The organism is Streptomyces sp. CNB091 (assembly GCF_000377965.1).
The window spans coordinates 749,544-805,716 of sequence record NZ_KB898990.1 but is presented as its reverse complement, the minus strand read 5'-3'; the positions used below and the strand labels follow the sequence as shown (position 1 = coordinate 805,716).

At 74.2% G+C, this 56,173-nt stretch carries 55 protein-coding genes (2 of these 55 only partly in view); 26 read left to right on the top strand and 29 right to left on the bottom strand.

Annotation, left to right across the window (positions count from 1 at the left end):
• The 3 genes from D581_RS0103435 to D581_RS0103425 all read right to left on the bottom strand — a co-directional run.
• On the bottom strand, window positions 1–780 hold the 5' portion of the coding sequence (locus tag D581_RS0103435; protein ID WP_026290154.1) for an NADPH:quinone oxidoreductase family protein. The gene continues 186 nt to the left of window position 1, outside the view; only the first 780 of its 966 coding nucleotides appear in the window; it begins with the start codon at window positions 778–780; the stop codon falls past the left edge of the window.
• 139 nt (window positions 781–919) lie between these two features.
• Window positions 920–1,519 (bottom strand): helix-turn-helix domain-containing protein, encoded by a 600-nt coding sequence (locus D581_RS0103430; RefSeq protein ID WP_018955829.1) that lies wholly within the window; start codon window positions 1,517–1,519, stop codon window positions 920–922.
• 40 nt (window positions 1,520–1,559) lie between these two features.
• Window positions 1,560–2,294 (bottom strand): PIG-L deacetylase family protein, encoded by a 735-nt coding sequence (locus D581_RS0103425; protein ID WP_020679165.1) that lies wholly within the window; start codon window positions 2,292–2,294, stop codon window positions 1,560–1,562.
• A gap of 199 nt (window positions 2,295–2,493) precedes the next feature.
• On the opposite strand from D581_RS0103425, the gene D581_RS0103420 reads away from it, so the two are divergent.
• On the top strand, window positions 2,494–3,066 hold the full coding sequence (locus D581_RS0103420; protein WP_018955827.1) for a rhodanese-like domain-containing protein: 573 nt from the start codon (window positions 2,494–2,496) through the stop codon (window positions 3,064–3,066).
• A gap of 61 nt (window positions 3,067–3,127) precedes the next feature.
• Here D581_RS0103420 and D581_RS0103415 read toward each other — a convergent pair whose 3' ends face one another.
• Window positions 3,128–4,423, bottom strand: coding sequence for an alpha/beta fold hydrolase (locus tag D581_RS0103415; RefSeq protein ID WP_018955826.1), 1,296 nt, complete (start codon window positions 4,421–4,423; stop codon window positions 3,128–3,130).
• Between the two features lie 314 nt (window positions 4,424–4,737).
• Between D581_RS0103415 and D581_RS0103410 the strand changes: the two genes are divergently transcribed.
• Window positions 4,738–5,901, top strand: coding sequence for a betaine/proline/choline family ABC transporter ATP-binding protein (locus D581_RS0103410; RefSeq protein ID WP_018955825.1), 1,164 nt, complete (start codon window positions 4,738–4,740; stop codon window positions 5,899–5,901).
• A 174-nt stretch (window positions 5,902–6,075) separates the two neighbouring features.
• Here D581_RS0103410 and D581_RS0103405 read toward each other — a convergent pair whose 3' ends face one another.
• On the bottom strand, window positions 6,076–6,375 hold the full coding sequence (locus D581_RS0103405; protein ID WP_018955824.1) for a DUF2087 domain-containing protein: 300 nt from the start codon (window positions 6,373–6,375) through the stop codon (window positions 6,076–6,078).
• Between the two features lie 299 nt (window positions 6,376–6,674).
• Here D581_RS0103405 and D581_RS0103400 point away from each other — a divergent pair, with 299 nt between their 5' ends.
• Window positions 6,675–7,580 (top strand): nitroreductase/quinone reductase family protein, encoded by a 906-nt coding sequence (locus D581_RS0103400; RefSeq protein ID WP_018955823.1) that lies wholly within the window; start codon window positions 6,675–6,677, stop codon window positions 7,578–7,580.
• Between the two features lie 13 nt (window positions 7,581–7,593).
• On the opposite strand, the gene D581_RS0103395 is transcribed toward D581_RS0103400, so the two are convergent.
• The 3 genes from D581_RS0103395 to D581_RS0103385 are packed head-to-tail and all read right to left on the bottom strand — an operon-like array spanning window position 7,594 to window position 9,915.
• Window positions 7,594–8,544, bottom strand: a complete 951-nt coding sequence (locus tag D581_RS0103395; protein ID WP_018955822.1) for an ABC transporter substrate-binding protein — start codon at window positions 8,542–8,544, stop codon at window positions 7,594–7,596.
• Window positions 8,541–9,212: an ABC transporter permease gene (locus D581_RS0103390; RefSeq protein ID WP_018955821.1), complete on the bottom strand. Its 672-nt coding sequence runs from the start codon at window positions 9,210–9,212 to the stop codon at window positions 8,541–8,543. Before D581_RS0103390 ends, D581_RS0103395 begins: the two co-directional genes overlap by 4 nt.
• Window positions 9,213–9,237: 25 nt before the next feature.
• Window positions 9,238–9,915 carry an ABC transporter permease gene (locus D581_RS0103385; protein WP_018955820.1) on the bottom strand — a complete coding sequence of 226 codons (678 nt, stop codon included), beginning with the start codon at window positions 9,913–9,915 and terminating at the stop codon, window positions 9,238–9,240.
• Between the two features lie 406 nt (window positions 9,916–10,321).
• Between D581_RS0103385 and D581_RS0103380 the strand changes: the two genes are divergently transcribed.
• From D581_RS0103380 to D581_RS0103325, 12 genes are all read left to right on the top strand, one after another.
• Complete coding sequence (locus D581_RS0103380; protein ID WP_018955819.1) at window positions 10,322–11,380, top strand: tetratricopeptide repeat protein; 1,059 nt, start codon at window positions 10,322–10,324, stop codon at window positions 11,378–11,380.
• On the top strand, window positions 11,377–12,426 hold the full coding sequence (locus tag D581_RS0103375; RefSeq protein WP_018955818.1) for a polyprenyl synthetase family protein: 1,050 nt from the start codon (window positions 11,377–11,379) through the stop codon (window positions 12,424–12,426). The genes D581_RS0103380 and D581_RS0103375 overlap by 4 nt, the downstream gene beginning before the upstream one ends.
• Window positions 12,427–12,539: 113 nt before the next feature.
• A complete protein-coding gene (locus D581_RS0103370) occupies window positions 12,540–13,130 on the top strand; it encodes a cysteine hydrolase family protein (RefSeq protein ID WP_018955817.1) in 591 nt (196 codons plus the stop codon).
• Window positions 13,131–13,481: 351 nt separating this feature from the next.
• Window positions 13,482–14,645: a glycosyltransferase gene (locus tag D581_RS0103365; protein WP_032752520.1), complete on the top strand. Its 1,164-nt coding sequence runs from the start codon at window positions 13,482–13,484 to the stop codon at window positions 14,643–14,645.
• Window positions 14,646–14,797: 152 nt separating this feature from the next.
• The gene (locus D581_RS0103360; protein ID WP_018955815.1) at window positions 14,798–16,123 is read left to right on the top strand and encodes a sugar transferase; all 1,326 of its coding nucleotides are present in this window, start codon (window positions 14,798–14,800) and stop codon (window positions 16,121–16,123) included.
• Between the two features lie 2 nt (window positions 16,124–16,125).
• Complete coding sequence (locus tag D581_RS0103355; RefSeq protein WP_018955814.1) at window positions 16,126–17,487, top strand: O-antigen ligase family protein; 1,362 nt, start codon at window positions 16,126–16,128, stop codon at window positions 17,485–17,487.
• Window positions 17,484–19,202, top strand: coding sequence for a lipid II flippase MurJ (gene murJ / locus D581_RS0103350; protein WP_018955813.1), 1,719 nt, complete (start codon window positions 17,484–17,486; stop codon window positions 19,200–19,202). Before D581_RS0103355 ends, murJ begins: the two co-directional genes overlap by 4 nt.
• Window positions 19,192–20,010, top strand: coding sequence for a polysaccharide deacetylase family protein (locus D581_RS0103345; protein WP_018955812.1), 819 nt, complete (start codon window positions 19,192–19,194; stop codon window positions 20,008–20,010). Before murJ ends, D581_RS0103345 begins: the two co-directional genes overlap by 11 nt.
• A complete protein-coding gene (locus D581_RS0103340) occupies window positions 20,007–21,143 on the top strand; it encodes a glycosyltransferase (RefSeq protein WP_018955811.1) in 1,137 nt (378 codons plus the stop codon). The genes D581_RS0103345 and D581_RS0103340 overlap by 4 nt, the downstream gene beginning before the upstream one ends.
• Window positions 21,140–21,817, top strand: coding sequence for a YveK family protein (locus D581_RS0103335; RefSeq protein WP_018955810.1), 678 nt, complete (start codon window positions 21,140–21,142; stop codon window positions 21,815–21,817). Before D581_RS0103340 ends, D581_RS0103335 begins: the two co-directional genes overlap by 4 nt.
• A complete protein-coding gene (locus tag D581_RS0103330) occupies window positions 21,814–22,962 on the top strand; it encodes a GNAT family N-acetyltransferase (protein WP_018955809.1) in 1,149 nt (382 codons plus the stop codon). The genes D581_RS0103335 and D581_RS0103330 overlap by 4 nt, the downstream gene beginning before the upstream one ends.
• Window positions 22,963–23,101: 139 nt before the next feature.
• Window positions 23,102–23,383, top strand: a complete 282-nt coding sequence (locus D581_RS0103325; protein WP_026290151.1) for a chaplin — start codon at window positions 23,102–23,104, stop codon at window positions 23,381–23,383.
• A gap of 67 nt (window positions 23,384–23,450) precedes the next feature.
• Here D581_RS0103325 and D581_RS0103320 read toward each other — a convergent pair whose 3' ends face one another.
• Together D581_RS0103320 and D581_RS0103315 are read right to left on the bottom strand one after the other, a co-directional pair.
• On the bottom strand, window positions 23,451–24,314 hold the full coding sequence (locus D581_RS0103320) for a tyrosinase family protein (protein ID WP_018955807.1): 864 nt from the start codon (window positions 24,312–24,314) through the stop codon (window positions 23,451–23,453).
• Between the two features lie 19 nt (window positions 24,315–24,333).
• A complete protein-coding gene (locus D581_RS0103315) occupies window positions 24,334–24,819 on the bottom strand; it encodes a tyrosinase family oxidase copper chaperone (protein WP_018955806.1) in 486 nt (161 codons plus the stop codon).
• A gap of 261 nt (window positions 24,820–25,080) precedes the next feature.
• On the opposite strand from D581_RS0103315, the gene D581_RS0103310 reads away from it, so the two are divergent.
• The 3 genes from D581_RS0103310 to D581_RS0103300 all read left to right on the top strand — a co-directional run bounded on the left by D581_RS0103310 (window position 25,081) and on the right by D581_RS0103300 (window position 30,461).
• Window positions 25,081–26,370, top strand: a complete 1,290-nt coding sequence (locus D581_RS0103310) for a cytochrome P450 (RefSeq protein WP_026290150.1) — start codon at window positions 25,081–25,083, stop codon at window positions 26,368–26,370.
• Between the two features lie 122 nt (window positions 26,371–26,492).
• Complete coding sequence (locus D581_RS0103305; RefSeq protein WP_018955804.1) at window positions 26,493–27,746, top strand: glycosyl hydrolase; 1,254 nt, start codon at window positions 26,493–26,495, stop codon at window positions 27,744–27,746.
• A gap of 249 nt (window positions 27,747–27,995) precedes the next feature.
• Complete coding sequence (locus tag D581_RS0103300) at window positions 27,996–30,461, top strand: SpoIIE family protein phosphatase (protein ID WP_018955803.1); 2,466 nt, start codon at window positions 27,996–27,998, stop codon at window positions 30,459–30,461.
• A 122-nt stretch (window positions 30,462–30,583) separates the two neighbouring features.
• Here D581_RS0103300 and D581_RS0103295 read toward each other — a convergent pair whose 3' ends face one another.
• From D581_RS0103295 to D581_RS0103240, 12 genes are all read right to left on the bottom strand, one after another.
• Complete coding sequence (locus D581_RS0103295) at window positions 30,584–32,386, bottom strand: ABC transporter ATP-binding protein (protein ID WP_018955802.1); 1,803 nt, start codon at window positions 32,384–32,386, stop codon at window positions 30,584–30,586.
• Entirely contained in the window at window positions 32,383–34,122 is a 1,740-nt protein-coding gene (locus tag D581_RS0103290; protein WP_018955801.1) for an ABC transporter ATP-binding protein/permease, read from the bottom strand. The genes D581_RS0103295 and D581_RS0103290 overlap by 4 nt, the downstream gene beginning before the upstream one ends.
• Window positions 34,119–35,774, bottom strand: coding sequence for a nitroreductase family protein (locus tag D581_RS01000000136780; protein ID WP_051114527.1), 1,656 nt, complete (start codon window positions 35,772–35,774; stop codon window positions 34,119–34,121). The genes D581_RS0103290 and D581_RS01000000136780 overlap by 4 nt, the downstream gene beginning before the upstream one ends.
• 14 nt (window positions 35,775–35,788) lie before the next feature.
• On the bottom strand, window positions 35,789–37,156 hold the full coding sequence (locus D581_RS0103280; RefSeq protein ID WP_020679164.1) for a YcaO-like family protein: 1,368 nt from the start codon (window positions 37,154–37,156) through the stop codon (window positions 35,789–35,791).
• Window positions 37,157–37,158: 2 nt separating this feature from the next.
• Entirely contained in the window at window positions 37,159–38,787 is a 1,629-nt protein-coding gene (locus D581_RS0103275; protein WP_018955799.1) for a CocE/NonD family hydrolase, read from the bottom strand.
• Entirely contained in the window at window positions 38,784–39,773 is a 990-nt protein-coding gene (locus D581_RS0103270; protein WP_018955798.1) for a hypothetical protein, read from the bottom strand. Before D581_RS0103270 ends, D581_RS0103275 begins: the two co-directional genes overlap by 4 nt.
• 136 nt (window positions 39,774–39,909) lie before the next feature.
• Window positions 39,910–40,044, bottom strand: coding sequence for a streptamidine family RiPP (gene amiA, locus D581_RS1000000141865; protein WP_018955797.1), 135 nt, complete (start codon window positions 40,042–40,044; stop codon window positions 39,910–39,912).
• A gap of 72 nt (window positions 40,045–40,116) precedes the next feature.
• Window positions 40,117–40,947, bottom strand: coding sequence for an ABC transporter ATP-binding protein (locus tag D581_RS0103260; RefSeq protein WP_026290148.1), 831 nt, complete (start codon window positions 40,945–40,947; stop codon window positions 40,117–40,119).
• 59 nt (window positions 40,948–41,006) lie between these two features.
• Entirely contained in the window at window positions 41,007–41,198 is a 192-nt protein-coding gene (locus D581_RS01000000136775) for a hypothetical protein (RefSeq protein WP_018955795.1), read from the bottom strand.
• Window positions 41,195–42,253, bottom strand: coding sequence for an iron ABC transporter permease (locus tag D581_RS0103250; RefSeq protein WP_018955794.1), 1,059 nt, complete (start codon window positions 42,251–42,253; stop codon window positions 41,195–41,197). The genes D581_RS01000000136775 and D581_RS0103250 overlap by 4 nt, the downstream gene beginning before the upstream one ends.
• The gene (locus D581_RS0103245; protein ID WP_018955793.1) at window positions 42,250–43,311 is read right to left on the bottom strand and encodes an iron ABC transporter permease; all 1,062 of its coding nucleotides are present in this window, start codon (window positions 43,309–43,311) and stop codon (window positions 42,250–42,252) included. Before D581_RS0103245 ends, D581_RS0103250 begins: the two co-directional genes overlap by 4 nt.
• Complete coding sequence (locus D581_RS0103240; protein WP_018955792.1) at window positions 43,308–44,294, bottom strand: ABC transporter substrate-binding protein; 987 nt, start codon at window positions 44,292–44,294, stop codon at window positions 43,308–43,310. Before D581_RS0103240 ends, D581_RS0103245 begins: the two co-directional genes overlap by 4 nt.
• A 211-nt stretch (window positions 44,295–44,505) precedes the next feature.
• Here D581_RS0103240 and D581_RS0103235 point away from each other — a divergent pair, with 211 nt between their 5' ends.
• Window positions 44,506–45,783, top strand: a complete 1,278-nt coding sequence (locus D581_RS0103235) for a hypothetical protein (protein ID WP_018955791.1) — start codon at window positions 44,506–44,508, stop codon at window positions 45,781–45,783.
• Window positions 45,784–45,853: 70 nt separating this feature from the next.
• Here the strand turns inward: D581_RS0103235 and rpsN are convergent, their stop codons facing one another.
• Window positions 45,854–46,159 (bottom strand): 30S ribosomal protein S14, encoded by a 306-nt coding sequence (rpsN, locus tag D581_RS0103230; RefSeq protein ID WP_018955790.1) that lies wholly within the window; start codon window positions 46,157–46,159, stop codon window positions 45,854–45,856.
• Entirely contained in the window at window positions 46,159–46,395 is a 237-nt protein-coding gene (gene rpmB / locus D581_RS0103225) for a 50S ribosomal protein L28 (protein ID WP_007449717.1), read from the bottom strand. The genes rpsN and rpmB overlap by 1 nt, the downstream gene beginning before the upstream one ends.
• Window positions 46,396–46,466: 71 nt before the next feature.
• Between rpmB and rpmG the strand changes: the two genes are divergently transcribed.
• The 4 genes from rpmG to rpsR all read left to right on the top strand — a co-directional run bounded on the left by rpmG (window position 46,467) and on the right by rpsR (window position 48,429).
• Complete coding sequence (rpmG, locus tag D581_RS0103220) at window positions 46,467–46,631, top strand: 50S ribosomal protein L33 (protein WP_003964410.1); 165 nt, start codon at window positions 46,467–46,469, stop codon at window positions 46,629–46,631.
• 77 nt (window positions 46,632–46,708) lie between these two features.
• Entirely contained in the window at window positions 46,709–46,963 is a 255-nt protein-coding gene (locus D581_RS0103215) for a type B 50S ribosomal protein L31 (RefSeq protein ID WP_018955789.1), read from the top strand.
• Window positions 46,960–48,114: a CobW family GTP-binding protein gene (locus D581_RS0103210; protein ID WP_018955788.1), complete on the top strand. Its 1,155-nt coding sequence runs from the start codon at window positions 46,960–46,962 to the stop codon at window positions 48,112–48,114. The genes D581_RS0103215 and D581_RS0103210 overlap by 4 nt, the downstream gene beginning before the upstream one ends.
• Before the next feature lie 66 nt (window positions 48,115–48,180).
• The gene (gene rpsR / locus D581_RS0103205; RefSeq protein ID WP_018955787.1) at window positions 48,181–48,429 is read left to right on the top strand and encodes a 30S ribosomal protein S18; all 249 of its coding nucleotides are present in this window, start codon (window positions 48,181–48,183) and stop codon (window positions 48,427–48,429) included.
• Between the two features lie 67 nt (window positions 48,430–48,496).
• On the opposite strand, the gene D581_RS0103200 is transcribed toward rpsR, so the two are convergent.
• Window positions 48,497–48,940: a subtilase-type protease inhibitor gene (locus tag D581_RS0103200; RefSeq protein WP_018955786.1), complete on the bottom strand. Its 444-nt coding sequence runs from the start codon at window positions 48,938–48,940 to the stop codon at window positions 48,497–48,499.
• A 415-nt stretch (window positions 48,941–49,355) separates the two neighbouring features.
• On the opposite strand from D581_RS0103200, the gene D581_RS0103195 reads away from it, so the two are divergent.
• The 3 genes from D581_RS0103195 to D581_RS0103185 are packed head-to-tail and all read left to right on the top strand — an operon-like array spanning window position 49,356 to window position 53,442.
• Window positions 49,356–50,309, top strand: a complete 954-nt coding sequence (locus D581_RS0103195) for an ABC transporter ATP-binding protein (RefSeq protein ID WP_026290147.1) — start codon at window positions 49,356–49,358, stop codon at window positions 50,307–50,309.
• 8 nt (window positions 50,310–50,317) lie between these two features.
• Complete coding sequence (locus D581_RS0103190; RefSeq protein ID WP_018955784.1) at window positions 50,318–51,292, top strand: iron-siderophore ABC transporter substrate-binding protein; 975 nt, start codon at window positions 50,318–50,320, stop codon at window positions 51,290–51,292.
• Window positions 51,293–51,294: 2 nt separating this feature from the next.
• Complete coding sequence (locus D581_RS0103185; RefSeq protein WP_032752461.1) at window positions 51,295–53,442, top strand: iron ABC transporter permease; 2,148 nt, start codon at window positions 51,295–51,297, stop codon at window positions 53,440–53,442.
• A gap of 90 nt (window positions 53,443–53,532) precedes the next feature.
• On the opposite strand, the gene D581_RS0103180 is transcribed toward D581_RS0103185, so the two are convergent.
• The 4 genes from D581_RS0103180 to D581_RS0103165 all read right to left on the bottom strand — a co-directional run.
• Complete coding sequence (locus D581_RS0103180) at window positions 53,533–54,198, bottom strand: ATP-dependent endonuclease (protein WP_026290146.1); 666 nt, start codon at window positions 54,196–54,198, stop codon at window positions 53,533–53,535.
• Between the two features lie 77 nt (window positions 54,199–54,275).
• Entirely contained in the window at window positions 54,276–55,481 is a 1,206-nt protein-coding gene (locus D581_RS0103175; protein WP_018955781.1) for an MFS transporter, read from the bottom strand.
• Window positions 55,478–55,933: a nuclear transport factor 2 family protein gene (locus D581_RS0103170; RefSeq protein WP_018955780.1), complete on the bottom strand. Its 456-nt coding sequence runs from the start codon at window positions 55,931–55,933 to the stop codon at window positions 55,478–55,480. Before D581_RS0103170 ends, D581_RS0103175 begins: the two co-directional genes overlap by 4 nt.
• Window positions 55,934–56,055: 122 nt before the next feature.
• Window positions 56,056–56,173 carry the end of a MaoC family dehydratase gene (locus D581_RS0103165; RefSeq protein WP_018955779.1) on the bottom strand. Its footprint extends 437 nt past the window's final position, so 118 of the gene's 555 nt are visible here — the last part of the coding sequence; its start codon lies beyond the right edge, outside the window; its stop codon occupies window positions 56,056–56,058.

The window sequence follows — 56,173 nt, the reverse complement described above, 5'->3', positions numbered from 1 at the left end:
GTACAGGCCCCAGTGCAACCCGACGACGGAGTAGTTCTTCACCAAGGCGTGGTTGAGGCCCGGGGTGGGGATGACGCCGCTGGCGAAGCCGACGACGAGGATGCGGCCCTCGAAGGCGACGCACTTGGCGGACTTGGCGTACGCGTCGCCGCCGACCGGGTCGTAGACGACGTCCGCACCGCGCCCGCCGGTGGCTTCCTTCACGGCGGCGACGATGTCCTCGCCGCGCCGGTCGATGACCAGGTCGCAGCCGAGCTCACGGGCGACGGCCGCCTTCTCCGGGCCGCCGACGACGCCGATGACCTTCGCGCCGGCCGCCCTGCCGAGCTGGACGGCGGCGCTGCCGACGCCTCCGGCCGCCGCGTGGACGAGGAGGGTCTCGCCGGGCTGGAGGCGGGCGCGGCGGTGCAGGCCGAACCAGCCGGTCTGGTAGCCGATGTGCAGGGCGGCCGCCTCGGCGTCGTCCAGCGCGTCGGGAGCGGGCAGCAGGGCCGCCTCGTCCGCGACCACGTAGTCGGCGAAGCCGCCGTGGGGCAGGGCGGGGGTGGCGAGGACCCGCCGCCCGTCCTCGGTGCTGCCGCACACCTCGACGCCCGGGGTGAACGGCAGCGGCGGCCGCACCTGGTACTGGCCCCGGCAGAGCAGGGCGTCGGGGAAGTTGACGTTCGCCGCGCGGACCTCGACGAGCACCTGCCCGTCGCCGGGCGTGGGCCGGTCCGTCTCCTCCAGCCGCATCACCTCGCCCGGCTCGCCGTTCCGGTGCACTCGCCATGCCTGCATGAGGGGCCTCCACAACACTGTCGGCATCAACCGCTGGAGCGGTCGGCATTACCACTGCTGCGCCGCATACTAAGCGGTCGCTTGCCGATCTGGGAACACCTCGGGCCAGCCCCCGGGGGCCTCGGGCCCACCCCGGACTTCAGGCGCGCTTCGGCTTCGCCCGCACGTGCATGCGCTCGCCCTGCGGACCGAAGAGGCTGAGGAACTCCACCGTCGCGTCCTCGGCCGGGCCGAACCAGTGCGGCAGCCGGGTGTCGAACTCGGCGGCCTCGCCGGGCTCCAGCACCAGATCGTGTTCGGCGAGCAGCAGTCGCAGCTTCCCGGAGAGCACGAACAGCCACTCGTACCCCTCGTGCGTGCGCTGTTCCGGCGGGCCGCCGCTGCCGGGCTCCTGGATCAGCTTGTACGCCTGGAGGCCGCCCGGCCGGGCGGTCAGCGGCAGCATGGTCCGGCCGTGCTGCACGATCGGCTTGGCCCGCACGCGCGGATCGCCGACGGGTGCGGCGCCCACCAGGTCGTCGAGGGGCACCTCGTGAGCGCGGGCGATCGGCAGCATCAGCTCAAGGCTGGGGCGGCGGCCGCCGGACTCCAGCCGGGAAAGCGTGGAGACGGATATGCCGGTGGCCGCCGAGAGCGCGGCGAGGGTGACCCCGCGGTCCTTGCGCAGCCGGCGCAGGCGGGGGCCGACGCCGGAGAGGACGGACTCCAGTTCCGGGTCGTCCCGGTCGTGTTCCTTCATCCGGCCATTGCAGGATCGGCAAGCCGGTTTGTCAATACGGTCAGAGGGCGAAGACCTCGAAGGTGACCGCGGGCCGGCCGCCGAACCGCTCGGCCGCGTCCTTCGCCATGCCCTCCAGGAAGGTCCGGCAGTAGCGCTCCGGGTCCTCCTGGGTCAGCGCCTCGATATACGTGCGGTGCTCCAGCAGCGACCGGACCGAGCGTTCGAGACCCGCGGTCGCGTCGACCGCGTGGGTGGGCCGGTCGCTGCCCGCCACGGCGGTCCAGCGCACCCCGTCCCACGGATCGAGTCCCTGTTCGCCCAGTTCCGGGAAGATCCAGCGGTTGCCCGCGTCGGCGACGGCGTCCAGGGCGGCGCGCCCGACCGCGCGGTGGTCGGGGGTGTTCCAGGCGGCCCCGCCCCAGGTGTCCCGGTGGTTGAGGGTGACCACCAGTTCCGGGCGGTGCCGGCGGATGGCCGCGGCGATGTCGCGGCGCAGCCCGATGCCGTACTCGATCACGCCGTCGCGGTGGTCCAGGAACTCCACGGTCCGCACGCCGACGACGGCGGCGCTCGCCCGCTGCTCCCGCTCGCGCACCGGCGCGCACTCCTCGGGCGGCAGCGTGTCGATCCCGGCCTCGCCACGGCTGGCGAGGAGGTAGACGACCTCACGGCCGCCGTCGGTCCACTCCGCCACGGCGGCGGCCGCTCCGTACTCCAGGTCGTCGGGGTGGGCGACCACGGCCAGGGCGCGCTGCCAGTCGACGGGCATGGGTTCGAGTCGCTGCGACGTCATACGGGCAGGCTACCCACGTACCGTCGGCACGCAGGCCATCCACGTACCGTCTGCACGGCAGGCTTCCCGGCTCCGGCGCCGGGCATGCGAGGCTGGAGTCCGGTGACGGTCACCGCGAACACGGCCGCCCCGCCCGTCCGGGCCGGGTGCGGGGGCGCCCCCGCACCCGGCCGCTCCGGCGAACGAAAGGAACCCGCTCGTGCCCAGCCCCGCATCCCTCTCCCCCGCCCAGGCGGCAGCCCGTCTGGAGGAGTTCACCGTCATCGACGTGCGGGCTCCCGGCGAGTACGCCGCCGGACACGTTCCCGGCGCCCTGAACATCCCGCTCGACAAGCTGCCGGAAGCGCTGCCCGCGCTCAAGTCCGCCTCCGCGCGCGGTTCGCTGCTGGTGGTGTGCGCTTCCGGGGTCCGCTCCACGCGGGCCTGCGAGATCCTCGCGGGAGCGGACATCGAGGCCGTGACGCTGACCGGCGGCACGTCGGCCTGGGAGGGTGACGGCCGCGGCCTGGACCGCCCCGAGGGCGCGCGCACCACCTGGCCCATGGAGCGTCAGGTGCGGCTCGCGGCGGGCTCGCTGGTGGTGGCGGGGCTGGTGGCGGGCATCCGCTTCCCGGCGGCGCGCTGGCTGTCCGCGGGCGTCGGCACGGGCCTGGTGCACTCGGCGCTCAGCAACACGTGCGGGATGGCCGCGGTCCTCTCGAAGCTGCCGCACAACCGGGCCCCGCGCGCCGTCGGCGACCTGGACGCCACGCTGGAGGAGCTCCAGCGCTGATCCGACGGGGCCGACCGGTCCACGACCGGCCCCGGGGCGGGCGCGCGGAGTCCGGGGCGGGTCAGGCCTCGTCGCGGACCAGCGCCAGCAGCCGGTCCAGGACGCGGGGGCCGCCCGCGCGCACGCCGTCGTGCTCGTACTCGTCCGTCACCCAGGTCCGCAGCCCCCGGATCGCCGCCGCCGTGCGCAGCGCGTCCGCGGTGTCGACGTACATGTCGTCGTGGTAGACGGCCGCGGCGACCGGGACCTCGTTGGCGGCGAGCCGCTCGGGGTCGTACAGGACGGGCCAGTCGGTGCGCTGCGCGAGGAGTTCGGCGGTCTCGCGCAGCGGGCGCAGGGCCGGGTCGACGTCGAAGTGCCAGGGGTGGATGGTCTCGCCGGTGAAGAGGACCGGACCGTCGCCCGCCAGTGCCGCCGCCGCGTCGAACTGCGGGAACTCGGCGCGGACACGCTCGGCGGCCCAGGCGGTGGGGCGCCCGCCCTGCCCGTAGATGGCCTCGTGGAGCAGGGCGTACAGCGGGTGCCCGGCAAAGGAGGAGGCCGTGCGCATGGCCTCCTGGAAGGCGTCGGAGAGTTCGGTGCCGCCCGGTGTGCGGACGAACGCGTTCTCCAGCAGGTAGTGGAGCTGGTGGCTGCCGCTGCCCGAGCCGAGCATGATGCCGAGCGACTGGAAGCCCTCGGGCGTCAGCCGGTGCCCGGCGCTCTCGGGCCGGTGCTCGGCGAGGTACGCAGTGATCGCGCGGGCGCGCTCGACGTCCTGGGGGTAGCGGGCGTAGTGGGCGGCGACCTTGCGTTCGACGCGGGGGTAGGCGGCCCGGTAGACGTCGTCCGCGTGGGCGTCCAGCGAGGGCAGTCCGCCGGTGATCAGGACCGCCGCGAGGCCCTCGGGGGCCGAGGAGACGTAGCGGACGGCGCAGAAGCCGCCGAAGGACTGGCCGAGGACCGTCCAGGGCGCCCCGCCGGTGAGCTGCGGCCGGATCAGCTCGCAGTCGCGGACGATGGAGTCGGAGCGGAAGTGGGCGAGGTAGTCGGCCTGTTCGCGGGGGCCGCCGCGCAGCGGGAGGGTCTGCCGGTTGGCCGGGGTGGACCGTCCGGTGCCGCGCTGGTCGAGGAGGAGTACCCGGAACTCGCGCAGGGCGCGGCCGAGCCAGGCCTCCGTGCCGACGAACCGGCGCGCGCCGAAGCCGGGGCCGCCCTCCAGGTAGACCAGCCAGGGCAGCTCCTCGCCGGCCCGGGAGGTGGCGACCGCTTCCCGGCCGTAGACCTCGATCTGCTCGCCACCGGGGTCGCTGTGGTCCAGGGGCACGGTGAAACGCCGGTCGGTGAGGACGACGCCGGGCTGCCGGTAACTGATCACGGGAACTCCTGAATCCGGGGTGCGGACTGATCCGGGCGAAAGGGCCAGTTCAGCACATGGCCGCACCGGTCCGGGGAGGGGCCCTCGGGGGATGCCCCGGACGGTCCCGGCCCGTGTGCGCGGCGGCCGGGGGGCTTCCAGTGGGTGTCTGGCACTTCCGCGTGGATGAGCGGACGGCGTCCGGTGCGGTGCATCGCAAGGCGCCGGAAAGTCCTCGTAGCGGAGCTACTAGGGCTTTTCGGTAACGCCGCGAGGTGCCGTGCCGGACGTCGCCCGCCCGCGCGGAAGTGCCAGACACCCCCTAGCGTTCAGGCATGATCCGGTTCGAGCAGGTCGGCAAGGTCTATCCGGACGGAACGACGGCGGTCGACGGGCTGTCCTTCGAGGTGGCGGAGGGCGAGCTGGTGACCCTGGTGGGACCGTCCGGCTGCGGCAAGACGACCACGATGATGATGGTGAACCGGCTGATCGAGCCGACCTCGGGCCGGATCCTGGTGGCCGGCGAGGACATCGCCGGGATCGACCCGGTGAAGCTGCGCCGCCGGATCGGCTATGTGATCCAGCAGGTGGGCCTCTTCCCGCACCGGACCGTCCTGGACAACACCGCGACCGTGCCGGCGCTGGTCGGCTGGAAGCGCGCACGGGCCCGGGAGCGGGCGGCGGAGCTGCTGGACCTGGTGGGCCTGGACCCGAAGACGTACGGATCGCGCTATCCGGCGCAGCTCTCCGGCGGGCAGCGCCAGCGGGTGGGCGTGGCGCGGGCGCTCGCGGCGGATCCGCCGGTGCTGCTCATGGACGAGCCCTTCGGCGCGGTGGACCCGGTGGTGCGGGAGCGGCTTCAGAACGAGTTCCTGGCGCTCCAGCAGCGGGTGCGCAAGACGGTGCTCCTGGTGACGCACGACATCGAGGAGGCGGTGCGGATGGGCGACCGGATCGCGGTGTACGGGGAGGGGCGCATCGAGCAGTTCGACACCCCGGCCGCCGTGCTCGGCACCCCGGCGACCCCGTACGTGGCCCGGTTCGTGGGTTCCGACCGGGGGCTGAAGCGGCTGTCGGTCACGGCGATCGAGCCGGAGGATCTGGAGGGGCCGCCGGTGGCCCGGCTGGAGGAGCACGCGGAAGCCGCGGCGGCCCGGCTGGCTGCTGCGGGGGCCCGCTGGGCGGTGGTCCTGAACGGCGCGGGCGAGCTGCACGGCTGGGTGTCGGCGGACGCGCTGCGGTCCGCCGGGGAGGAGGGAACGGTGGGCGGCCTGGCCCGCCGGATGGACGCGTGGGTGCCGGTGGGCGCCCCGCTGAAGCAGGCGTTCAGCGAGATGCTCCAGCACGACGCGGGGTGGGTGGCGGTGCTGGACGGGGCCCGGTTCCTCGGGGTGCTGACCCCCGCCAAGCTGCACGAGGCGCTGCGCCGGTCGGTGGACGCCGACGCGCAGGGGGTGGGCCGCGAGGAGGTGGAGTTCGATTCCGTGGCGGACGCGTAGGGGCGCCCCCGCATCCGCACCCTTGAGGGGTGCCCCCGGCACCCGTTGCCCGCGCTTTTTACACGTAGCCCGCGCGCGCAATGGTTATTGACGCCAGTCAACGTCGTACGCCAGGGATTCCGGCCGCGGCATGCGCACCGGGCCCCGGCCCCCTCAGCTGACCCGGTTCACCGGTCAGCGTCCGCGGCGGTAGCTGCTGCCGTCCCGGGGCCGGACCAGCAGCCCCGCCACGACGAGATAGCGGCGCAGGGCGGAGCAGTCCTTGTGGACGGTGAGGAGCGCCTCGTTCACCTCGCGCTCCGTGTACGAGCGCTCCCGCTCGAACAGCGTGTCGGCGAGGTGCACGAGCAACTGCTCCCGCCGGGCCTCCCTGCGCGGGATCGCGACCAGGCGGCCGTGCGAGAAGAGCGCTTCGACCCGGTGGGTCCGAGGGGTCTGCGACGGCGGCGTGAGGGTCTCTTGTTCAGCGGGCATGGGCGGAAGCGTCGCAGCCGTCCGCAGGAGGGGCAACGCCTTTTCGGCGCCGCCCCTCCTCGCGTTGACAGACCCGCACCGCCCGGGTTGTTATGTGTGCGTGCAGCGTGACGTCGGCCAAAAAGATCTGGGCCGGCCGGCGATCAAGCCAGCACCTTCTTCCCAGGGATGACGCCGTGAGTCCACTCATCGCCCCCTGCCTCTGAGCACCTCAGCCTCCGAACGCTTCGCCGCGGGCATTCACCCCGCGACGCCGGGCCTTCGCCGCCCGCTTTCCTTCCGGGAGACCCAGAACCTCCATGTCCCATGCCTTCCAGCAGTCCGTCATCGCCGAGTTCCGCGCCAACGCGGGGAAGGTCGGCGGCCCCTTCGAGGGCGCCGATCTCCTGCTGCTCACCACCACCGGAGCCCGCTCCGGGAAGCCGCACACCACACCACTGGGATACGTGCGCGACGGCCGTTGCCTGCTCGTCGTCGGCTCCAACCTCGGCGCACCGCTCCACCCCGACTGGTACCGCAATCTCCTCGCCCGCCCCACCGTGCGGGTCGAGGTGGGGGACGAGGCGTTCGACTCACTCGCCGTACCGGCCGAAGGGGCGCGACGCGACGAAATCTTCGCCCGGGTCGTCGCCGCGGCGCCCGGGTACGCCGACTACCAGGACGCGACGGACCGGCTGCTGCCGGTCGTGGTCCTGGAACAGCCCGAGCCCGATGCGACGGCCCCCGCGATCACCTCGCTCGCCGACAAGCTGGTGGAGGTGCACACCTGGCTGCGCGGTCAACTGCTCCACGTGCGCGACGAGACGGAGGCGCACTTCGCCGCGCGGACCGGACACCCGGGCGGGGGCGAGACGCCCGCGCCCGGTCTCGGGCTCCAGATCCGGCAGCGCTGTCTGGCCTTCTGCCAGGCGCTGGAGTTCCACCACACGGCCGAGGACGGCCACATGTTCCCGACGATGGAGGGCTACCACCCCCAGCTGCGGCACGTCTTCGACCGGCTGCGGGAGGAGCACCGGAGCATCGGGGCCGTCCAGTCGACGCTCGCGGCCCTGCTGGCCGACGTCGCCGTCGCGGAGCCGGACCGCTTCCGCGCCGAACTGGCCCGGATGACCGAGGAGCTGACCGCCCACCTCGACTACGAGGAGGAGCACCTCCTGCCACTGCTGGCCGGTGTGCCCTGGCCCCCGGCACCGCCCGCCTCCTGAGCCGTCGGGCGGCTCAGTCCTCCGGGAGGAGCTTCTTCGACTCCAGGTAGGTGCGCGCGACGTCCTCGGGCAGCCTGCGCCAGCTGTCGACCCGCTCGTTCATCGAGGCCAGGTCGGCGGTGGTCAGCACGGTGTTGAGCCGGTCGAGGGCGTCGCGCACCCCGGTGCTTCCGGCGCGTGCGCGGTTGACGACGGGGACGACGTAGTCGGCGTTCTGGAGCTTCTTGTCGTCCTCCAGCAGGACGAGGCCGAACTGGTCCAGGGTGGCGTCGGTCGTGGTGGTCAGGACCATCTGGTCCTGACCGGTCTGCACCGCCTGCTTGGCCTGGGTGGTGCCGACGCCCTTCGGGTCGACGGCGACGACGTCGATGCCGTAGGTCCTGCGCAGGCCGGGGGCGCAGTAGGGCCGCTGGACGCATTCGTCGCCCGCCGCCAGCCGTACGGGCAGTTTCGCGGCGCCGACGTCGCTGAGGGTCCTCAGTCCGTGTTCCTTCGCGTACGCGGCGGTGACGGCGAAGGCGTTCTGGTCGACGGCCCGGCCGGGGGCGAGCACGGTGAGTCCGCGCGGGGCGGCGAGCGAGCGCAGCTCCTTCATGGTGGTGGCGAGGTCGGGCGATCCGACCGGGGGCGCGTCGGCCCCGTTGGCCTTGGCGTTCAGCCAGTCGGCGAAGGTCGCCGCGTACTCCGCCACCACGTCGATCCGGCCGTTCTCCAGGGCGGGTTCGTAGATCTCGCGATTGGTCACGGAGATGATGTCGGCGGAGTACCCGGCGTGCTCCAGGAGCAGCGCGTACAGCTGGGCCAACAGGTCGCTCTCGGTGAAGCCGGCCGATCCGACGGTGAGGTGCTCGCTGTCGCCGGGCGGTGCGGTGACCTCGCCCTGGTTCTCCAGCGCCGGGCCGGCGGTGCAGGCCGTGGCGGCGAGGAGGACCAGCGCCGCCAGGGCCCGGCGGGCGCGGCTCATGCGGCCTCCCGGTCGCGCCGGAGGGCGAGACGCTGCCCCGCCTCGAAGAGGCTCTCGACGAGGAGGGCGAAGGCGGCCACGAGGATCGCCCCCGCCACCACCTGCGGGGTGGAGGCGAGGTTGAAGCCCGCGGTGATGATCCGGCCCAGTCCCCCGCCGCCGGCCAGCGCCGCGATCGTGGCGGTGGCCACCAGCTGGACGGCGGCGATCCGCACGCCGGTGAGGATCAGTGGGAGGGCGAGCGGCAGTTCGACCCCCAGGAGCAGCTGGCGGCCGGTCATGCCCATGCCCCGGGCGGCCCGGACGACGTCCCGGTCGACCTCGCGCATACCGACGTAGGCGTTGGTGAGGAGCGGCGGCACGGCGAAGAGCACGAGCGCGATGACCGTCGGCCACTGCCCGTGCGTCCCGATGGGGGTGAGCAGCAGCAGGACCAGTACGGCGAAGGTGGGCACGGCCCGGCCGACGTTGGAGAGGTTGACGGCGAGCGCGCCGCCCTTGCCGAGGTGGCCCAGGACGAGGGCGACGGGCAGCGCGATCAGGCAGCTGATGAGCAGACAGACGACGGTGAGGTAGAGGTGTTCGCCGAGCCGGTTCCCGACGCCGTCGGGGCCGGACCAGTGGGCGGCGGTGGTGAGCCAGGACCAGGTGTCGGAGAGGGTGTTCACGTCCGCGCCCCCCTGCTGGGCGTGTTCACGCCCGCCTCCGGGCCCAGGGTGTCAGCAGCCGTCCCGCTCCCAGGAGCAGCAGGTCCGCGGCGACGGCGATGACGACGCACAGGACGGAGGCGGTCAGCACCTGGGCCTTGAAGTAGGTGTTCATGCCGGAGTAGATGAGGTTGCCGAGTCCCCCGTGGCCGACGATCGCCCCGATGGTGACCAGGGAGACCGCGGATACGGTGGCGATGCGCAGCCCGGCCATCGCGGCGGGCAGGGCGAGCGGGAGCTCCACGGCGATGAGCAGACGCAGCGGCCCGTAGCCCATGCCGCGTGCGGCCTGCCGGGTCTCCTCGGGGACGGCCCTGAGCCCGGCCAGGATGTTGCGGACGAGCAGCGTCAGGGAGTAGAGGACGAGCCCCGCGATCACCAGCGCGGCCGAGAGTCCGTACAGCGGCAGCAGCAGGGAGAACATCGCGAGCGACGGGATCGTGTACAGGACCGTCGTGAGGCCCAGCACCGGGCCGGCCGCCCAGCGCCACCGGCGGGCGGCCACCGCCAGGGGGACGGCGAGCAGGAGTGCGATGGCCACCGAGGCGGCCGTCAGCTGGAGGTGTTGCAGCACCGCGTCCATGAGGATCTCGCGGCGGCTGGAGAGGTAGGCCCCGCAGATCCACTCGTTACGGGCGAGGCAGTCGTCCGGGGGCGCCGTCACCCGTCCATTCGAGCGCGGCAGCCGTTCCGTCGCGCGTCAGGGGCCGCCGTTCGAGGGGTTTGAGCGAATGCTCAAACCCCTCGTGGCCGCCCCGGGGGCACGCATGGGCCTGTTACCCCCGTCGCCCCGTACAACCCGCTGCCTGCGCAGACCGCCCGGTCGTCCCGCCGTCGCCCCGTCCCTCCTCGCCCGCCTGGAGCGGAATGCGGAACGACCTGGGCTCCCCGAGCAACCCTCCTCGCCGGGCCGCCGTCTTGATCCATGACAGGACGGTGCGCCGCGTGTGACGTGCGGCGCCCAACCCCCACAAGATCCGGGCCCGCACGACCGCCGGACTATACCTCCCGCGTATACATGGAAGGTATAGTCAGCGCGCCGCGGGCCCGGCACCGCGCGGAAGGCCCCCATGCAGACCAAGGCACTGGCGCCCGAGTACCAGGGAGCACTCACCAAGATGTCGGTGAACGCCTCCCTCACCGACGTACTGGCCGAAGGCGTACGCCACCTGAGGCAGGCCGAGCTCTCCGGATCGCAGGAGGAGGTGGCGCGTTCGGGCCTCGCCGTGGCCGAGGCGCACCGCAGGCTCGGACAGGTCGCGGAGGCCGACCGGGCCTGGAAGGCCAGCTACCGGGCCGCGCGGACGGCCGGGAACACCGGGGCGATGGCGTGGGCACTGTGGAGCGGGGGCACGCTGGCACGCCAACGCGGTTCGCTGCGCCTCGCGTTCAGGCTGCTCGGTCTCGCGGCGGAGCTGGGGAAGCGGGGCGGGGACGTGGTCGCCCGGGGCTATTCGCTGGCCGGTCTCGCCGAGACCGGACGGATCCAGGGCGACTACGCGACCGTCGCGACGCTGCACGAACAGCTGCTGGCGGAGGCCCGTGCCCGGGGCGAGGCCCGGCACACCGTCTGGGCGCTGGAGGGCATCGCGCAGATCCACCGCAACACCGGTTCGCTGGATACCGCGTTGGAGATGTTCGAGGAGGCGGCCGTCCTGTCGGGAGACGCGGACGACCGGCGTGGCCGGGCCTGGGCCCTGCGCGGCATCGCGGACATCGTCTCCCTCCGGGACGGGGCGACCGGGCGCGCACTCGACCTGCTCTCCGAGGCCGAGACGACCTGCCGCGAGATGAACCTCTCCAGCGCCCTGGCGTACAACCACAAGATGCGGGCCAACGTGCTGTTCCGCGCCGGGCGGTACGAGGAGGCGCGCGAGGTGTACGAGCAGGCGCTCGGGGAGTTCCGTGCGATGGACGAGCCGCGGGGCGAGGCGCTGGCCTCCCTCGGCCTGGTCAAGGCGCGGGCCAGGCTCGGCCGGGACCGCGAGGCCACCGCCGCCGAGCTGGACGAACTGCGCGGCAGGCTGAGCCGGATCGGGCTGCTCAACGCCCGGGAGATGGTCGAGAAGGCGTACGCCGAACTCGGCGTGGAACCGGCCTCCGCGGGCGAGAGGGACGGCCGCCGATGACGCTCTCCACGACCAGCCGGGCGAGCGCACCGCAGATACTGGACCGCTGCCGCGAACTGGTGCGCCCGGCCCTGGTGGAGTCGGTGGGGCGGCTGCACCCCTGGCACGCGGAGACGGCGGCCTTCTCGCTGGGCTGGAACGGGACCGGCGGCGAGTCGGCGCCCGGATCGCAGGGCAAGGGGGTCCGCCAGGCGCTCGCGGTGCTCGGCGCGGAGGCCGCGGGTGGGAGCGGGGCGGACGCGGTGCTCGGCGCGGTGGCCGTCGAGCTGATCCACACCTTCTCGCTGATCCACGACGACATCATGGACGGGGACGAGACCCGTCGTCGCCGGCCGACGCTGTGGAAGGCGTACGGCACGGGCCCGGCCGTCCTCGCGGGGGACGCCCTGTTCGCGCTGGCCGTCTCCACGCTGGCGGAGGCTCCCGGGCCGGGCGGCGCGGCGGCGGTCCGGCGACTGGCGGGCGCGCTGGGCGATCTGGTGAGCGGTCAGGCGCAGGACCTGCTGTTCGAGTCCCGGCCGTGGACCGGGCCGGGGGCGGTCCTGCCGCACGAGTACCGGTCGATGGCGACCCAGAAGACGGGCTCCCTGCTCGGTTGCGCCGCTGCCCTGGGCGCGGTGCTGGCCGGCGCCCCGGCGAGCACCGTCGAGGCGCTGGACCAGGCGGGGCGGCATGTGGGGGTGGCGTTCCAGGCGGTGGACGACCTGCTCGGGATCTGGGGCGATCCGCAGGTGACCGGCAAGCCGGTACACAGCGACCTGCGGCGGCTCAAGAAGACGTACCCGGTGCTCGCGGCCCTCTCCGCCGATCACCCGGCGGCCCGGCGTCTCGACGCGCTGCTCACCTCCGCCGGGCCGCTCGACGACCCGACCGCGCGCCGTGCGGCCGAGCTGATCGACGAGGCAGGGGGGCGGCGGGCCGCGGTCGCCGAGGCGCAGGAGCACCTGGCGGCGGCCCGCGCCTGTCTGGACCGGGTTCCGCTGGCGGAGGGCGCGCGTGGCGATCTGCTCACGCTGATCCCGTACCTCGTGGACCGCACCGGCTGACCCGTGGCCGCCCGCCGGAAAACGGCGGGCGGCCACGGTCCCGCGTACGGCACGATGGGCCCGGGCGTGTCTTCGCCCACGCACCCGCCACGACGACGTGAGGACTCCCCGGCGTGACTGCTCTTCCCGCTCCCGTCACAGCGCTGCTCGTCGTCGACGTCCAGTCTGCGTTCGTCGCGGGGGACGCGGCCGTGCCCGACGCGCCCCGGCTGCTGGACCGGGTGACGGATCTGATCGGGCGGGCCCGGGAGGCCGGGGCGCTCGTCGTCCACCTGCAGAACGACGGCCCGGCCGGACAGTCCGACGAGCCGGGGACGCCCGGGTGGGAGCTGCACCTGCCCGTGCGCACCGGGCCGGCCGAGACCGTGATCCGCAAGAGCGAGGACGACGGCTTCGAGGAGACGTCGCTGGAGGCCGAGCTGCGAGCGGCGGGCGTCCGGGCGCTCGCCATCTGCGGGGTGATGTCGGAGATGTGCGTGCTCGCCACCGCCCGCCGGGCCCTGGAGCTGGACTACCGGGTCGTCCTGCCCCATGACGCCCACGCCACGTACGACATCCCCGCCGCGCCGGACATCAGTGACGTGGTGCCGGCGGCCATGGCGTCACGGGTGGCCGAATGGGCTCTGGGCGACGAGGTGGAAATCGTGGCGCGCGCCGCGACCGTCTCTTTCGCCACTGCGTCCGCCACCACGAGAACGGCCTAGCCGGCCGATAGATGGTGCCGCCATCCGGTGCGGCGATCGGCGCAGTACGGCATGCCGGAAAACGGCTGAAGATATAAGCGGCCGGATGCGTACGGATCACCTCCGCCATTCCGTGCCAGCACTCTTGGCAAGCCCTTTCACCTGCTGCCCGTGAAGGGCCGACGGTCCTACGTCGATCTGCTGCGCGACCACCCGAACGGCCCTCCTTCACGCGTCATCCCCCTGTGATCGTATGAGCGAGTCACGCGCACGATTTCGCCACAACTCTGCCAAAGTGCACTTCGGCTTAGACCCCCAATTGCCGGTGGGGCTTACTCACCGGATTGAGCGAAGAGAGCCGTCGTGCTGCACATGCGTCGTACTGAAGAAAGCCAATTGACGGTCCTTCATCTGGTTCAGCCCGTGGACGGCGGAGTGGCCCGGGTCGTCACCGATCTCGTCAGGGCCCAGGCCGGGTCCGGGCTGCGCCCCGTGGTGGCCTGCCCGCCCGGCAGCCCGCTGGCCCTCGGGGCGGCGGCCGCGGGCGCCGAGGTCCATGGCTGGTCCGTCACCCGTGCCCCCGGGCCCCGGCTGGCCGGTGAGGTGGCCGCCGCGGGCCGGATCGTCCGCGTGAGCCGCCCGCACGTGGTGCACGCCCACAGCGCCAAGGCGGGACTGGCCGGCCGGATCGCGGTACGCGGCCGGATCCCCACCGTGTTCCAGCCGCACGCCTGGTCGTTCGAGGCGGTCGGCGGGCGCGCCACACAACTCGCTCTCGGCTGGGAGCGGTTCGGCGCGCGCTGGGCCGATCACATCCTGTGCGTCAGCGAGTCCGAACGCCGCACCGGACAGGAGGCGGGCATCGCCGCCCGCTGGTCGGTCATCCACAACGGCATCGACCTCGACCGTTTCCGTCCCGGCGGAAGCGGGGACCGCGCGGAGGCCCGCGCCTCGCTGCCCTTCCTGGGGGGCGTCGGCGCGGACGCCCCGCTGGTCGTCTGCGTCGGGCGGCTGACCCGGCAGAAGGGGCAGGACGTGCTGCTGCGGGCCTGGCGCCGGATGCCTGCGGCCGGGGCCCGTCTGGTGCTGGTGGGGGACGGGCCCGACCGGCACGGACTGGAGGCATCGGCGCCGCCGGGCGTGCTGTTCACCGGAGCCTGCGAGGACGTGCGGCCGTATATCCACGCGGCGGACGTCCTGGTGCTGCCCTCCCGCTGGGAGGGCATGGCACTGGCCCCGCTGGAGGCCATGGCCTGCGGGCGCCCCGTCGTGATGACCGACGTGAACGGGGCGCGGGAGAGCCTGCCGCCCGGCCACGAGGACCACTGTCTGGTGCCTCCGGAGGATCCGGCGGCACTGGCCGCGGCGCTGACCGCCCTGCTCGCCGACCGGGAGCTGCGCGACGCGCTGTCCCGCCGGGCCCTGCGCCACGCCCGGGCTGCCTTCGACGTCCGACGGACCGCGGGGGCCGTCGCCGGTCTCTACCAGGAACTGGTCGGCGTGTCCGGCCCCACGAGGAAGCGCACCGAGCGATGACGATGGAGAGTGCACCGGTTCCCGGCGCTGGTCAGGCAACAGCCGTGCAGGCTCACACGGTTCATCCGCCGCGAAGAGGCGGCGGCGGTGCGCAGGCGCGGCCCGGCAAGCGCCGGACCGTCCGGTACGGCCGTCTCGCGCCGCTCCTGTGTGTGGACGCCCTGGCCCCGGCCGTGACGTTCGCCCTGGTCGTCCCGGCCCCGTGGCCCTGGATGCTGGTGGCCGTCCAGGCGGTGGCGCAGGTGCTGCTCTTCGCCCGGCGCGGCCTGCACCGGATGCGCCTGTCCCCCTCGGTCCTCTCCGAACTCCCCGCCCTGCTCGGCCTCACCCTCCTCCAGTGGTACGTGACGATGGAGGTGCTGGCCGCCTGGGCGCCGCACCAGGCGATCAGCTGGACGGTGCTGGCGTACGGGGCCGCCACGCAGACCGCGCTGACCTGCGCGGGACGCGCGTCCGTGTACCGGGCGCGGCGGTGGGCCGCGGTCCGCCGCCCGCTGTCCACGCTGGTCGTGGGTCAGGGGCCCCTGACCCGTCAGGTGACGGCCGCCCTGTACGACCACCCCGCCTACGGGCTGCGGCCGGTCGGTCTGGTCGCGCCCCCGGCGTCCGGGGGCGAGAAGCTGCCGACGGGCTCCGGCCCCGTGCGGCTGCCGGTCCTGGCCGCGCCCCAGGAGGTGCGGCGAGCCGTCGTCCAGAACAGCGTGCGGCACGCGGTGTTCACGGCGCCGCCCGAGTCCACCCCGGACGGCGCCGCTCTCTTCGCTCTGCTCACCGGTCACGGCTGCCGGGTGTGGCTGGTCACCGGTCCCGGCGCCGTCGCGGGGCTCCCGGCGGGAGGCCGCCCCGATCACCTGTGGGGTTTCACCGTCCAGCCGCTGAACGACAGGGCGAACCGTCCTCTCGGCCACCGGGCGAAACGGGCGATGGACGCCGCCCTGGCCGCGGTCGGACTGCTGCTGGCGGCCCCGGTGATGGCGGCCTGTGCCGTGGCCGTGCGGCTCTCCGACGGGCCCGGCGTGATCTTCCGTCAGGAACGCGTCGGCCGGCACGGACGCCCCTTCGTCCTGCTGAAGTTCCGTACGCTGCGGCCCGCGGACGTTCAGGAGTCGGCCACCCGCTGGAACGTCGCGTCCGACGGGCGGATGAGTCGCGTCGGCCGCGTGCTGCGCCGGACCTCCCTCGACGAGTTGCCCCAGCTGTGGAACGTCCTGCGGGGCGATATGAGCATGGTCGGCCCGCGCCCCGAACGCCCCTTCTTCGTGGCGCAGTTCAGCCGCGCCCATCCCGGCTATCAGGCCCGCCACCGGATGCCCGTGGGCATCACGGGTCTGGCCCAGGTGAACGGGTTGCGCGGCGACACCTCGATCGAGGAGCGCGCCCGCTTCGACAACCGCTACATCGAGACCTGGTCGCTGTGGCAGGACGCGTGCGTGCTCGCGCGGACCGCGGGTTCCCTGTTCCGGCTCGGAGGCAGCTGAGCATGGCCGCTGTGCTGACCCCGCCCGCGCCGTCGACGGCGGCCTGGCCCCGCGCCGCCACCCGCCGCTCCCCGTGGGGTGGCTGGCGCAGCCGTTGGCCGCTGCTGCCGCTGGTCGCGACCGTCCTGCTGCCCGCCCTGCCCTCCGGGGCCTCCGGTGGGGGCGGCCCGGCCGACGTGGCATCCGGCCTCGCGGTGCTGGTGTGCGTGGGACGGCTGCTGTATCTGCGGCAGCGTCCGCTGAGCGCCACCGCCGCGCTGGTCCTGGGCCTGCCCGCCGTGGGTTTCGCGGTGGCCACGATCACCGCGGCGGACCCGGCCGCGGCCCTGCCGGGGCTGGTCCGCCATCTCCAGGTCTTCGTCCTCGTACCGATCGCCGTGTACCTGCTGCTCCGGGACGCCCACGGGTTCCGGATCGTCGCCGGCTCGCTCGTCCTCCTGGCGACCGTGCAGGGCGTCACGGGCGTCCACCAGTACGTCACCGGGACGGGCGCCTCCTACATGGGCGAGGACGTCCGGGCGGTCGGCACGTTCGGGCCCAGCGACATCATGGGGATGGCGACCGTCGTCGCCTACGGGCTGCTCGCCGCCGCGGCCTGTGTCCTGCGTACGCCGCGGAACGCCCCGGCCTGGCTGCGGCCCTGTGCCGCCGTCCTGGCCGTCGCCCTGATCGTGCCCCTGACGCTGTCGTTCAGCCGGGGCGTGTGGATCGCCACGGGCGTCGCGGTCCTCGTCGCCCTGACGCTGGCCGGGCGGCGGCAGGCCTGGACGTCGCTGGCCGTGCTGGGCGCCGCCGGGGTGGTCCTGGTCGGCGGGTTCGGCATCGGCTCCGAGATGATCGCGGACCGGGCCGCCAGCGTGACCCGGGTGGCCAGCACCCCGGACCGGTCGGTCAGCGACCGCTACGCGATGTGGAGCGCGGCGGGCGCGATGTGGCGGGAGCGGCCGGCCGCCGGGGTCGGCCTCAAGGGGTTCCCCGCGCACCGTGACGGACACGCCTCCATCGGGCTCTCCTCCGGCAGCGACACGGCCGGGGCGGGCCAGGAGTTCCGCCGGCAGGCGCTCCTCTCCCCGCACAACATGTATCTCCTCGTCCTCAGCGAGCAGGGCCTCATCGGTCTGACCGCGCTCGTCGGCAGCTGGGCGGCGATCCTGGTCGGCGCGGTCCGCAGACTGTACGTCGCCCGCTCGCGCGGACACGCGGCCCTGGACTGCGGGCTGGTAGCGGTGGCCCTGATGACCTGGCAGAGCGTCAACTTCCTGTACGCGGACATCGGCGGGCCCACCACGGTGCTGAGCGGGGTCGTGCTGGGGCTGGCCGCCTGGTGGGCGCTGGCCGGTCCTGACCGGGCGAGCGCCGCATGAGCGACACCGGCACGGGGACGGGGACGGAGGCCGAGGCGCGTCCGGCGGGCGCGGCGGCCCCGCCGCCGCGCCCGGCCCCGGGAGGAGGAGCCGAAGAGTCCCTCTCCCCCGGCGTCGCACCCGGGACGGCCGGCGGCGAGGCGCCCCGGCTCGGGTCCTTCCTCGCCCGGGCGGCGGCGGCCACGGCGGTGCTGACCGTGGTGGGGGCCGTCCTCGGTCTGGTGCGGGACCAGGCCATCGCCCGGTACTTCGGGGCGAGCGACGCGAGCGACGCCTTCCTGATCGCCTGGACCGTGCCCGAGATGGCGGCGACGCTGCTGATCGAGGACGGGATGGCGCTCCTCCTGGTCCCCGCGTTCAGTCTCGCCCTGACCCGGCGGGCGGCGGCCGGGGAGGCTCCCGGATCCGACCCCGTACGGGATCTGGTGGCGGCCACGCTCCCCCGGCTGTTCCTCCTGCTCTCCGGCGGCGCGGCGCTGCTGGTCGCGGGCGCCCCGTGGGTCGTGGGCGTGCTGGCCCCGGGCCTCGCCGATCCGCGGCTCGCGGTGGACTGCACGCGGCTGACCGCGGTCACCGTCCTCACCTTCGGGATCACCGGCTACTTCAGCGCCGCGCTGCGCGCGCACCGCAGCTTCCTGCCGCCCGCCGGGGTCTATGCCGCGTACAACCTCGGCATCATCGGGATGACGCTGGCGCTGCACGCGACGTGGGGGGTACGGGCGGCGGCGGTGGGGGTCGCGGTCGGCAGTGTGCTGATGATCCTGACCCAACTGCCCATGTTCCTGCGGCTGGTGCCGCTCGCGCGGCCCCGGCTGCCGAGGTTGCGGCGGGGTCGGCGTGCGGCGCGGGCCGTTCCGCTGCTGGGCTTCGCGGTGCTGGCCCCGGTGGTCCTGTTCGTGGTGAGCCGTCAGTCCCAGGTGCTGGTCGAGCGGTTCCTGGCCTCCACGCTGCCGGCGGGCGCGATCTCGCATCTGAACTACGCGCAGAAGGTCGCGCAGCTGCCGATGGTGCTGTCGCTGATGATCTGCACGGTGACCTTCCCGGTGGTCGCGCAGGCCATGGCCGCGGGGGACCGGGAGAAGGCCCGGCTGCGCGTCGAGCGGGACCTGGCGCTCGCCGGGATGGTGGTGCTGCTCGGCACGGCGGTCGTCCTCGGCTACGCGCCCCGGATCGTCGAGGTCCTCTTCCAGCGCGGCGCGTTCGACGCCGCCGACACCGCGTCCACCGCCCAGGTGATGCGGGTGTACGCACTGGGGCTGCTCGGCCACTGTCTGGTCGGCGCGCTGAGCCGCCCGTTCTTCTCGTCCGGGCGGCCCACCTGGTTCCCGGCGTTCGCCATGGGCACCGGGCTGCTGGTCACGATGGGGGCCGGGTACGCCCTGACGTACCGCTTCGGCGTGGACGGCATCGCGACCGCCAACGCGATCGGGATCAGCACGACGGCGCTGCTGCTCCTCATGGGCCTCGGCACCCGGGTGGTGCCGATCCGGACGCGGGCCGTGGCCCTCTCGCTGGGCCGGCTCACCGGGGCGTCGCTGGCGGCGGGCACGGCCGGCTGGGCCTGCGCCCCTCTCGTCCCCGATCCGGTGCTGAGTCTGGCCGCCGGGTGTCTTCTCGTCCCCGCCGTGTTCTTCCTGACCGGGCTCGCCCTGCGCTCGCCCGAGGTCGTCTCCCTGCTGGCACTCACCCGACGGAGGTTCCTTGATGGCCGCTGAATCCTCGGCACACCGCGCCGACGCTCCCTCGTCCCGGCTCCGCCCGCACCCCCACACCCGCCGTCGGCCGTGGATCCTCACGTACCACTCGGTAACGGACCCGAGCGACGATCCGTACGGCATCACCGTCTCCCCCGACCGCCTCGACGAGCAGCTGTCCTGGCTGCGCGGCCGGCGGCTGACGGGGGTGGGGGTGTCCGAGCTGCTGCGCGCGGGGGACGCGGGGCGGCGCGGCCTGGTCGGGCTGACCTTCGACGACGGGTACGCGGACTTCCTCGACGAGGCGCTGCCGGTGCTGCGCAAGCACGGCTTCCGGGCGACGGTCTTCGTCCTCCCGGGCCGGCCGGGGGGTGTCAACGAGTGGGATCCGCTCGGCCCGCGCAAGCCGCTGCTCACCCAGGACGGCGTCCGGCGGGTCGCCGCGGCGGGCATGGAGGTCGGCTCGCACGGTCTGTACCACCAGGACCTGACGGCCCTTCCGGACGAGGAGCTGCGCCGGGAGACCGCCCGCAGCCGGGAGCTGATCGGCGATCTCACCGGGTCGCTCCCGGAGGGCTTCTGCTACCCGTACGGCATCCTCGACCGCCGGGTCACCGAGGCCGCGCGCTCGGCGGGCTACGGCTACGCGTGCGCGCTGGCTCCCGGCCCGCTGCTCAGCCGGTTCGCGCTGCCCCGCACCCACATCAGCCAGGCGGACCGGGGGGTGCGCCTGTGGGCGAAGGACCTGCGGCACGGGCTGCGGCAGGTGGCGGCGCCCGGTGCGGGCACCCGGGCCGCCGTGCCGGTGCGGACGGGCGGCCCGCGGTGAGGGCGCTGCACGTCATCACCGGGCTCGGGGTCGGCGGCGCCGAGCGGCAGTTGCGGCTGCTGCTGCGGCATCTGCCGGTGGAGTGCGATGTCGTGACGCTCACCAACCCGGGGGCGGTGGCCGAGGAGCTGCGGTCCGACGGCATCCGGGTGACCCACCTCGGGATGCGCGGCAACCGGGACCTCACCGCCGTCGGAAGGCTGGCCCGGCTGATCCGCGACGGCCGCTACGACGTGGTCCACACGCATCTGTACCGGGCCTGTGTGTACGGCAGGATCGCGGCCCGGCTCGCCGGGACCCGGGCCACCGTCGCGACCGAGCACTCCCTGGGGCGGGCCAAGATCGAGGGCCGCCCCCTCACCCGCCCCGTCCGCGCCCTCTACCTCGCGACCGAACGCCTCGGGGCGGCGACCGTCGCCGTCTCCTCCACCGTGGCCGGCCGGCTGCGGGACTGGGGGGTGCCGGCCGACCGGATCCGGCTGGTGCCGAACGGCATCGACGCTGACCGGTTCCGCTTCGACGCGGGACGTAGGGCGTCCGTGCGGGCGGAACTGGGCGTCCCCGACGGGGCGTTCGTCGTCGGCGGGGTCGGGCGGCTGGTGCCGGGCAAGCGGTTCGACGTGCTGATCCGCGCGGTCGCCGCTCTGCCGGAGGCCCGCCTGCTGCTGGCCGGGGACGGTCCGGAGGCCGGGGCGCTGCGGGCGCTGGCCCTGCGCCTGGGGGCCGTGGACCGGATCCGGTTCCTCGGGGAGTGCGACGAGCACGGGGACGGTCCGGTTCCGGGGGTGCCGGCGCTGCTGAGCGCCCTGGACGCCTTCGTCTCCACGTCCCGCGAGGAGTCCTTCGGGCTCGCCGCCGTGGAGGCGCTCGCCGCCGGACTGCCCGTGCTCCACGACGCCTGCCCGGCCATCGACGACCTGCCCGCCGCCCATGCCCCGGGCGCCACCCGGATCGCCGGGAGCCCCGAGGAGCTGACGGCCCGGCTGCGGCAGCGGATACAGGCCGGCGAGGACCGGCGCCCGCCGCCCCGGGCCGTCGGCCATTACGACATCAGGCGCAGCAGCGAGCGCCTGATGGACGTGTACGCGTACGCCCTCGACACCGCCCCACCGAACCGGAGAGCCCTTTCATGACCGACTCACCCGAGCAGCAGCGCCGACATGTCGTCGTCCGTCGGCTGCGCACCGCCCTCGCCCGGCTGCCGCACTGGTGGCCGCTGCCCGTCTCCGTACTGATCGGCACCGCGTCCGGGCTCTCGTACAGTGCGCTCGCCGCGGACCGGTACGAGGCCACCAGCTATGCGATGGCGGTCGCCGAGGGCGAGACGGACCCCTCGGCGGCCCTGGGGTACGCCCAGTCGTACGGGCGGCTGACGACGAGCGACGCGACGCTCTCGTACGCCCGGGGCGCGGCCGGCGAACCGGTGCGTGAGCTGCGGTCCCACGTCCGGTCGGAGACCTCTCCCGACTCGCCGATGATCGCGGTGACGGGCACGTCCGAGGACCGGCACAAGGCGGCCGACATCGCCAACGCGGTCATCGAGGCCGTCATCGTGAGCAGCGGCCATGTCTCCAAGGACACCGGGGTGAAGCTGATCAAGTTCACCCACGCGATGACGCCGGACCAGCCCATCTCGCCGTCCGTGCCGCTGGGCGCCGCCGTGGGGGCCGCGACGGGCGGGCTGCTGGGCGGCCTCGTGCTGGTGGTCCGGCCGCGCCGGGCGGGCCGGACCTTCCCGGCGCAGGTTCCCGCACCGACGGCCGGGGGCGGCAACGTCGCCCAGGACGACCGGGAGCTCGTCCGATGACGGGGCCCCGGGCGGGCGGCCTCTCCGTGACCCTGTGCCGGGACTTCGGGGAGTTCGGCGCGCTCGCCGGGGAGTGGGACGCGCTGCACAGCCGCTGCGCCACCGCGACCCCGTTCCAGAGCCACGCCTGGCTGCACTCGTGGTGGATCTCCTACGGTCAGGAGGGCCGGCTGCGGGTGCTGCTGGTCCGCCGGGCGGGGCGGCTGATCGGGGCGGCGCCGCTGATGCTGGTGCACCGTCCGATGCCGCTGCTCGTCCCGATGGGCGGGGCGATCTCCGACTTCTTCGACATCCTTCTGGACGAGGAGGAGGCCGGTTACGCGGTGGGGGCGCTGGGACGCGGTCTGGACCGGGCGGCCCGGCACACCGTGGTGGACCTGCGGGAGGTCAGGCCCGACGCGTCGGCGCAGTTGCTGTTCGGGCGGTGGGCCGGGGCCCGGAGCCGGCTCACGGACTCGACGTGCATGGAGCTGCCGGCCGTGCCGCTGGGCGACGCCGTGGCACGGCTCACGGGCTCGCGAGGCCAGCGGCTGCGTTCCAAGCTGCGCAAGGTCGACGCCCTGGGCGTCGAGGCGCGCCGGATCCCGAGGGAGGGGGTGCCGGCCGCGATCGGCACGCTGCTGCGGCTGCACGAGCGGCAGTGGGAGGGCCGGGCGGTCAACCCCGAGCATCTCCGGGCGCGGTTCTCGGACCATCTGATCCGGTCGGTGGGGCGGATGGTGGGTGACGGTACGGCGGCCATGACCGAGTTCCGGCTGAACGGCGAGGTGGTGGCGTCCAACCTGTCGTTGCAGTCCGGACGGCTGACGGGCGGCTATCTGTACGGTGCGGACCCGGCGCTGCGCGAGCGGAAGGTCGATGTGTCGACGTTGCTGCTGCGCGAGGTCGCCCAGCAGGCCTCGGACGGTGGGCGCGCGGTGCTGAGCCTGCTGCGCGGTGCGGAGAGCTACAAGAACCACTGGGGGCCGGTGCCGGTGGTCAACCAGCGGCTGCTGCTGGCGCGGCCGGGCCTGGAGCCGCTGCTGCGGCTGCGTGAGTCGCAGGTGGCGGTACGGGAGCGGGCGGTGGAGACCGTGAAGGCCCGGTTCCCGGCGGCGCGGGACTGGCACGAGCGGTTGACGGGACTGCCGGTGATCGGGCGCTGACGGGCCGGGCGTACGCCGGACAGGGGCGTCGGAGATATCACCTATGCGCTGATCCGTTACCGTCCGGCCTCTCCCGCGTTGTCAGGGGGTGCGGGCCTCGCGTCCGCAGCACACCCCCTATCTGTTCTAGGAGTTCCGAATGTCTCGTATGACGAAGGTCGCCGCAGTCATGGCCGGCACCGGCGCCCTGATCGCCGGCGGCGCCGGCATGGCGTCCGCGGACGCCGGCGCGCAGGGCCTCGCCGCCGCCTCCCCCGGCGTCGGCTCGGGCAACGTGGTCCAGGTCCCCGTGCACGTGCCGGTGAACCTCTGCGGCAACACGATCAACGTGATCGGCCTGCTGAACCCGGCCTTCGGCAACACCTGCGTCAACGCCGACGGCGGCCACCACGACAAGGGCGGCTACGGCTACGGCCGCTGATCTCCCGTAGTACCGGAACGGCCGGCTCCCTCCTCGCGGAGGGGGCCGGCCGTTCCTCCGTCCGGGCTCAGGCGTAGCGGTAGAGCTTGCCGTGGTCGAGGAGTCTCCTCGGGGTCACGCCCCAGGGGGGCATCGCGTCGTCGAGGCCGAAGACGTAGTCGCGGTCCGGGCCGGGCGAGGAGGGCTTGCGGCCCGGCAGGTAGGCGGAGTTCGGGTGTGCCTTGCGCCACCGGTCCCACAGCAGGTCGATGAAGGAGTGGTGGAGCCAGAACACCGGGTCCTCGGGGGAGGCCGCGCCCGCCATCGGGCCGCCGACCCACTGGTGTACCCGGTTGTGGAGGCCCACCCCGCGCACGCCCCGGATCCCCCACCCCTCGACGCGGTTGCGGAAGCCCTCGGCGCAGACGCTGTTCCAGGGCTCGGTGTCGTAGACGGGGTCCTTGAGCGCCCGCGCCAGGTCGTTCCTGGTGGGGAGGGAGACCGGGTCGCGGCCGGGTCTGCCGAAGTTGCGGGTGAGGTAGTGCTCGTCGGTGACGCCCCTGCCGACGCTCCAGTTGCCCGCTCCGTAGGCGAACGCCCCGGTGGTGACCTGCCGGTCGCCCTGTCTGCCGTTGCCGCCGAGGAAGTCCTCCGCCCAGAGTGACGAGGTCGGCTTGTCGTCCTGGGTCCAGTCCCAGTACGGGACGCTGACGCGCGCGTCCACGCCCCGGAGCGCCTTCTCGAACTCCAGCAGGTACTGGCGGTGCCAGGGGAAGAACGAGGACGTCATGTGCGCCGGGCGCGGCCGCCGCTCGGTGTCCATGACGTAGTACTCCCGGTGCATGACGACGAAGTCGTCGTAGCGGCCCGAGCGCTTCAGTTTCAGGATCGCGTCGACGAGCCGGCGCTTCTCGGTGCGCGTGAGGTCGCGCTGGTTCTTGCGGGTGTACACCGGTGCTGGTCCTCCTGGTTCACATGCGGTGCGCGGCGGGGTGCGCGAGTTGGGCGGCTCCGAGCTCGTCGACGGCGGCACGGGCCGCCTCCAGCAGCGTCGGGTACGACTCGTAGTGCCGGACGTCGCTCAGATAGGTGCCGTCCGCCCGCCTCATGACGTGCAGGGGCCTGCCGTCGATGCGGACCTCGGCGACCGGTCCGGCGGCGATCGCGACCCGGTCGTCGTCCGTGGCGCCGGCGGGGACGACGGCGGTCGCCGTCGCCCGGATCTCCCTGCCCCGGTACGTCTCGGCGAACTCCTCCGCCTCGGGTGCGGGGCGGGATCCGGTGCCGGATGCGGGTGCCCGGGGCACGGGCCGGACCGCGGCGGCCCGCTCACGGCCGAGCAGCGGGAGCAGGGCGCCCGCGGTGCCCGTGACCACTGCGGCGGTGAAGGCTCCGCGCAGGACGATCCGGCGGGAGGGAACGCGGGTGCCGCCCGGTTTCGCGGGGGTGGGGCTCATGGGATGTCTGCCTGCCTCTCGTTGACTCGCCTCGTCGACTCGTGACTCGCTCACTCGTCCGAGGGACTTCTGATGGTGATGTTGACAACGAGGCGGGGGCGGAACAGTTCTCGTGCGTGCGGCGTACGGCGCACACTCGCCGGCTCCGTTCCGTCAAACGCGTGAGGGTGCGGGCTCATCGGGCGCGACGGGCCGCGTCGATGAGGCTCCTCGCGGCCGGCGGGCCCGACCATGGCCTGGCGAACCGTGGAGGTGATGGGCATGACCGTTCCGTACCAGCTGTCCGGGGACCGTGTACTGCGCGCGGCGGACGTCGATCTGGCCGACCCGGCCTTCTGGCGGCTGCCCCGCCCCGTGAGGCTCAAAGCCTTCGCCCTGCTGCGGGAGCTGGACGCGCCGGTCCTGTTCACTCCGCGGGCCGGTGCCGCGCGCACCGCCGGGAAGCCGTTCCACGCCCTGGTGCGCCATGCGGACGTGCGGACCGCGAGCCGCACGCCCCAGGTGTTCGCGAGCGCTCCGGGGGTCACCACCCCGGAGCCGGCCGGCTGGGCGAAGGCGCTGTTCGGGAACTCGATGGTCAACATGGACGGGCCCGGGCACGCGGCGCTGCGCCGGATCATCTCGCGGCGGTTCACCCCCCGGCTGCTGGCGGACGTCGAGGAGAACGTCGGCCGGCTCGCCGGACGGCTGGTGGACGAGCTGATCGCCGAGCGCCCCCGGGACTTCATGCCGTCGGCGGCCTCGCGGCTGCCGCTGGAGGTGATCTGCGACCTGATGGGCATCCCGGAGGCGTACCGGGCGCGGATCGCGGAGCAGATCGACCACGCATCGGAGCACGTCGGCGTCGAGCGCCGGGGCCGGGCACGGCTGCGCATTCCCGGCCGTGGACTGGCGTCGCTGGCCCGGATGCAGTTCGTCATGGGGCGGCTCGCCCGGGAACGGCGCCGTCACCCCGGGGACGACCTCGTCTCGGCGCTCGTCAGCGCGGACATCGACGGCGAAGCGCTGTCCGGGCGGCAACTCGGGGCCTTCTTCTCGCTGCTGCTGGTGGCGGGGGTGGAGACGACCCGCAACGCCATCGCGCACGGGCTGTTCCTGCTCGACCGGCATCCGGAGCAGCGAGAGCTGCTCCGGTCCGACTTCGACCGGTACATCGGCGGCGCCGTCGACGAGATCGTGCGGCATTCGACGCCGATCATCCAGTTCCGCAGGACTGTCGCCACGGAATGCGCACTGGGCGGCCGTACGTTTCTCCCGGGGGAGAAAGTCGCTCTCATCTACGCGTCGGCCAATCGCGACGAGACGGTTTTCACCCAGCCGGATCGCTTCGACATCACCCAGTCGCCCAATCCGCATCTGGGATACGGCGGCGGGGGCCCGCACCACTGCCTGGGAGCGCATCTGGCGCGGCTCGAAATGGCGGCGCTCTTCCGGGAACTGATCGCCCGCCGTCCCGTCATGCGCAATCTGGGAGATCCGGACCTGGTCGACTCGAATTTCGACAACCGCGTCGGCTCGCTGCCCTTCACGTTCGGCCCCACATTCACCTGAACGGCACGTACGCAACACCGAATACGATAAATGGACTCCTGCACATGCCCCCGGTGCACGATGATGCGACTCTCTCCCCATCAGGCCGAACCGGCCGGAATTCACCGCAGCCAGGAGGAGCAATGCCGGCCAAGCGCCGTTTTATCGTTTCGTGCATCGCGGCGGCTGCTCTCAGCCTCCTGGCGGGCGGCGGCATCGCGGGGCAGTCGCCGCCGGGCACCGATTCCGTCGACGGCGCCGCCCCCGGCGCCCCGGGGGCGGCGAGCAGCACGGCGCACGGCGCGTATCTGGACTACGGGCCCGCAGGGGTCAGCAGGATGGCCGAGCTGTCGCGCTGGCTCGGCGGGGCGGAGCTACGGGTGGGACACACGTACCTGCCGGGCGACCTGTGGGTGAACATCGAGGGGGCGCCCGATTTCCTGGACGCCTGGGCGGAGTGGAGACAGGCGGACCCGGAACGGATGTTCGTCCTGAACGTGCCGATGCTGGAGCGCAACGAGGAGCGGGTCCCGGACGACGAGGTCCGCACCCTGCTCCGGGCGGGCGCGGCCGGAGATTACGACCAGCACTTCGCCCGACTCGCGCAGCGGCTGGTGGAGCTGGGCGTTCCGGACACCGTGATCGTGCTCGGCTGGGAGATGAACGGCACCACGTACACCCATCGGTGCGGCCCCGATCCCGCGTCCTGGAAGGCGTACTGGCAGCGGATCGTCACGGCGATGCGCGCGGTGCCCGGTCAGGACTTCCGCTTCGACTTCACGCCGAGCCGGGGACGGGACGCGGTGCCGTGGACCGAGTGCTACCCGGGCGACGATGTCGTCGACATCATCGGGATGGACTCCTACGACCAGCCGCCCGGCGAGACCTTCGACGACCAGATCACCGACCCGTACGGGCTCCAGAAGCACGTCGACTTCGCCGCGGAGCACGGCAAGCCCATCTCGTTCCCGGAGTGGGGGCTCTTCCGCAACGGCGACAACCCCGAGTACATGCGGCGGATGCTGGAGTGGATCGACCGGCACGAGCCGCTGTACCAGACGGTCACGGACTACTGCCCGCACGGCGTCTGGCAGTGCGAGAGCAATCCGCGGTCGTCGAAGGTGTTCCGGACGATGCTGACCGAGATGGCCGCGCCGGCCGCGCCTGTGACCGGCCCGACACCGACGCCCAGCCACACCCCTACACCTACCGCCGTCCCGACGGATCCGGCGTCCTCCCCGACGGTCCCGCCGTCCGTGGCGCCGTCCCCGGTGGCGCCGGCGCCACCGGGCCCGGGGGCCGGGGCGCCGCCCGCCCGCGAGTGGTGTGTGTCGGTCCCGTTCGGCGACTGGCTGGGCCCGTGGCTGCGGGAGCGCGAGATCTGCTTCCGCCACTGATCCCGGCATCCCAGGCATCCCGGGCGTGGAAACGGCTCCGGCCCTCCTGTCGGAGCCGGAGCCGTCCACCCACACGGGTCCAGCGCGGGGGCAGGTGGACAAGCAACCGCTTGTCATCTCCACCAACGCGGACACGGCCCGCTCCGTCACGCCGCCGAACGAGGGACAGCCCCCGCGCCCGGACTCCGCACCGGGCGCGGTCCGGGGCGACGAGCGACCATGGAAACCTACAGAGGGTGGTGAGGTGCAATGGCATCCGCCGACGAGGGCTCCCCGGCGGAGCCCGGCCCGCTGCCCTCCGGGGACGGGCTCGGACCGGCGCGGACGACCGACGGCGCGGCGGCGGTGATCGCCGGAGACGGCACGGTCATCGGCTGGACCCGCGGGGCCGAGGCGCTGCTCGGGTATCCGGCGGCCGAGGTGGTCGGCCGGTCCGCCTCCCGGATCCTCACGAGCCCTCCGGACGCCCGGCGGACGGCCGCGGTGGCCGCCCGCTGCCGGGCCGGTTCGGGGTGGAGCGGACTGGTCCCCCTGCGGGCCCGGGACGGCCGGTCGCTGGACATCGACGTACGGGCCACCGCCTCGTTCCTGATCGCCGGGCGGGAGGGCTTCCTGGTGTCCGGGCGGGAACTCACCCCGCACTGGACGATGCGCGGGTCCGTGGTCGACGGCTTCCTGGCCCGGTCGCCGGTCGGCATGGCGGTGCTCGACCCCGACCTGCGCTACCTCTGGCTGAACGACACCCTGGTACGGGTCGACGGCGTGCCCCGGGAACAGCGTCTGGGACGTCGGCCGAGCGAGGTGCTGCCCGGGGAACTGGCGACACCCATCGAGCGGTTGATGCGGCAGGCCCTGTCGACCGGCGAGGCGATCACGGACTACGAGTACCTGGGCTGGAGCCGGCCCGATCCGCGCCGCCGGCGGGCGTTCGCGAGCTCGTTCTTCCCGCTGGCCGACGCCGGGGGCCGGTGGATCGGCATCGGCTGCATGGTCCTCGACGTCACCGACCGGTGGAACGCCCGCCGGCTGCTCGCGCTGGTGAACGAGGCCGGAGCGAGTATCGGCAGCACCCTGGACGTACAGCGCACGGCACAGGAGCTCGCCGACTTCGCGGTGCCCCGGTTCGCGGACTTCGTTTTCGTGGACCTCTTGGAGACCTCGTTCGGCGGCGACCGGCCGGGGGCGACGGCGCCGGCCGAGGGCGAGCGGCCGGCCATGCGCCGGGCGGGCCTGAGCTCGGTGCGGGAGGGCTGCCCGGAGGCGGTCGTACGGGTCGGGGAGGCGGTCGACTTCGTGCCTCCGCCGCACGACGCGCACTTCCTCCTGGACGGCGACCCGGTCCTGCTCCCGGTGCTCGACCCGGACAGCCACGGGTGGACGGTGGAGCAGCCCGCGCGGGCCGCCCGGCTCCGGGAGTTCGGGCTGCACTCGCTGATCTCCGTACCGATGCGGGCGCGCGACACCGTGCTGGGGCTGACCACGTTCATGCGGTCGCGGAATCCGGTGCCTTTCGACGAGGACGATGTGGCGCCCGCCCGGGAGCTGGTGGCGCGTGCGGCCGTGTCCGTGGACAACGCCCGCCGCTATACCCGGGAGCACACCGCGGCGCTGCTGCTCCAGCGGAGCCTGCTGCCGCACACGCTGCGCGGCGGGACGGCGCTGGACGTGGCGTCTTCCTACCTTCCGGCGGACGCGAAGGACGGGGTCGGCGGCGACTGGTTCGATGTGATCCCGCTGTCCGGGGCCCGGGTCGGCCTGGTCATCGGCGATGTCGTCGGGCACGGCATCGGGGCCGCCGCGACCATGGGCCGCCTGCGCACCGCCGTACAGACGCTGGCCGACATGGACCTTCCCCCTGACGAGCTGCTGGCACGCCTGGACGATCTCGTCCTGCGGCTCAGCGAGGAGGAGCGCGCGGGGGGACCGGAGGAGCGGGGTGGGACGACGGTGGTGGGGGCCACCTGCCTGTACGCCGTCTACGATCCGGCGAACGGCTCCTGCACGATGGCCCGGGCCGGTCACCCGCCACCGGTGATCGTCACGCCGGACAACGCGGTCAGCTTCCCGGACCTGCCCGCAGGGCCGCCCCTGGGACTCGGCGGGCTGCCCTTCGAGTCCCTGGAGATCGAGCTGCCGGAAGGAAGCCTCCTCGGCCTCTACACCGACGGGCTCATCGAGGGGGCCGACAGGGACCTGGAGCGCGGAATGAACCGTCTTGGCCGGGCGGTGTCCCGGGGCGGGATGCCGCTGGAGGACCTGTGTCCGGCGGTGGTCGAGGAGCTGCTGCCCGTCCCGCAGCCGGACGACATCGCGCTGCTCCTCGCCCGGACCCACCGCCTGAGCCCCGAGCACCTGGTTTCGTGGGACGTGCCCGTGGATCCCGCGGCGGTCGGCGAGACCCGGGCCAAGGTCTCCCGCCAGCTGGAGACGTGGGGGCTCGCGGAGCTGTCGATGACGACGGAACTGATCGTCAGCGAGCTGGTGACCAACGCGATCCGGTACGCCGCGGGTCCTGTGCGGCTGCGGCTGCTGTTCCAGTCGGCGCTGACCTGCGAGGTGTCCGACGCCAGCAACACCTCGCCGCGGCTGCGGCACGCCAGGACGACGGACGAGGGCGGGCGTGGGCTGTTTCTGGTCGCTCAGCTCGCCCATCGGTGGGGCACGCGCTACACCCCTCAGGGGAAGATCATCTGGGCGGAGCAGCCCCTTCCCTGATCCGGTCCGATCCGATCCGCGGGATGCCCCCAGCCTGCTTCGGGGGCGCCCCGAGACTGCTTCGGGGGCGCCCCGAGACTGCTTCGGGGGCGCCCCCTGCGGACTCTCCTCAAGGGCTCTCCTCAAGGACTTTCCTCGCTGGCGAAGAGGCGGGTCAGCGGGCCGCCCGCCCGGATCAGCTCGTCCCAGGTGCCCTCCTCGACGATGCGCCCGCCGTCCAGGACCGCGATCCGGTCGGCCCTGCGGACCGTCGCAGGGCGGTGCGCGATCACCAGGGTCGTCCGGGTGGCGGAGTCGGCCGCGAGCGCCCGGGACAGTTCCGCGTCGCCCCGGTGGTCCAGGTGGGCCGTCGTCTCGTCCAGGACGAGTACGCGCGGGCCGCTCAGCAGCCCCCGGGCCAGGGCCACCCGGGCGCGCTGGCCGCCGGACAGGGTCGCGCCGCGCTCGCCGACGGCGGTGCGCAGACCGTCGGGCAGGGCGTCGGCGACGGGGTCGATGCCGCAGATCCGGGTCACCGCGCCCAGTTCGTCCGCCGTGGCGTCCGGAACGCCCAGGCGGAGGTTCTCGGCGAGGGTCCCGTGGAAGAGCGGGGCCTCCTGCCCCACCACGGACACGGCGACGCGCAGGTCCTCCTCGCTGAGGTCCCGCAGGTCCACGGGGTCGGCCGGAGTGAGGGGCACCAGCTCCACGGCGCCGGCCTCGGGGTCCCAGTACCGCGCCAGGAGGTGGGCGCAGGTCGACTTGCCCGCCCCGGACGCTCCGACGAGGGCCACGGTCTCGCCCGGCCGGACGGTCAGGTCGATGCCGTCCAGCACGGCCTCTCCCCCGTAGCCGAACCGGACTCCGCGCAGCCGCAGGCCGAGCGGTCCCGGCGGTACGGGGCGGGGGGCGGTGGGAGCGGGGGCTCCGGCCGGGGCGTGCACGGCGGCCCGGACCCGGGCGGCGGCGGCGCGCAGACCCCCGGCCCGGCCGAGTGCGGCCGCCGACTCGGCGACCGGGGCCAGGGCTCCCAGGGCGAGTGCCATGGCTGCCGGGGCCCACGCCCCGTCCAGGCGTCCGGCGGACGCGGCGTGGGCGGCGGCCGCGACGACCCCGATGACGGCGGCGACGACCAGCAGGTCGCGGGTGGCGCCCGCACCGGTCTCCCAGGACTGTTCGGCGCGCTGGGCGCGGGCGAGCCGGCGTCCGGCGGACCGGAGCCGGGACCGCCTGCGGTTCAGCGCCCCCGTCATCAGGAGTTCGCGCAGTCCGTCGACGCTCTCCACGGTCTCGGACGAGACCTCGGCGAGCGCGCTCCGGGTCCGCGCCCCGCGTTCGGCCCGTCCGCGCGCCTCGAACAGCGGCGACCAGATCAGGAGGAGCGCGGCGGGCACGACGGCGAGCAGCAGCCAGGGGCCAAGGGCCGCCAGCACGGCCGCCGACACTGCGAAGACCACGCCGGATGCGAGGAGTTGGGCGATGGCGTGGGCGTAGAAGAACTCCAGTGCCTCGACGTCCCCGAGCGCGGTGGCCGCGAGGTCGCCGCTGCGCCGGCCCGCGATCCGGGCGGGGGCGCTGCGGGCCAGCCCGTCGAAGACCCGGACGCGCAGTTCGGCGAGGACCCGGTAGGCGAGGTCGTGCGAGAGGTCCATCTCCCGCCAGGTGGCCAGCGCCCGGAGCAGGACCAGCCCGATCAGGACGGCGACGGTCCCCGGGGTGGGTGGGCGGTGCTCCGTCACGGCCGTGCCCACCGTGTACGCGGCGAGGGTCACGAGGGCGACCAGGGCCGCCTGGTCGACGAGGGCGGCCAGGCAGGTGCGCAGGACGGTGGCGCGGTGTGCGCCGAGGGCCGGGAGGAGCGAGCGCAGGGCGCCGGTCGCGACGTCGTCGGTGGCGGCGGCGCCAGGGGAACGGGCGGGGCCGGTCGGGGCCGAGGTCGGGGTCATGCGGCGCGCTCCTCCTGTGCGGTACGCCCGGCCGCGACGAGCGAGGCGTACACGCCGCCGCCCGCGAGCAGGGTGGTGTGGTCGCCCGTCGCGGCGACACGGCCCGCGTCGAGCACGACGATGTGGTCGGCGTGGCGTACGGCGTCCAGCCGGTGGGCGACGACGACGCAGGTACGGCCCCGGCCGGCGGCCGACAGTTCCCGCACGATGCGGGCCTGGCCGCGCTCGTCGACCGCGCTGGTGGCCTCGTCCAGGATCAGGACGGGGGCGTCGGCCAGCAACGCCCGCGCGAGGGCGAGCCGTTGGCGCTGCCCACCGGAGAGCGTGGCGCCGCGTTCACCGACGAGGGTGGCGTAACCGTCCGGCAGCCGGGCGATCTCCTGGTCGATCCCGGCGGTACGGGCGGCGGCGCGCAGGTGTTCGTCGGTGGCGGCCGGGCGGGCGATGCGCAGGTTCTCCGCGATCGTGGCGTGGAAGAGGTAGGTGTCCTGCGAGACGACGGCGATGCCCCGGCGCAGTGAGGCGAGGGTGTACGCGGCGGTGGCCGTACCGGCGACGGTGAGGCTGCCGCTGTCCGGGTCCCGTTGCCGCAGCAGCAGGCTCAGCAGGGTCGACTTTCCAGCCCCGGACGGTCCGACGACGGCTGTGGTGCGCCCGGGGGCGGCGGTGAAGGTGACGCCGTCGAGGGCGGGCAGCTTGCTCCCCGGGTGGGTGAAGCGCACGTCCTCGAAACGGATTTCGGGTGGGCTCTGCCAGGCGGCGGCCAGGGTGCCCCGGTCGGGCACGGCGGCCTCGGCGGTGCGCAGGGCGGCGATGCCGTCGGCCGCGGACACTCCGAGGTAGCCCGCGTGCCACTCGCGGGAGAGGTCGCGGACGGGGCGGAAGCATTCGGAGGCGAGGAGGAGAAGGAGGTAGGTGCCGGTGGCGGCGGTACGGCCGGTGGCCGCCGACGAGCACGCCACGAGGACGGCGGCGGCCGTGCCTCCCTGGACGGCCAGGTCGGTGAGGCCGGTGTCGACGAGCGAGACCCGGAGTTTGGCGACGGTGGTCCGGTGCAGGGCGGCCGACCGCCGCTCCAGCCGTTCCCGTACGCGGCCCACCGCACCGGTGGCGCGCAGGGTCGGCATCCCCTGGAGCGCCTCCAGGTAGTCGGCTGCGAGGGCTTCGTAGGAGTCCCAGTGCTCCTTGCCGCGTCGCGCGAGCAGCCGGTCCCACCAGCGCGGCCCGAACAGGGCGAGCAGCAGGGCGGGGCCGAGGGCGAGGGCCGCGTACGGCTCGACGAGGGCGACGGCGACGAGCAGCAGCGGTGGAACGGCGCAGGTGATGAGCGCTTGGGGCAGATAGCGCGAGACGTACGCGTCAACGCCCTCGACGCCGTCCACCAGCGTGGCGCGCACGGCTCCGGCGCGCACGCCGGTGATCGCGGTGGGGCCGAGTGCGCCGAGCCGCTCCAGCAGGGTGTCGCGCAGCCCGACCCGTACGGCGGCTCCCGCTGTGACGGCGGTCAGGCGCTGGGCGCGGCCGAGTCCGGCGCGGACCAGGACGACGGCGATGACGGCGGTGAGCAGGGGGGCGAGAGCGGCGGTCTCCCCCCGGGCGATCCGGGCGAGCACGAGGGCGAGCAGGACCGCCTGGGCGAGGTGGGTGGCGGCGACCGCGGCGAGCAGTGCGGTGGCGAGGGCGAGCGGGCGGCGCGCGGTGTTCGCGGCGCGCAGGAGTTCGGGGTGGAGCATCATGGGCGTTCTTCCTCGCCGGGCGGAGCCGCCGGGGCGGCGCTTGTCGGGGACGCTGGGTCGGGTGCCGTCGGGGCGGCGGGTGCCGGACTCGCCCCGTCGGGGGCCCTGGGGGCAAGTGATGTTGGGGCGGGCGACGCCGGGCTCGCTGCGTCGGGGGCCGTGGGAGCAAGTGATGTGGGGGCGGGCGGCGTCGGGGCGGGTGGCGTTTCGGCTGTCGTTGGGCGTCGGACGAAGCTCGGGTCGACGGGGCCCGGCGGTGGGGGCGCTCCCACAGCGAGGCCGTGCACGATCCAGTCGCGTCCGGGGGCCTCGCCGAGCGCCGCGCCCAGGTCCGCCCGCTGCCAGGAGCCGATGGGCCGGGAGAGCAGGCCGAGCGCGGTGGCGTGGGCCTGGACGGCTCCTGCCGCGTACCCGGCGGCGAGGTGAGCGGTGCGCACAGCGGCCGGCGGGGCGTCAGCGGGGCAGCCGTGGGCGAGGAGCACCGCGCCCGCGCCGCCGATCCACCGCTGGTCCGCGGCCCAGTGGGCGAGGGTGGGACGCGCGTCCCCGGAGGCGCGGAGGTCGAGTCCGCTGCTGCCGGGAGCCTTCGCGTACAGGGCCGGGGCGCCACCGCCGAGCGCCGCGGTCCAGGCGGGCCCGTCCGGCCACGCTGTCCCGGCTGTGGTCAGGAGCCGGGTGAGCTGCTCCTCGCCGGGCGGGTGGTTCAGGTCGTCGGGCGGGGCGCTCCGGCGCGCCTCCAGGGCCTTGTCGGTCACCGGTCCCGGACGGACGGCCGGGTGCCAGGTGCCGCCGGGCAGCTCGGGGGATGCCGCGATGTGGCGCAACAGATGGAGTGTCGCCGCGAGTTCACGGGGCGGGGTGGGCTCCGCGCCGGGTCGCGGCGTCGGGGTTCCGGTACGCGGCGGGCCGGCCCAGGCGATCAGTGCCCCGGGGGCGTCGGCGATCACGCCCCCGGGCGCCAACCCGACTACCGTGAGCGGCAGTTCCGGTTCGGTGACGGGCCCGGCGTCCGGCCGGTCCGGAGCGGAAGGCAGCCCGGCGGCGGCGGAGAGGAGGGCGGTGTCCGCGTCGAGGCAGACCAGGACATCGGCGGCCGGGGGCGCGGCCAGCGCCAGGGCCGCGGCGGCGTGGCCGGTGTCCAGCAGCAGGAGGGGCCAGGCCCGGTGGCCGTAGTGCGCGACGGTGCGGGACGCGACCACGGTGAGGACGACGAGGACGCCCGGAGGCATGCCTTCGGGGGCCGGGCCGCGTGGGTGCGCGCGGTGGGCGCGCGGGTCGTAGGCGTAGCGCCCGGGCGGCAGCGAACACCCGGGCCCGGCCAACAGGTGCGCGCGCACCGGGTGCAGGGCTCCCGCCGAGGGGACGGGCCGCAGCCGGCCCGGGGTGCCGGCGGGCGCGGCCAGCGAGAGCCGCAGGACACGGTCGAGGTCGAGCGCGGCCCGGCCCCCGGCCCCGGAAACCGCCCCGGTCCGGACCTCGTCCCCGGCCAACGGCAGCCCGGTCCCGGGCCAGGGGAACGGGCGCTCGGGGACGTACGGGACGAGGCCCGGCGCACGCGAGGAACGGACGTCCGCGAGGGCCCGGCGCAGCAGGCCGGACGCGGCGCGCGTCCCGGAGTCGGGGGCAGCGGTCCGGGCCGGGGTGTCGGGCATGACGGCGCGCTCCTTCACATGTGCGGGGGCGGGGCGAGGGTGAAGTCCCCCGGGACGGTGGGCGGTCGGGTTCGCCAGCCCCGGGCGAGCGCCGCGTCCGCGAGACGCGGGCAGCCGAAGTAGCCGAAGGCGGCAGGGGCGTTGGGGATCAGTCCGGAGACCAGGACGCGGGCGACGCGCAGTGCCGTCTCGGCGACGTCCTCCGTCGTGAGGTCGGCGGTGATCACCCGGTGCCCCCCGGCGGCGAGCGCCGCGTCGAGCGCGGTGCGGCCGCCTGGAGCGATCGCGGTGACCGGGACCGTGCCGAGGGCGGGTTCGGTGAAGCGGCGGGCGAGCGGGGACATCCGGTCGTCCAGCCAGACCTGGACATGGGCCCCGAGGTCCCGCACGGCGGCGAACTCGGCCCCGCAGTCGTCGAGATAGCGCCGGTCGGCACGGTGGCCGAGGTAGAGGCCACGGGCGAGCATCCCGGCTTCGACAGCCCGGTACACCCAGCCGTCGGCGCCCACCGCGCCCTGGGTGAACACCCAGGTGTGCACGGCCTCCAGGACGGCCTTGCGGGCCGCCTCCGCCGGGTCGTAACGGCAGGCGAACCCGGCCGCGTATATGCCGCGTCCGGGATCGTGCACGAGGGCCGCCATACAGGGGGCGAACTCGGAGGGCATCTCCACGATGTGCACGTCCAGCTCGCAGCCGGCCAGGTCCTCGGTGAGCCCGGGGACGCTCGCCGGGTCGACGCCCCGGGTGGGCCCGTCCAGGTGCCACCACAGCTCCAGGGCATCGCGCTCGACGACTTCGAGGAGCCCGCGCTCGACGGCGTCGTCGAGGCCCTGCCCGGTGGCGATGCCCGCGTAGTTGAGGTGGTGGGTGCGGGGCAGCGAACGCAGTTCGCCCTGCCGCCAGTTGAGGTGGGTCAGCGCGACGGGCGCCCAGCAGGACCGTCCGTTCTCGGTGGCCCGGGTCCACAACGCCGGTGTGTCGAGAGTGAGTTCGGCGTACGGGAATCCCGGGCGGCCGTACTGCCAGGGGGCGTACGCCGGCAGGGCGCCGGGCCCGTAGACACGGTGGCCCTCGGCGGTCAGTTCGGCGGCGGTGGCCCGGCGGGGCTCCTGGGGGTGGCCGGGCGGTGGGAGGCGGTTGCCGCAGTAGCGCTCGACGGCCTCGGCCACCGCGGCGATCCAGGCGCCCCGGGGGTCGCCGAACGTGGTGCCGAGCGAGACGCGGTCGGCGGGCCACGCGCCGAGGCGGCGGGCGTCGGCGACGTCGGCGGTCATCGCGGTGTAGCGGGGCGGCGCACCGGTGGGGTGCTCGACGGGTGCGACATCGCGGATGATCCCGCTGACGGGATCGACGAGGGCTTCGATGGGCAGGGCGCTGGTCATGGTCAACGGCATATCTCCGGTGCGGGCTCGACGTAGCGGCGTCGGGCGACGACGGGCAGGTGGAGGGCGCTCCCCCGGGGGTTCACGGTGCGGCGGGACGGGGCGAGCCGGGTGGCGGTGACCGGGTCCTCCCCGGTGTGCGGGTTACGGGCGTGGGCGGGGAAGTGGTGTCCGGCGATCTCCGCGCGCAACCGGGTCCCGGCGGGCAGCCGGCGGCCCAGCGTGCCGAGCGGCACGGTGATGTTCGCGGCCTCGCCGGGCGGGCCGGTGCGCCGGACGATGCCGAAAGCGAGCGGATCCGCGCGGCCGGTCGGGTCGAGGGCGGTCAGGCGTACGGCCCAGTCGGCACTGGGCGTGTCGGCCGTGACGTTGATCCGGGCGACGGCGGCTCCCGCCAGGTCGAGTGGGCGGGGCAGCGGTGGCGAGAGGAGCAGGCAGCGGTCGGCACGGTCGCTGCCGGCCGGGACGGCGAGGTCGTCGGAGCGCACGGGGCGGTCCGGGTCGGCGCTGAACTCGGCTCCGTGGAGCAGCCGCAGACCGGTGGGCGAGCCGAAGGGCCAGCGGCACTCCGCCTCCGGCCGGTCCGGCGGGGTCGCGTCCGGAGTGATCGCCGCTCCGGGGGCGCTGTGCCAGCGACCGCTGTCGCCGAGGGCGATGACACCGTGCCGCGTCGGCTCCAGCCGCCCGGCGAGCGCCGCGCGGGCCCACCGTACGTACAGCGCGCCGAGGTTGACGCGGGCGCGGACCGGCACGGCAGGGTCGGCGGTGAGACGGTGACCCCAGGGCCCGAGCAGCAGGCGGGACGGTCCGCCCCAGCCGCGCCACAGGGCCACGGTGTCGTCGGCGAAAGGGTCACGGGTGCCGCCGACGGCGAGCAGCGGAAGACGCGCGGTGGGGCCCAGCGCGACGAGTCGGCCTCGCCCTCGGCCGGCCCAGAGGCCGGGCCAGGACGGCAGTTCGCGCCCCAGGCCCTCGGCCAGCCGCTCCGCGAGGCGGGCGACCGGGAGGTGTTCGAGCAGCCGGGGGTCGCCCGCCAGGGCGCGGGCCAGCGCGTCCGGGTCGGAGTCGCGACGGTCACCGTGGGCCGCCCACCAGCCGGCCCGGGCCCACAGCCGTTCAGGCCCCCCGGGCTCCCGCGCCGTCTCGGCGAGTCCGAGCGCGGGGACAGCGGCGATGACCGCGTCGGGGACTCCGTCGCGCTGGAGGCCGTCGGGGCCGGCGCCGGGTCCGGCATCGCAGGCTGCGCCACCGGCGGCGTCAAGGGCGGTGTCGCGGGCGGCGAGTGCGGTGACGAGGGCGCAGTACGCGGCGTAGGAGGCGCCGACGGCGACGACTTCCCCGTTGCTCCACTCCTGTGCGCGCGTCCAGGCGACGGTGGCCGCGCCGTCCACCGTCTCGTGGCCCCGGTAGGGGTGCCACTCCCCCGGTGAGCCGTGGCGGCCGCGAACGTCCTGGGCGAGGGCGGCGAATCCGTGCGCCGCCCAGCCGCGCAGCTCGGCGCGGTGGGCGTCGCGCCCGTAGGGGGTTCTGATCAGGACGGCGGGAGCGGGGCGGTTGCCGTCCGGGAGGCATACGTCGGTGGCGAGCGCGGTGCCGTCCGGCGTGGGGACGTACACGGTGCGGGTGTTCATGGGCGCGCCTTGGCTGCCCCGGGTCCAACCCCGGCTCCGGCGCGCGTCGGCGCCGGAGCGGGCAGGGGCGCGATGTCCGGGACGGGGAGCACGGGGTGCTCGGAGAAGGTGAGATCGCGCAGGTCGATCCGGCGCAGCCGACGGCGCACCGGGAGAAGGGCCGCCCGGCTCGTAGTTGCATCGGCCCGGGCCCCGGTTTCGGCTTCGGTATCGGCCCGCGCCCCGGCTGCGACCCCTTCGGCTTCGGCTTCGGCCCAGGCGAGCAGATCGGCGGTGAGGAGCGCGGCGATCAGGGCGGCGGAGGCTTCGGTGGGGTGCGGTCCGGTGTCGGGGGTCCGGTGCCCGGCCCAGTACGCGGCGAGTTCGCGATGGGCGGGGGTGGCCGCGAGTCTGCGGAGCCTGACGTGACGGGAGGTGACGTCTCCCGGGGCCGCGGCGAGGGGTTCGGTCCAGCTGTGGGCGCCCTCTCGGTGGCAGCGCAGCCAGGCGACGCGCCTCCCGGGCAGCAGGTCCGCCGCGTCCCAGAGCCCTTCGGACACGGGCGAGTCGAGGCACCACACGACGGCGACGCGCCCTTCGGCGCGGTGGTCCGGGGCCGCCCGGGCGAGCTCCGCCACGCGGTCCGGAGTGATCCGGTGGATCTCGGCGCCTTCCGCTCCGGCGCAGCGTGCCAGCGGCTCGGCGAGCACGGGGTCGCCGAGGACATGAACGGTGCGGCCGGCGAGCCGGGCCCGGGGCGGGGCGGAAACCGCGTGCCCGCCCGCCTCGAACGCCTCGACGAGCCGGGCGAGTTCGGCGGCGTGCCCGCTCCCGCCCGGCTCGTCCTCGCCCGGCGCCTCCTCCCCCGCCAGCCTGCGCACCAGGGCTTCGCCGGCGACACCGCCGGTGTCGATGCGCAGGAACTCCCCTCCGGAGGTCCGGAGCACGGGGGCCGCACCGGGGACGGTGACGATCCCGGTGCCGGGAGCGAGTCGACTGCGGGTCACGGAATCCTCCGAAGCGGAAATGCGGTGAGCGGGGACGGGACGTTCGGGGCTGAACGGGGCGGGCCCGCCCGGGATGTCACCGGGCGGGCCCGCCCCCGCGCCGCGCGGGGAACCTGCCGTCAGCGGCAGGCGTCGCTTACTTCTCGGTCGCGGTGTCGGCCTCGACGGTGTCGTCGAAGGGGTTCTCGACGAGAGCGTTCGAGTGGGTGGCGGAGAGGTGCGCGAGCTGACCCTGGTCGGCGATCGGGCTGAACACCTTGTTGTTCTCCATGAGTTGAATCTCCGTTCGGAAGGATCGGATGGTGTTTCGGTCGCGGCGTCGGTGCGTGCCGCAGCACAGACACTAATGAATATGATTTTCATTCCGCAATAGCTGGAGCGGATCGAGAGGGTGATCTGGGTAACAGACGGGCCACCCGCCCTCGCTGTCGACCCCCACCCGGCCCTCCACGCCGAGGACTTCGGCCAGCAGACCCCGGGTGACCACCTCGGCCGGAGGACCGTCGGCGGCGACGCGGCCCTCGCGCAGCGCGACGATCCGATCGGCGAACCGCGCGGCGTGGTTGAGGTCGTGCAGCACCATCACCACCGTCAGCCGGCGCTCCGCGCGCAGCCGTACGACCGCCTGGAGCACCTCCAGCTGGTGCCGCAGATCGAGATAGGTGGTCGGCTCGTCCAGGAAGAGCACGCGGGCGTCCTGGGCCAGCGCCATGGCCAGCCGGACCCGCTGGCGTTCGCCTCCGGACAGCACGTCCACCGGCCGGTCGGCCCAGGCGGTGACGCCGACGTCCGCGAGCGCCCGCGACGTCACCTCGTCGTCCCCCTCCCGCAGCATCCCGAGCGGGCCCCGGGCGGCGTAGCGTCCCTGACGCACGAGTTGGCGCACGGTCAGTCCCGGTACGGCGGGCGCCGACTGATGGAGCAGGGCGACGCGCCGGGCGGCGGTGCGGCGGGGCAGCCGCGCCACGTCATCGCCTTCGAGCAGGACGCGCCCGCCGCTCGGGATGAGCAGTCCGGCGGCGAGCTTGAGGAAGGTGCTCTTGCCGCAGCCGTTCAGCCCGATCAGCGCGACCAGTTCGCCGGTGCGGATGCTCAGGTCCACCCCGCGCAGGACCATGCGTCCTGGGTAGCCGAAGGTCAGCCCCTCCGCCCGGACGACCTCGGGGCCGGGCATCACGCCCGGTTCCGCTTCCGGCCCGGCCGCCTCCACCGGGCTCGGCTCCACTTGTCCGGTCAGGCCTTCCGGCATGTCACCCTCCTCATCCGCTGTCCTCCACTTCCGTTGACGCCGGTATCGATGCCGATGCCGATGCCGATGCCGGTGTCGATGCCGATGCCGGTGTCGACACCGATGTCGACGCCGACGCCGATGTCCGCGCCGATACCGCCACCGACGCGCCCCGTCCGCGTACGGCTCTCCGTCATCGCTCGTCCGCCCGTCGTCGCGCCACGACCATCAGCAGCCCGGCCCCCACGAAGGTGGTCAGGGCGCCGACCGGAAGGGTCAGCCGGTCCGTTTCGAGCGCGGTGGCCAGCAGCCGGGACAGCAGTTGGGCGGCGGCGTCCGCCCCGCACACCACCGCCGCACCGAGCAGCGCGGCACCCGGAAGGGTGATGCGCAGATCGGCCCCGAAGACGGCCAGCGCCACATGGGGCACCAGCAGCCCCACGAAGCCGAGCGCCCCCACGGCCGACACGGCGCCGGCCGTCAGCGCGACGGCGCACACGAGCGCCGCTCCCCGGCCCCAGCCGGTGGCCAGGCCCGCGGCAGAGGCCTGTTCGTCGCCGCAGCGCAACAAGGTCAGCGGCCCGGCGAGCAGCCAGGCCGCCGCGCCCCAGAAGGCGGCCCACGGCCAGAGCAGATTCCAGTGCTGCCACACCCGGCCCTCGGTGGAACCGATCAACCACTGGACGACGCTGCCGAGTTCGCCGGGGGCGACCAGGAGAACGACCGCGGTGAGCCCGGCCAGCACCGCCGACACGAGGACCCCGTAGACGGCTGTCTGTTCCGGGTCGCCCCGGTCCCGCCCGGCGAGCAGCCACAGCAGCCCCGCCCCGGCGAAGCCGCCGAGGCAGGCCGCCACGACCACGGCCGTGGGGGATTCCCAGCCCGCGAGGCCGAGGCCGGTCGCGGTGACAGCGCCGAGCACCGCACCGGGGGTGACGCCGGTGACCTCGGGCCCGGCCAGCGGGTTGCGCAGGGCCGACTGGAGTACGAGCCCGGCCACCCCGAGGCACGCCCCGGCGACCAGGGCCACCAGCAGCCGGGGCAACCGCAGTCGGAGCACGATGTGCTCGGCGGTGGGGTCGTCACCGCCGCCGAGCAGCACGGCCCGGACGCCCTCGGGGGTGACGCCCCGGCCGGCGAGCAGATCGGCGCAGGCCACCGCGGCGACGAGCAACGCCAGGCCGCCCATCCGGACGCCCGGTGCGCGCAGGACCCGACGGGACGGTCCGGGCACGGTGTCGATGAGCGTCATCGTTCCGCCTTCCGCAGGACGGGAGTGGGCAGGTCCGGCAGAGCCCCCGGCAGGGACGGGAGCACGGGCCCCCGGTCCCGGGCGGGCCGGCTCCCCCGCTTCAGCAGCACGACCCCGACCGGCACCCCGACCAGGGCGGTCCACGCGCCGACGGGCGTCTCGACCGGGGCGAGCGCCAGCCGGGCCGGCTGATCGGCACAGAGCACGACGATCGCGCCGCACACGGCGGACCTGACGAGCCACCCGGCCGCGCCGCCGTCCGGGCGGAGCCGGCGGGCGAGGTGGGGGGCGAGGAAGCCGACCCAGGCCACTGGTCCGCAGACCGCGACGACGGGGGCGATGAGGACGACGGCGATGCCCAGCGCGGCGACCCGCGCGCGTTCGACGCGTACGCCCAGCGCACGGGCGTCGTCGTCGCCGAGGCGCAGCACACCGAGCACCGGCACGCACAGCACCAGCGCCGGGACGGCCACGGCGAGCCAGGGCAGCAGACCGGTGACGTCGTCCCAGGTGCGGGCGGACAGACTGCCCAGCAGATAGCGGTAGATGAGCTGGAGGTCGAGCTGGTCGGCCATCACCATGAGCACCAGCAGTGCCGCCTGGAGCGCGGCGGCGACGGCGGCTCCGGTCAGCAGGACGGCCGAGGGGCTCCGCCCGAATCCGGCGGCGACCAGGGTGAGCAGACCGCCGAGCGCCGCCCCGGCCAGGGCGAGGAACGGTTGCAGTCCGAGGGGGACGGCCAGGGCCAGGACCAGCGGTGCGGCGACGCCCAGGGCGGCCCCGGAGGAGACGCCCAGCATCTCGGGGACGGCCAGCGGATTGCGCAGGGCCTCCTGGAGAACCAGGCCGGCCGCGCCCAGGCAGGCCCCGGCGATCAGGGCCAGCACCATGCGGGGCAGCCGGAGTTCGGTGACGACGAGCCCCGCGAGCCCGTCGGCACCCAGCGTGACCGGGAGCCTGGCGGGCGGGACGTACGGCGTGCCGAGGCTCAGCGCGCAGACCGCGCCCGCCAGGGCCGCCGCGCCCAGGCAGAGCGGCGCAACGGGCGGACGCCTCACCGCAGTGCGGCCGTCGCCTCGTCGAGGACGACGCCCAGCGAGCGGGTGCCGCGCCCCTTGGCCCACACCTCGGAGTCGACCTCGATGACCTTGCCGTTCCGCACGGCGGGGATGCGTGACCAGAGAGGGTTCTTCGCCAGCTTGTCGGAGAGCTTGCCGTCCGGGGCGCCGAACGACAGCGTTTCCACGAACAGGACGTCGACGTCCCGCGCCAGGATCTCCTCCAGGCTGTAACTGCCGTCGACGCCCCGGCTCTTCCAGGGGTAGTGGGAGATCTTCGGGAACAGCCCGGCCGCCACGTCGGTCTCCGGGGTGGCCACGCCGAAGTTCTCGTCGCTGCCGTAGACGATCAGCGCGGTCTTGTCGCTCTTCCTCTTCTCCGCCTGCGCCAGGCGGGTGCGGAAGGCCTTCTCCGCCTTCTCGCCCTGCTCGGTGCGGCCGGTGAGCGCGGCCAGGTCCCGCAGGTAGCCGACGCTGTCCTGCCAGGACCCGGGCTGGACCGGCCAGAACGTCGTGGCGCCCTTCAGCGCGGGCGCAAGCTTGCCGTGCGTGTCCTCCAGGCCGATCACCAGGTCGGGCCGGTGGGACAGGATCGCCTCGACCTCGGGGCTGAGGAAGCCGCCGGGCACCACCGGTATCTCAGCGGCCTTCTTCTCGCCCAGGAACTTCGGGTGCGCCAGCACCTGGGAGTTGGTGGCGGCGGGGGTCATGCCCAGCTCGACGAGGATGTCGTCGCAGAGGGCGACCAGGCAGACGATCTTCTCCGGCGGCTTCGGCAGGGAGACCGTGACGCCCTTGGCGTCGGTGATCCGGGTGGCCGCCTCGATGGGCCGCACCTCCGTGGTCGTGCGGGCGCCGGCCCCGTTCTCCGGAGCGACGGCCGGCCCCCCGGTGTCGGCCTCCCCGGTTCCGCAGCCGGCCAGCAGGCCTCCCAGTACGGCGATCGCGGCCCAGCGGCGGACTCTCAGCGCGGTTCGTGGCATCGACGGTCCCTCAACGTTCCTGTGCGGTCCCGGGGATGCGGCAGAGAAGGCGGCGGAGCCCCGGGAGCGATCCCCGCCACAAGCGGAAACCTTACACATGATTATCATTTCCAATAAAGTGCCGGGGTCCTCATCCGGTCCTCATCCGGTCCTCGCCGGAACACACCGGCCCCCGCCGCCCCCACGACCCCGCCGACCGCAGGAGTTCGCCATGCCGCAGTCCCCGCACCCCTCGCCCCACGCACCGCCGCGCCTGCTGGTCTCCGACCATGTCGCCGGCCGGATCAGCCTGTTGGACCTCCCGGACGGCACGGAGCGCGCCGAGCTGAACCACCGGCACCTCGCCGAGCACGCGGGGTTCCTCGCGCTGCCGGACGGCCTCACCGCCTGTGTGGACGACCGGGCGGGCGAGCTGCTGATCCTCGACCCCTACGGCCCCGGCGCCGGCCGGCCGCTGGTCCGGCGGCGCATACCGGTCGCGGTCCCCGCCGAGCACCTCGCGGCCGACCCGGGAGGGCGGCACCTCGCGGTGACCACCGGCCTCGGCCGCAACGAGGAGGCCTGGACGGGGCTTCTGACGGCCGTCGACCTCGACGCACCGGACGGCGCCGTCGCCGTACGTGTACGCGGGCGGACGGGCGAACCGGGGGTCACCGTCCTCGGCGGGCCGGCCTCGCTCGTGGTACTGCGCCACCGGGAGCCGGGCGAGCTACTGGTCCACCGGCACCGCGACCTGATGCGTTCGGCCCCCGCATGCCCTCCGGCGATCCCGGTCCGGCGGATCGCCCTGCCGGACGACGACGGGCACGGCGACGCGCACGACCCGCTCACCGGCCGGGTGTTCGCCGCCGCGGGGTCGGGGGTGCATCGCGCCCGGCGGGAGGGGGACGGCCTCGTCGGCGAGGCCCCCCTGCCCTGGTCCGCCGACGGACGCTCCGGCGGGCGCGGCTACTACCTGCGGCTCGACCCCGTGCGGCGGATGCTCTGGTCCTGCGTGCGCGGCGGACCGGGCGACCCCGGGCAGTGGCCGGAGTGGTCCAACGACGCCTGGTGGCACCACCTCGACAGCGGCGTCACGGGCCGGCTGGACCTGGGTCCCGGGCTGGTCTTCCGGCTCGCGGTGACCGCCCGCCACATCGCGTACACCCGTGTCCACCCGGACGGCGACGAACTCGTCCTGCTCACCGCGCCCCCGGTCGCCGGAGCCCGCCCGGAGGTCGCCGCGCGCCTGCCCCTGCCCGCCATGTCCGGTGCGCCACGGCCCGGCGGGACCCCCTGGGACGGCGTGCAGCGGCGGGCCGTCGCCGCCTCACCCGGCGGAGGCCTGGTCGCGGTCAGCCGGGGAGGCCATGGCGAGGTCCACGTCTTCGACGCGGACCGGGCGGCACCGCTCACGACCCTGACCGTCCCGACCCCCCTGGACGACGGCGGCCACCTCGCCCTGTTCACCCCCGGGGACGGGGCGGAGGCCGATCCGGTCGGCCGCTGAGGGACGCAGCGCGGGCGGGGGTTCGGCGCTACCGCCGGACCCCCACCCGCGCCCGCCGCTCAGACGATCGTCACCAGGAGGACTTGGTCACCCCCGGCAGGAACCCCGCGTGGGCCTGCTCACGCATCCGGACACGGGAGAGCCCGAACCTGCGCAGATACCCCCTGGGCCTGCCGTCGACGCTGTCACGGTTGCGCACCCGCGTGGCACTGGCGTCGCGCGGCTGCCGCCGCAACTCCTCGACGGCAGCGCTCCGTTCGAGCTCCGGCGTACCGGGCCGGCGGATGAACTCCTTCAGCTCGGCCCTGCGGGCGGCGTAGCGGTCGACGGTCTCCCGGCGCCGGTCGTTCCGCGCGATCTTGCTCTTCTTCGCCATCAGACCTTCCCGCCCCGCGCACGGATGCGCGCGACCGCGGCCTCGACGCCGATGCTGTCGACGGTCTTGATGGCCCGAGCGCTCAGCGTGAGGCGCACATAGCGGCCCTCGCCCGGCAGCCAGTACCGCTTGCGCTGGATGTTCGGGTCGAACCGTCGGGACGTCCGGCGGTGCGAGTGGGAGATGTTGTTGCCGAATCCCGGCTTGGAGCCGGTCAGTTGGCAGTGGGCGGACATGAAAAGTTACCTGCCTCTCCTTCGACGCCTCCATTATTGAAAATGGAAACCATTGCCATATAGTAGCGCCCATGGCTCGCAACGAAGTACGCCCGGTCATCAAGCTCCGCTCCACCGCGGGGACCGGCTACACCTACGTCACCCGCAAGAACCGGCGGAACGACCCCGACCGGATGGTGCTGCGCAAGTACGACCCGGTCGCCCGACGCCATGTCGACTTCCGCGAGGAGCGCTGAGGAGGGAAAGGCTCCGCCGCTCCGCCGCTCCGCCGCTCCCCCGCACACGCCCCGGACCCGACCCCTAGGACACCGTCATGAAGCCCGGAATCCACCCCTCGTACGGCCTCGTCGTCTTCCGCGACAAGGCCGCCGACTTCGCGTTCCTGACCCGCTCGACCATGACCAGCGACCGCACCGTCACCTGGGAGGACGGCAACACCTACCCGGTGGTCGACGTGGAGATCTCCTCCGCGAGCCACCCCTTCTACACCGGCACCGCCCGCGTGCTGGACACCGCCGGACGCGTCGAGCGCTTCGAACGCCGCTACGGGCGCGGTGAGGCCCGGTGAGCGACCACCGCACGAAACTGCCCGTCGTCATCGTCTGCGGCCTGCACTCCGAGGCCCGCCGCGAAGTGGTGGAAGGGCTGCTGCGGGACATCCCGTACAGCGTCGCGCTGCACCACGACCTGTCCACGGCCACCGGCGGGACCGTACGTCGCTCCCTGCGGGATTCCGGCGGTGAGCTGGATGCCGGCGAGACCCCGCTGGTGAACGCGTGCGCCTGCTGCGCGCTGCGCGAGGACCTCGTCCCCGAACTCGAACGCCTCGCGGGGGACGGACGGACCCGCCTCGCCGTCCTGGAGCTCTGGGACTCCGTCGAGCCGAAGTCCATGGCCGAGGTGATCGCCGCGCACACCACCGCCGCCGAGGTCACCAACGTGTTCGCGGCGGTCGACCCCACTCTGGTCCTGCCCTGCCTCTCCAACGGCGACGATCTGGCCGAGGCCGGTCTCGCGGCGGCTCCGGCCGACCGGCGGACCATCGGCGACACCTGGGCCCGGCAGGTGGAGTACGCACCCGTACTGGCCGTGGTGCCGAGCCCGGCGGCCGACGACGAGGACCGCGCCCTGATCCGGCAGCTGAACCCGACGGCCCGCCAGGCCGCCTCCGGGTCGGCCGAGTTGGCCCGGCTCGCCTTCGCGGGATTCGATGTGGAGGCGGCGGACGCGGGCCAGCACCCGGCCTGTGCGCTGCTTCCGCAGGAGGCCGACGAGGCCGGGGTGGGCACGCTCGTCTGGCGGCGGCACCGCCCCTTCCACCCCGAGCGCCTGCTCGACGCGCTGGAGGACCTGAGCTGCGCGGCGGCCCGCAGCCGGGGCCGGTTCTGGCTCGCCGACCGGCCCGACACCCTGCTCTCCTGGGATGCCGCGGGCGGCGCGCTCTGCGTGGAGAACACCGGCCCCTGGCTCGCCTCGCTCCCGGACGCCGCCTGGTCCATGGTGCCGCCCTACCGACGGGCGGCCGCCGCCCTGGACTGGCACCCGGAGCACGGCGACTGCTGCCAGCACCTGGTCTTCGTCTCCCCCGGCCTCGACCGCGACGGCCTGACCGGCCTGCTGGACTCCTGCCTGCTCACGGACGAGGAGTACGGCTCCGGCCGGGAGACCTGGAAAAGCCTGCCCGCCGCGTTCGACGCGCTCCTCGACCCGGTGCACTGACGCCCCGCCCCCGTCCCCCGCGACCCGAACGACCACCGACCGCACACCGAGCACGAAGGAAGCCCCATGGCACGTCAGCAGGACCCCCGCAAACCGCTCAAGAACCGGCCGAACCCCCTGGACGCCGCCAGGATCACGTACATCGACTACAAGGACACCGACCTGCTGCGGAGGTTCATCTCCGACCGAGGGAAGATCCGCAGCCGCCGGGTCACCCGGATCAGCGCCCGGCAGCAGCGGCAGATGGCCGCGGCCATCAAGAACGCCCGCGAGATGGCCCTGCTGCCCTACACCGGATCCGCGGCGGGCAAGTAGCACGCCGAGACGGCCGGGCGGTGCGGAGTCGCACCCCGTCATCCGGACGTCGGCGCGCCCCGGTGGATCAGAAGGCGAATACGGCGTTGTCGTTCATACTGCCCGCCATCTCGCAGGCATTGCCGTAGGCGGTACTGAACTGGACCCGCTCGCCCTGCCAGACGCCGTGGGCGGTCACGACGATCGGGTCCCACTGACGGGTACAGGTCCGGTTCGACGGACCGGCGGTCAGCTCGGAGAACTTCCCCTGAACCGCGGCCAGTTCCTTGCAGGCCGCAGCGGGAGTGGGGTGCGTCCCCTCAGCGGTGGGGGCGCAGGTGAGCGTCACTGCCCGCTCGACGGTGGCGGTCAGCGGGTCCTCGCCGCGGGCCACGGTGAGGACGAGCGCCGAGGGCGCGTAGAAGCTCTCCGTCCCCGTCGGCGCGGCCTGGGCGGTGGCGGTCGCGAATCCGCCGAGCAGAAGGGTGCCCGCCGTGACGGTTGCGAAGATCGTGTGAGGGTTGCGTCGCACGAGTGAAGACTCCTTGGCCGTATGCCTGATTGCGGTCAGGAGTCTTACGCATGCGGAAAGTAAGCGCACGTCGACGGCCAGCTTCCAGTCGGAGACGGGCGTTCGAGCCGACCGAATGATCATTCGGGCAGCTCAGACGCCTCGCACGATCCGTCCAGCATATGGACGAACTCCGGCGGTTCAACACAGAACTATCGCCTGACCTGCGGGTATACGAGAATCCATCGATGCGTCACATCGCCGCTTCGGCCGGAATGTACCGCCACCCGGGACCGCCGGACCCTTCCGGGACCGTCAACCGCCTCTCTCGACGACGACCGGCAGCCGGAAGGCGAACCACCCGAGGGTCACGCGGAGGACACAATTCCGAATCCCGCTTGACCAGGGCAATTTAGGTTAGGCTAACCTCACAGCCGTGATCGCTCCTGCCCTCGACCGAGAAGACCCACCGCCGCGTCGGCGCTCCGCGCCCGCTGCCGGTGCCACCGCCGCGCCCCCCGGCGTCGGGCCCGGCCCGGCCACTGCCTTCGTGGCCCCCGAACCCGATGCCGGACTCGACGCCCGCGACATGACGATCGCGTACGACCGTACCGACGTCGTGCACGGGGCCGACCTCCGGCTGGCGCGCGGTCGCGTCACCGCGCTCATCGGGCCGAACGGCAGTGGGAAGTCGACCCTGTTGCGTGCCGTGGCCCGGCTGCACAAGGCCCGCACCGGCAGTGTGACCGTGGCGGCCGGGGCCGAGGACGCCGCGCCTGTCGACGCCCTCGCCCTGTCACGCTCCGACTTCGCCCGCCGGGTCACCCTGCTCGCGCAGAGCCGGAACGCGCCGGCCGGCCTCAGCGTGCGCGACGTGGTCGGATTCGGCCGACACCCCTACCGGGGCCGGCTCCGGGGTACGGATCCGGACGGCGCCGGGATGGTCGAGCACGCGCTGGCCGTCACGAACCTCGCCGAGTTCGCCGACCGCGGGGTGGAGAGCCTGTCCGGCGGGCAGTTGCAGCGCGTCTGGTTCGCCTGCTGCCTGGCCCAGGACACCGACGTCCTCCTCCTCGACGAGCCGACCACCTATCTCGACCTGCGCTACCAGGTCGAGATCCTCGACCTGGTCCGCGACCTCGCCGACACCCACGGCGTCACCGTAGGGGTCGTGCTGCACGACCTGGACCAGGCCGCCGCCGTGGCCGACCAGGTCGTCCTCCTCTCCTCCGGGCGGATCGTCGCCGCGGGCACGCCCACGGAGGTGTACGCCCCCGAGCGGCTCAGCGACGCGTACGGCATCCGCATCGACGTCGAACCCGACTCCTCCACCGGCATCCCGCGCACCCGTGCGGTCGGCCGCCACCACCTTCGTTCCGAAAGGCCCTGAACACCCTCATGAAGAACCAGCACCTGACGTGGCCCGTCCTCGCCGCCGCGGCCGCGCTCGCCCTCACGGCCTGCGGCACCACCGAGGCGCCGAAGAAGGAGTCCGCGGGGGACAGCGCGGTGACGATCACGGACTCCCGCGGCAAGAAGATCACGCTCGACGGGCCGGCGACGCGTGTGGTCGGCACCGAGTGGAACGTCGTCGAGTCGCTCGTGACCCTCGGCGTCCAGCCGGTCGGCGTGGCCGACGTCAAGGGCTACACCGCGTACAACACCGCCGCGCCGCTCACCAAGGGCGTCAAGGACATAGGCACCCGGGGCGAGCCCAGCGTCGCCACCGTCGCCGGCCTCAAGCCCGACCTGATCATCGCCACCACCGACCTGTCCGACTCCGCCATCGCGCAGCTGTCCAAGGCCGCCCCGGTCGCCGTGGTGCGCTCGGCCGACGCGAGCCGGCAGATCGACCAGATGGTCGACACCGTCGAACTCATCGGCAAGGCCACCGGCAACGAGGACAAGGCCGAGTCCGAGGTCGACTCCTTCCGCAAGGCGGTCGCCGACGGGAAGAAGAAGCTCGCGGACGCCGGTCTCGGCGGCGAGAAGGTCGCCTTCGCCGACGGCTGGCAGGAGGGCAACCAGGTCTCCGTCCGCCCGTACGTCAAGGGCTCGCTGCTCTCCGACGTGAACACCGAACTCGGCCTCGTCGACCCGTGGAAGCTGAAGGGCGACGCGGCCTACGGCCTGGCGGCGACCGATGTCGAGGGCCTCACGAAGATCGGCGACGCGCGGTTCGCGTACATCGCCAACGACTCCGACGGCGGCGACCCGTTCGCCGACGGCCTCAAGGACAACGCGGTGTGGCAGTCCCTGCCGTTCGTCAAGGACGACGAGGTCCACCGGCTGCCCGACGGCATCTGGATGTTCGGCGGCACCGCGTCGATGCGCGAGTACATCGACGCCCTCGTCGGCGCGCTGACCGCCTGACGATGAGCACACGCACCACAACCGCCCCGCCCGCCCCCGTGAAGACCGGGGCGGGCGCGGCCGGTCCGGCCGGGGCCGAGCCCCCGGTGGCGGCCGGCCCGTCGGCCCGTCGCGGCCGGATGTTCCTCCTCGCGGTCGCGGGGATCGTCGCGCTGGCCGCACTCGCGATCGTGCACGTGGGCCAGGGCACCGCCGCCGTCGATCTGCACACGCTCTGGCAGTTGGCCACCGGGGCCGCCTCCGACCGGAGTGCCGACGAGCAGACGGCCGCCGTCGTCCTGGACTCCCGGCTGCCCCGGCTCGCCGCGGGGCTCCTCGTCGGCTGCGCGCTCGGCGCGGCGGGCGCGGCCCTCCAGTCGGTGTCGCGCAACATGCTGGCCTCCCCCGACACGCTCGCCGTCAACGCGGGCGCGTACCTCGCGGTGGTCGCCGTCGCCGCGTTCGGCATCACGCTGCCCGCGCTGCCGGCCGGGGCCACGGCGTTCCTCGGCGGGCTGCTGGCGGCAGGCGTCGTCCTCGGCCTGTCCCGGGCGGGGGCCGGACCGATCCGGCTGGTGCTGGCGGGTTCGGCGCTCACCCTCGCCCTGTCCGGGCTGAGCGGGATGCTGCTGCTCCTGCGCTCCCAGCAGACGACCGGGCTGTTCGCCTGGGGCAATGGTTCGCTCGCCCAGATCGGCATGCAGTCCATCGACCGGCTCGCCCCGGTCGCGCTCGTGGCGTTCGCCGGACTGATGCTGCTCGGCAGGCGACTGGACATCCTCGCCCTCGGCGACGACGGCGCCGCGGTCGTGGGCGTGAGCCCCCGGCTGACGCGCAGCACCGCCGTCGTCCTCGCGGTGCTGCTGGCGGCGGTGTCCGTGGCGGTCGCGGGGCCGGTCGGCTTCGTCGGCCTGTGCGCGCCCGCCGTGGTCCGGCTGCTCAGCACGTGGATCCCGGGCCTGGTCCGGCACCACGCGTTCATCCCCGCGTCGGCGCTCGCGGGTGTGCTGGTCGTGCTCGGCGCGGATGTGCTGCTGCGCGCGGTGTTCGGCGCCCAGGCGGGTGCCGAGGTGCCCACCGGCATCGTCACGACCTGCTTCGGCGCGCTCGTCCTGATCGTCCTGGCCTACCGGTCGCGCGACATGGGCACGGACAGCGGCTCGACGGCGTTCGCCCGGCTGCGCAGCCGGCGGGCGTTCGTCCTCACGCTGGTGGCGACGGTCGTGGGGCTGCTCGGCGCGGTGGTGGCGGCGACGCTCTTCGGCGACGCGACGCTGCTCCTGGGCGATGTGGGCAACTGGCTCACCGGCCGGGCGGGGCAGTTTGTCGGTTACGTCCTCGACACGCGGGTCCCCCGGGTCGCCGCGGCCCTGCTGGCCGGTGCGGCGCTGGCCGTCGCGGGCGCCGTCGTCCAGGCGGTGTCGCGCAACCCGCTGGCGGAGCCGGGCGTCCTCGGCGTCGTCAGCGGGGCTGGGGTCGGGGCGGTCGCCGTCCTCACCGTCGTGCCGCTGGCGAGCTTCTGGCTGATCGGCGGCTCAGCGCTGGCCGGTGCGACGGCCGCCGCGGCGCTGGTGTTCGGACTCGCCGCACGCCGCGGGCTGGAACAGAACCGCCTGGTCCTCATCGGCATCGGCGTCCAGGCCGGTGCGGGCGCGTTCGTGAGTCTGCTGATCGTGCTCACCGACCCGCACAACGAGACGAAGGCGCTGGCCTGGCTCGGCGGTTCGACGTACGGGCGGACGCTCCCCGAGCTGGTCCCGGTGCTGGTGGGTCTGGTCGTCGCGCTGCCCGTCCTGGCGTTGCTGCGCCGCGAGCTGGACCTGATCGGGCTGGACGACGAGACGCCCGCCCTGCTCGGTGTGCGGATCGGCGCCACCCGGCTGGCGCTGCTGAGTCTGGCCGTCCTGCTGACGGCGGGAGCCGTGGCGGCGGTCGGCGTGATCGGATTCGTCGGCCTCGTCGCCCCGCACGCGGCACGTGCTCTGGTGGGCCGCGGTCATGTGCGGGTGATACCGGTGAGTGCGCTGCTCGGCGCACTGCTGGTGGTCGTGTCGGACCTGGTCGGCCGGGCGGTCATCGCCCCGGCGCAGATCCCGGTCGGACTGCTGACGGCCGTGATCGGCGCCCCGTACTTCATCTGGCTGCTCTGGCGGTCGCGGCGCGAGGGGTGAGCGCGGAGCTGTCCCGGTTCCGGAGCCGCGCGGTCGACGACCGCGCGGCTCTGGCGTTTCCCCGGGAAGGGTGGTCAGCAGGGCCCTCGGTCAGACGTGGGAAAGGAGGTCGTCCAGCGGTTCCGGCAGGCGTGCGAGGTCCAGTGCGTCCGTGAGCGCTCGCGCGTAGTGCTCCTTGCGGCCGCCGATGGTCCCCATGAAACGCCGCAACTGCGCCTCGACCGTCCGCTCCCGCTGGGCGGGCTGGCGTTGGAAGATCCGGAAGGTGCGCAGGTCTCCCTGGTCGTCGATGACCTGCTGGACGCCGTCCGTGCCGAGCGCCCGGATCAGTTCGTCCTCCAGGTCGGCGTGGCAGGTGAAGAAGCCCAGCGCCGCCAGTTCGCCGGGGGTCCGGGCGGTGCCGAAGCCGGTCCGCTCCAGGCCCTGGACGAAGAAGCGCTGCTCCGCCGCGTCGCACAGGCCCGCCGGCCGGGTGTCGAGCCCGTCGGGCCCCAGCAGGCGCAGATAGCGGGTGATGCTGGTGGCGCCCCCGAGCGGCACGACCACGACGCCCTCGGCGCTCAGGGTGCGCCCCTGGCGTTCGGCGAGGGCCTCGACCGCCGCCCGGTCGCTGACGCCCTCGACGAGCACCACGGTGCGCAGGCTCAGGTCGGCCGCCAGCGCACGGGCGGCCCCGGCCTCGGCGGGCGCGGGCGCCTCCGCGTCGCCCGCGGCCCAGGAGACGACCGTCTGCCGCAAGCGCGTCGCTGTGTCCACGGAGCCAGTCTCGCACCGTGATCGGCGGTGACGGCAAGGGTTCTCCGGTCGGCCGACGAGGGCTGTCCCCGGGTACGTCAGCGGGGTGCGGGAGGTCTGTGCGCCAGGTACAGGCCGACGCCGAGGGCGAGTGCCAGGACACAGCCGGCGAAGGTCAGTCCGGCGTTCCTCAGTCCGATGCCCAGGGTGAGGGCGCCGACGCCGACCACGGGCAGGGAGATGCCGAGGTAGGCGATGACGAAGAAGGCGGACACGGTCGCCGCCCGGTGCTCGGCCGGCGCGGCGGCGCTGATCGCCGTCACCGCGCCCCGGAACGCGAGCCCCTGGCCGAGGCCGCCGCACAGCGCACCGGCGATGAGCAGGGGAAGCGAGGTGAAGAGCAACGAGGCGCCCACCAGGAGAAGGCCCCCGACCAGGACGAAGCAGCCGCCGGGCAGGGCCCGCCGTTCGCCGACCCGCCCCATGAGGGCCTGCCCGGCCGTCGAGGCGAGGAAGACGGAGAAGACGACGAGTCCCGTCAGGGCCAGGTTATGCACGTCGAGCGTCTCGGCCACGAACGCGGGGGCGACCGCGGTGAAGAGGCCCAGCAGGGAGAACCCGGCGAAGGCGGCCAGCGCCGAGGTGGCGAACACGCCGCGCATCGCGGGCGGGACGGCCAGGCCCTGGGGCCGCACCCGTACTCCCCGTACCCGGGCGGAAGCGACCGGCTCGGGAAGGAACCAGGTCAGTACGGCGGCCACGGCGATCAGCACCAGGTGCACGGCGAAGGGCAGCCGCAGGGGCCAGGGGGCGTACTCGGCGAGCAGCCCGGACAGCAGCGGGCCGCACCCCAGGCCGCCCATGTTCGCGGCGGTCGCGGCCAGCCCCGCCCGGGCCGCGCGTCCCGGCGGGGCCAGTTCCATCACGGTGACCGTCGCCGCGCCGCTCAGCAGTCCGGCGGCGAACCCGGAGAGGAGACGTCCGGCGAAGAGGGCGGGGAGCCCGCCCTCGAAGAGGAAACAGAAGGCACTGGCCGCCGAGAAGCCCAGGGCGGCCAGGAGGACGGGCCGCCGCCCCGTCTCGTCGGAGACGTTCCCGACGAGCAGCAGGGTGGCGATCACGCCCAGGGCGTAGACGGCGAACACCACGGTCACCATCAGCTCGGAGAAGCCGAGCTCTTCCCGGTAGAGGCCGTAGAGCGGTGTGGGGAGCGTGGTGCCCGCCATGCCGATGGCGAAGACGGCCGCCGCGGCGGGGTAACCGAGGCGATTCACGCGGTGCGCGGAGCCGGGCGTCCGGCTCATGCGTCGGACGGAGGGTCCGTCGGGGCGGCGGAGGTGATGTGGGTGAGCACGCACAGCCAGCGGCCGTCGCGCCGGACGAAGACGTCCGTGACCCATTCGTCGGCGTCGAAGCGGCGGCCATCGTAGTGGGCCGTGTTCGTCATCCGCGCGGTGACCGTGGCGGTGTCCTGGTGGACGCGGACCCTCGACGGGCTGATGGCCCGCATCGCCGAGTGGGTCAGGTCGCCGGACGCCACGTAACCGAGGAACGCTTCCCGGTCCGTGATGCCGGACTCGGAGACGATGATCCAGTCGTCCGCCATGAAGGCCCTGATCCGCGGCACGTCGTTCGAGACGATCGCGGCGGACCACTCCTCCACCAGGGCGACGAGCCGGGCCTGTACCGCAGGGTCCTGGGCGTCGGCGTCGGCGTCGTTCGGCGGCGGCCCGGATCCGGCTCCGCTGTCTTCCATTGTTCGAGCGTAGCCGCGGGGTACGCGGGTCGCAGTTCATGGGCGGCCGGGCGGGGGCCGCCCATGAACGGAACGGGCCCGGGGCGGGTACGGGGCGGGTACGGGGCCTGCGGTTCCGTGCGCTACGCGGGCGGGCCTCCTTCGACAGCGGCGGTCGGGCCCTCGGGGTCCTGGCCCGTCGGTGGGCCGGGCAGCTCGCGGCAGCGGACCATGAAGGACCGCTCGAAGACGATGACGGTC

Coding starts and splice junctions, on each gene's coding strand:
- amiA (WP_018955797.1), bottom strand. CDS start 40,044: ATGGAGAACAACAAGGTGTTCAGCCCGATCGCCGACCAGGGTCAGCTC.
- D581_RS0103325 (WP_026290151.1), top strand. CDS start 23,102: ATGTCTCGTATGACGAAGGTCGCCGCAGTCATGGCCGGCACCGGCGCC.
- D581_RS0103185 (WP_032752461.1), top strand. CDS start 51,295: ATGAGCACACGCACCACAACCGCCCCGCCCGCCCCCGTGAAGACCGGG.
- D581_RS0103235 (WP_018955791.1), top strand. CDS start 44,506: ATGCCGCAGTCCCCGCACCCCTCGCCCCACGCACCGCCGCGCCTGCTG.
- D581_RS0103395 (WP_018955822.1), bottom strand. CDS start 8,544: ATGAGCCGCGCCCGCCGGGCCCTGGCGGCGCTGGTCCTCCTCGCCGCC.
- D581_RS01000000136775 (WP_018955795.1), bottom strand. CDS start 41,198: ATGACGGAGAGCCGTACGCGGACGGGGCGCGTCGGTGGCGGTATCGGC.
- D581_RS0103280 (WP_020679164.1), bottom strand. CDS start 37,156: ATGACCAGCGCCCTGCCCATCGAAGCCCTCGTCGATCCCGTCAGCGGG.
- D581_RS0103215 (WP_018955789.1), top strand. CDS start 46,709: ATGAAGCCCGGAATCCACCCCTCGTACGGCCTCGTCGTCTTCCGCGAC.
- murJ (WP_018955813.1), top strand. CDS start 17,484: ATGAGCGACACCGGCACGGGGACGGGGACGGAGGCCGAGGCGCGTCCG.
- D581_RS0103355 (WP_018955814.1), top strand. CDS start 16,126: ATGGCCGCTGTGCTGACCCCGCCCGCGCCGTCGACGGCGGCCTGGCCC.
- D581_RS0103365 (WP_032752520.1), top strand. CDS start 13,482: ATGCGTCGTACTGAAGAAAGCCAATTGACGGTCCTTCATCTGGTTCAG.
- D581_RS0103375 (WP_018955818.1), top strand. CDS start 11,377: ATGACGCTCTCCACGACCAGCCGGGCGAGCGCACCGCAGATACTGGAC.
- D581_RS0103410 (WP_018955825.1), top strand. CDS start 4,738: ATGATCCGGTTCGAGCAGGTCGGCAAGGTCTATCCGGACGGAACGACG.
- D581_RS0103300 (WP_018955803.1), top strand. CDS start 27,996: ATGGCATCCGCCGACGAGGGCTCCCCGGCGGAGCCCGGCCCGCTGCCC.
- D581_RS0103400 (WP_018955823.1), top strand. CDS start 6,675: ATGTCCCATGCCTTCCAGCAGTCCGTCATCGCCGAGTTCCGCGCCAAC.
- D581_RS0103275 (WP_018955799.1), bottom strand. CDS start 38,787: ATGAACACCCGCACCGTGTACGTCCCCACGCCGGACGGCACCGCGCTC.
- D581_RS0103430 (WP_018955829.1), bottom strand. CDS start 1,519: ATGAAGGAACACGACCGGGACGACCCGGAACTGGAGTCCGTCCTCTCC.
- rpsN (WP_018955790.1), bottom strand. CDS start 46,159: ATGGCGAAGAAGAGCAAGATCGCGCGGAACGACCGGCGCCGGGAGACC.
- rpmG (WP_003964410.1), top strand. CDS start 46,467: ATGGCTCGCAACGAAGTACGCCCGGTCATCAAGCTCCGCTCCACCGCG.
- D581_RS0103330 (WP_018955809.1), top strand. CDS start 21,814: ATGACGGGGCCCCGGGCGGGCGGCCTCTCCGTGACCCTGTGCCGGGAC.
- D581_RS0103310 (WP_026290150.1), top strand. CDS start 25,081: ATGACCGTTCCGTACCAGCTGTCCGGGGACCGTGTACTGCGCGCGGCG.
- D581_RS0103170 (WP_018955780.1), bottom strand. CDS start 55,933: ATGGAAGACAGCGGAGCCGGATCCGGGCCGCCGCCGAACGACGCCGAC.
- D581_RS0103425 (WP_020679165.1), bottom strand. CDS start 2,294: ATGACGTCGCAGCGACTCGAACCCATGCCCGTCGACTGGCAGCGCGCC.
- D581_RS0103335 (WP_018955810.1), top strand. CDS start 21,140: ATGACCGACTCACCCGAGCAGCAGCGCCGACATGTCGTCGTCCGTCGG.
- D581_RS0103345 (WP_018955812.1), top strand. CDS start 19,192: ATGGCCGCTGAATCCTCGGCACACCGCGCCGACGCTCCCTCGTCCCGG.
- D581_RS0103190 (WP_018955784.1), top strand. CDS start 50,318: ATGAAGAACCAGCACCTGACGTGGCCCGTCCTCGCCGCCGCGGCCGCG.
- D581_RS0103250 (WP_018955794.1), bottom strand. CDS start 42,253: ATGACGCTCATCGACACCGTGCCCGGACCGTCCCGTCGGGTCCTGCGC.
- D581_RS0103295 (WP_018955802.1), bottom strand. CDS start 32,386: ATGACCCCGACCTCGGCCCCGACCGGCCCCGCCCGTTCCCCTGGCGCC.
- D581_RS0103290 (WP_018955801.1), bottom strand. CDS start 34,122: ATGATGCTCCACCCCGAACTCCTGCGCGCCGCGAACACCGCGCGCCGC.
- D581_RS0103305 (WP_018955804.1), top strand. CDS start 26,493: ATGCCGGCCAAGCGCCGTTTTATCGTTTCGTGCATCGCGGCGGCTGCT.
- D581_RS0103315 (WP_018955806.1), bottom strand. CDS start 24,819: ATGAGCCCCACCCCCGCGAAACCGGGCGGCACCCGCGTTCCCTCCCGC.
- D581_RS0103240 (WP_018955792.1), bottom strand. CDS start 44,294: ATGCCACGAACCGCGCTGAGAGTCCGCCGCTGGGCCGCGATCGCCGTA.
- D581_RS0103175 (WP_018955781.1), bottom strand. CDS start 55,481: ATGAGCCGGACGCCCGGCTCCGCGCACCGCGTGAATCGCCTCGGTTAC.
- rpmB (WP_007449717.1), bottom strand. CDS start 46,395: ATGTCCGCCCACTGCCAACTGACCGGCTCCAAGCCGGGATTCGGCAAC.
- D581_RS0103260 (WP_026290148.1), bottom strand. CDS start 40,947: ATGCCCGGCCCCGAGGTCGTCCGGGCGGAGGGGCTGACCTTCGGCTAC.
- D581_RS0103380 (WP_018955819.1), top strand. CDS start 10,322: ATGCAGACCAAGGCACTGGCGCCCGAGTACCAGGGAGCACTCACCAAG.
- rpsR (WP_018955787.1), top strand. CDS start 48,181: ATGGCACGTCAGCAGGACCCCCGCAAACCGCTCAAGAACCGGCCGAAC.
- D581_RS0103405 (WP_018955824.1), bottom strand. CDS start 6,375: ATGCCCGCTGAACAAGAGACCCTCACGCCGCCGTCGCAGACCCCTCGG.
- D581_RS01000000136780 (WP_051114527.1), bottom strand. CDS start 35,774: ATGCCCGACACCCCGGCCCGGACCGCTGCCCCCGACTCCGGGACGCGC.